Origin of the sequence: Oceanispirochaeta sp. M1 (assembly GCF_003346715.1) — a bacterium.
Taxonomy (GTDB): domain Bacteria; phylum Spirochaetota; class Spirochaetia; order DSM-2461; family DSM-2461; genus Oceanispirochaeta.
Genome location: NZ_QQPQ01000011.1, coordinates 115343 through 164325, shown reverse-complemented (window position 1 = coordinate 164325; position 48983 = coordinate 115343). Strand labels below are relative to the sequence as shown.

Genomic DNA, 48983 nt, shown 5'->3' with positions numbered 1-48983 from the left:
ATCCGGACCGGATAAAGATAACTTTACTTTTACTCTACGCTTATCACTCATAAATCTGATGATACCCAATTCATGAAGTTTATAAAAGATCTTGAATAAATTTAGAATTAGTCGGTCATGACACTAGTACTTTTTTCCTATTTAAGCGGAAATTCAGATATGCATCTGAAAAATTACTCCCTTATATACTTAAGCACGGGAATCAGTCTGGCACCTGCCTATGATCTTCTGAATACCTGTCTTGTTCTATCAGAAAAAGAAGATCCCGAAGAGTCTGCTCTGTCAATAAACGGAAAAAGACGAAAACTTAAAATCCAGGATTTTGTGAAATTTGCGGAATCATTGAAACTGCGAGAAAAACAGCTGATAAATGTTCATAAACGATTCAATGCTAAAAGAGAACAAGCCCGAAAACTAATTGAAGATTCTGTTCTGGAGGATTCTTTCAAACAGGAATATCTGAACCTTTTTAATACCAGGATAAGCCTGTTAACAGGAGAATGACAGGGTATTAATCATTTTTCTATCCCTGAAGATTCTGAATGATAAGAGTAATCAGCCGCAGCAGTTCTTATATTTCTTCCCACTCCCATAGGAACAGGGGTCATTCCGGCCTGTTTTATCCCGGGACAGGTCAATTATCTGACCCGCCACCGATTCACTTGTCCCCTTGAGGACCTTTTTCTGCCGTATGGCTTCCTCTTTCAGGAAAATAAAGGCTTTAAACCCTCAGGTCTAAGACATGGGGACGCGGCTGTGCACATGGTGTCTAAAGATTAAACCCCAGAGGGGATATTTACAGAATCACCCCTATAGGGTATAATTATTTTATATACCTTAAAGGGGATATTTAATGGATCATTTTGTACCAACAAGCGATCAATTGGGAATTTTATTGCGGAATATCAGAAAGGAAAGAGGTCTGACCCAGGCAGAAGCAGCCCGGGGTGCCGGTCTTTTACCCAAGACAGTGTCTCTTTTAGAAAACTCTCCAGAGCGCAGCAGTGTGGGAAATTTTTTCAAACTGCTTTCCTTTCTTAACAGAGAATTCCATATTCTGGATAAAAAAGACTATACAGTTTATGAGCCTCATGACGAGGAGTGGTGAATATGGGAAGAAGAGCTGAAAAACGAAGTCTAGCTGTTTGGATGAATGGCATCTATGTCGGCGAGTGGGGATTAGCAGCAGATCATGAATTTCACTATGATTCAGGATGGCTTAGCCGTAAAGAGAGCCGTCCCCTGTCGATCTCTCTTCCCCTTACAAGCGCTCGGTTTAAAGGATTGGTAGTCGAATCCTTTTTTGATAATCTGCTGCCTGATGCAGAAGAGATTCGTCAACGCCTTAGAAGCCGGTATTCCCTATCCTCCAAATCTGCCTTTGATCTTCTTTATGAAATAGGTAGAGACTGTGTTGGTGCCATACAACTCCTACCCCCGGATGTTAAGCCGGAGAATCTGAAAAGCATACATGGAACTGCAGCTGATGAGGTAACTCTTGGTAATCTGCTTTTATCAAGATGTGGCGGTCTGCTGAGGAATTCAGGGGACCGTGACTTCCGGATCTCTTTGGCTGGATCCCAGGAAAAAACAGCATTTTTACTACAGAGAAAGCAATGGATGGTTCCCATCGGCACAACACCGACTACTCATATTTTCAAACTGCCATTAGGCAGAATTGGAGATGGAAATATTGATTTAAGCAGTTCCGTGGAAAATGAGTGGTTATGCAGCCGGATACTTAGTCTCTTTGGAATGGACACAGCCCAATGCAGCATTGACAGCTTTAATGATGTAAAAGTCTTAATTGTGGAACGCTTTGACCGCAGATTTTCTGAAGATAGAAGCTGGATAATCCGATTACCTCAGGAGGATTTCTGCCAGGCAGCCGGTATTCCCTCCGCCTTAAAATATGAATGTGATGGCGGACCGGGGATTGTGGAAATAATGAATAAATTACGAGGTTCTGTTTTAGCAGAAAAAGACAGAAGGACTTTTTTTAAGTCACAAATTCTATTTTTCCTTCTGGCTGCAACGGATGGACATGCCAAAAACTTCAGCATATCACTACTGCCGGGAAGCCGATATCGCCTGACTCCTCTTTATGATGTTCTTTCCCTTTATCCGGTACTGGGCAGCAATGCCGATGAAGTTCATCCCAAACGAGCAAAAATGGCCATGGCTGTTTATGAACAAAGCGGGAAAACCTATCGTTGGGATCAGATCTGCCGAAGTCACTGGTATTACACTGCCAAGGCTGCAGGATTTCCCGTAGAGAGCTGCACAGAGCTACTGGAAGAAGTTCTTCAGGCACTGCCTGGAGTAATAAGTACTGTTCACCGGGAGCTGCCGGATAATTTTCCGAACTTAGTGAGTACCAGGATATTAAATGGCATGGAGGATGCGGCCAGACGGCTTATTAAGTAAAAAAGCCGTAGAATCGATTCTCAATCCTTAATTTTTTTATGCACCGGAAAGAGTTTTATTCCTCAGGGTTTCGGGAGATTATCGAAGACTTTTTTCAAGGCGTCTATGTTTTCACTGAGGAGCCCCAGCTCCTTACCCCTGGTATAGAGGTCGAAGGATTCCCCCCGGTTCTGTGCCGTGACGGCCTCTCCCATCAGGATATTTATGGACTCCAACTCCGGTGATGTTTCTTTGTCTGCTTCCTCTTCACCAAAAACATCTTTCCAGGGATCATCAGGTAGATCCAGTTCCATATCTTTTTCAAGAGCCAGATATAAAGAGATAGGAAGGTGAAAATCGGGTTCTTCCGGGATGGGATATGAGGAAAGGGCAACCCTCAGCTCTTCGTATCCTGTCCTGGAGAAGCTGCTGAGAAAAATATCTTCTGATTCCCTGTTATAGAGGATTTCTCCTGATAGAGGCAGTGACCTATCCTTCAGGCGCAGGCGGATGAAGGGCTGATCCTCTTTAGTATCCATAGGAACTGTCAAAAGAGACGGATCAAATCCGGGTAGATGGATCTCTGAGAAGATCCGTTCCATCCTGTGCTCTCTATGCATCACAACAGGGGTCTCCATGTAATTATCAATCTGAAAAAACCGGGCATAGTGCCTTAGGACAAAGCTGCTGAAACTGCTGCCTGTCCCCAGCTGGCCCTCCATAAAGCGGTAGAGCCGGACCAGGTCTTTCGCCTTAAAGCCTTTGTAGAAGCGTAGCATTCCGTAGCTGGCAACATGCCCTTCCTCTTCAGAATTCAGGGGGATCAAGGTCGTGATGACAGGCTGGCTATGTTTCAGGATTTCCAAATGATTCTGCTCCAGAGATCCTGAACAGCACAGATAGCTTTTTTCCTTGATGACATCCCTTATACGAAAGACATCTTTCTCCAGGCGGTTTTCTATGATAAAGATGCTCCAGAAAGGGATGGATTTTTTCCATGTTTTCAAAAGAGCGTTCTGCGGGGGAAACAGTTCTTCCCGAGCGCTGCGGGCAAATTTCTGCAGTAAGGCTGGGTCTGTTATGATCCGGGTAAACAGCCAGCTTGTGGCCATAAACTCCTGATATCCCTCGGGGAAATTCTGGAAGCGATCCATGAAAGGACCCTGTTCCCGGATGAAGACCTTATCCAGTTTATATTTGCGAAAACCCCAGCTGATAGCCCGGTCTTCCAGCAGTTCCAGCCTGTCGCTGAACTCTTCTGATTCATCTTTAATATTCTGGTATGACTTCATTCATGCCCTTCCTGTTCATTAACTGCTTTAAGAAAAAATAATCAAACTGAATAAAACTCTAATCCCAAAAATATCTCAAGGAGCGAGGGAGAGACTTCCCCCATATCTATATTCCTGATCTGTGATGAGACTTACAGCTTTTCAATTTCTTCCCGGCTTAAACCGGTTATTTTCTGAATGATTTGTGTTGAAATCCCTTTTTTCCTGCATATGGAAACTGTCTTTTGAATAGGATCACTTACTGTGTTTTCAACCCTTCATCAAATCCTTCGTCTCTGGCATCACTTATGAGTTGAGCCTGGTCCATTCTATATTTCATACGGCCTTCATAGATTTCCCGTAACTCATCATCATTGGTAAATCTGTTTAACCTTTCAAGATCTTTTAAAAAATTGAAGATCGTCTCGTATTATTATTTTCATTTTTTCCTACTCAACAACTCCCTCTATTTTATGGGAGTCATAGTTTTTCTATTTCTTCCCGGCTAAGTCCAGTGGCCTTCTGGATGGTATCGATTGAGATTCCATCTTTCTTGAGAGCTGTGGCTATACCATGAATAGACTCTTCCCTGCCCTCTTCTCTAGCATCACTCATGAATTGGGCCTGGTCCCTTTTAAATTTCATACGACCTTCATAGATTTCCCTTAACTCGTCATCTGCGGTGAATTTGTTAAAGGTTTCATGAGCCTGTTCGAAAATGGGATCGTCTTTTATCAGAATTTTCATTTCATCCTCCTCTAAAATACCTTCTTCTTTAAAGAAATAGGCCCACTTGTTCAATCTGTCTGCTGGAATCCTTGATGGATCGACTTTTATACGGGGCAATTCAAGATAATGGATTCTCAGATGATCCGTTAATACTGTTTCCGGGTCATCCAGGTCGGTAATCATATGACAGCTGTGAAACTGCCCCTCTTTTTTATCAGGAAACAGGGTGAAGTCCAGGAGGTTTATACAGATGACCGGATTAAGTTTTTTATATTCATGTCCTGTTTTCAATTGAGCTGAATAGAGTTTGGCCCAGTAGTAGAGACTCCTTTGTATAAACTCTCTGCTGCCGATGCTTTGTATTTCTACATCATAAATCCGCCCTGCGCTGTCCTTGGCTTTCACATCAAGAAAGGTCTCTTTATCATAAAAGACAGACCTCATGTTGATGGGATTTTCAATGGTCAGACTGTCCAGGGCTGAAAAACCTCTATCCAAAAGAACGGCGTTGATAAAATCTTTCAGCAGGGGCAGGTTTTCTTCCTGACCCAAAAGGACGCGTACCATAATATCAGATGTAGCTTTTATCCAGTTCACCATATTTTTCATTATAATCCCCCTTAGCTAAGAACTCAACGGGTGAAAAGGGGTTACTGCTTCAAATGAGCAATACATTATTTTGTACCGACTCCCGATCAACTGGGTGTTCTACTTCCTAACCTCAGAACAGAAAAGGGATTGACCGTACCGGTTAAGAGCAGAAATCGATGTCCCGGGAATGACACACCATGACAGGATATCACCAAAGAGGGGCAACGAGCTTTCCTGAAAGATTTTTTTTAGACAGACTTGCAGATTAAGTTCTTCAGTCATTATGTGATGATCCATCAATGTTTCAAGATTCTCAGGAAAAAAGATCAGGTCTATATCACTGCTGCCATAAATCCAGACGGTCCTGTTGGGGATAGAGATCTGGAGTATTTTTCTGACTTCATTTAAATATTAATCTGGGAGATCCGGACGGTCAAGGTCAGGCATTTTGGATAACCTTGATTAAGTGACGGGCATCCAGGATAAATGCAGGAAGAAGAATTAATGTATCTTCTGCAAAATGAGATCCATAATCCTGGGCCGTGCTATTCCTATTATCCCTGTAAACAAACCATCCTTCCTCCTCTTCCAGACTGATAAGTCCATGTCGGGCGGCCTAGTAAGGAATACACCCCGAATATCTTGGTCAAACAGAAATGGCTGTGGTATATTTTAATACCTGATGAGTCTTGAATACTATGCATTGCTTAACATGCGCAAAAACCACCCGGCCTGGCGACTGATGACCGCCGACAATGCCCCCCTGATTGCCGGATTTCTGGACCTGGCCTTTATACAGTCCAACCGGAGGGAGCAGAGCGAAACGGAACTGACTCTCCTTTTGGACGATTATCTGTTTCAGCTCAGAGATGCTTCCGGAGAAGATGCCTTTCCTCGGGAGGCCGGGGGATATCTGGACGAGTGGTGCCGCAATGACAGGGCCTGGCTGCGCAAATTCTATCCACAGGGCTCGGACGAGCCCCATTTCGACCTGACTCCCGCCATCGAGAAGGCTCTTCAATGGCTGGAGAGTCTGACCGCGACCACCTTTGTAGGGACAGAAAGCCGTCTTATGACCTGCGTTGATCTTTTAAAGCAGATGGTGACGGGTGTGGAGATGGACCGGGATCTGCGCCTGGCGGAGCTGCGCGAAGAGAGAGCCAGTCTGGACAGGGAAATTGAGGCAGTGAAGGAAGGGAATATGCCCCTTCTGGATGACAGGGAGCTGAGAGAAAGGTACCATCAGTTCAGTCTGACCGCCAGGGAGCTTCTCCATGATTTCAGAGCGGTTGAACATAATTTCAGGGAGCTGGACCGTTCGGTACGAGAGCGGATTACCGCCTGGTCGGGTGATAAGGGGGGTCTTCTGGATGCCATTTTCGGCGAGGAGGATGCCATCAACAACTCGGATGAAGGGCGGAGTTTTCAGGGTTTCTGGGACTTTCTGATGTCTCCCGAGAGCCAGGAGGAGCTGACGGCTCTCCTGGAAAGGGTTTTTTCCATAAAAGCCCTTGGTGAGTTTCAGGAGGACCGCCGCCTGAGACGTATCCATTTTGACTGGATGGCCGCGGGAGAACAGACTCAGAGGACTGTGGCCCTTTTATCCCGGCAGCTGCGGCGCTATCTTGAGAATCAGAACCTCCATGAAAACAGGCGCATCACGGCGCTGTTGAACTCCATAGAACAGGGGGCTCTGGAACTGAGGGAGGATGCTCCCTCTTCCTCCTCCTTTATGTCTGTCGATCATTTCAAGGCGGCCCTCCGCATGCCCATGGAACTGCCTCTGTTCAGGATTCCCATAAAACAGGAGCTGAACAGCCGCGTGGAGGAGGCCGAAAAAGACGAGATGGATACGTCTGTACTGTTTTCTCAGGTTGTGGTGGACAAGGGGCTGTTAAAAGAGAGGATTCTCCGATCTCTGAATGAGAAAGATCATCTGACTCTGAAGTCTTTGATAAAGGATCACCCTCTGGATGAGGGGCTGGCCGAACTGATGGCCTATGTGTCTCTGGCCGAGGATGACAGTCACGCTTATGTGAGCGATGAGGACCGGGACTCTCTGGAATGGACCGACCGGGAGGGCAGAAGAAGAAAGGCTCAGATGCCCCGGGTGTATTTCAGCAGTAAAACGAATAAGGAAAAAAAGAGATGAGGGATACTCAATCTACCGGGGAGTCTCTCTCCCTTCTTCTGATTCATCTTCTGAAGGGTGTCATACACAGAGACGATAATCCGCTGTTATGGCAGGATCTGCTGAAACTGCAGGCCGCCGTCAGAGATTACATGAAGCTTCTGGGGCTGAATCTGCATCTATTCGAAGACGAAGGGTTTGCCTATCTTGTGAACACAGAGTCAGTGGGAGAGGATGAAAAGAATCCCCTTCCCCGCTTGATTTCACGGAGGCAGCTCTCCTATCCGGTGAGCCTTCTGCTGGCTCTTCTCAGGAAAAGGCTGGCCGAGCATGATGCCCATAGCGGCGATGAACGACTCATTCTGGAGAAGAAGGAGATCATCCATATGCTGGCGGTCTATTTCCCCCGGAGCAGCAATGAGGTTCAGTTTCAAAAGAAGGCTGAATCCTGGATTCAGAGAATCAGTGAGCTGAGTTTTATCCGTTATCTGGGAGACCAGAGGGACAGAGTGGAAGTACAACGTATTCTATCCGTCTTTATCGATGCCCAGTGGCTGAATGAGTTTGATATTAGGCTGAAGGAATACAGAGAGTTCGGGGAGAAAGAGAGGGCCCCGGCGGTTTCCCGGGAGGATGAGTCATGAGTTCCTTTGATAATTTCCTGGATTTTGCCACTGAGAACAATCTGGCGGGATTCCGACTGGAAAAGCTGGAGGTGATGAACTGGGGAACCTTTCATAAGCAGATTTGGACCCTGAAGACAGACAGCCTGAATACCCTTCTGACCGGGGATATCGGTTCAGGCAAATCGACATTGGTCGATGCTCTGACAACCCTGCTGGTGCCCCCGGGAAAAGTGTCCTACAACAAGGCGGCGGGGGCCGAGTTCAAGGAGCGCTCCCTTCGCTCCTATATGCTGGGATATTACAAGTCCGAGAGAAGCGACAGCGGTTATGCCGCCAAACCTGTCCCACTGAGGGACGCCGGGAGTTACACTGTCCTTTTGGCGGTGTTTTCCAATGCAGGATTCAGTCAGAAGGTGACCCTGGCTCAGGTATTCTGGCATAAGGACGGGATCGGACAGCCCGGCCGTTTTTATCTGGTATCCGATCAGGCTCTTTCCATTAAAGAGCATTTTTCCGGTTTCGGCAGCAGTATCAAAGAGCTTCGAAAACAGCTGCGGGGCCTGAGCCGGACAGAACCGCTGTTTGACAATTTCCGTCCTTATGCGGCTGCGTTCAGGCGGCGTTTCGGCTTGAAGAATGAACAGGCACTGGATCTGTTTCATCAAACCGTATCCATGAAGTCCGTGGGTAATCTGACCTCTTTTGTTCAGGATCATATGCTTGAATCCTTTGCGGTGGAGCCACGGATAGAGGCCTTGATCCAGCACTTTGACGATCTGAACCGGGCTCACGAGTCGGTAATAAAAGCCCGTGAACAGATTGATCGTCTCCAGCCTCTTTCTGAAAATATAGATACCCATAAGAATGTGAGCTCCCTGAGGGAATCACTCAGAGAGAACAGGGAAGACCTCCGCAGCTATTTTGCCGCCGCAAAACGGGATCTTCTAGTGGAAAGAGTCTCTCGGCTGGATCAGGAACTTGAGAAACTGGAGCTTAAAAAACAGGGGCATGATCAGAGCCGCCGATCCCTGCAGAAAGACAGGGATCGGCTGAAACTGGCGGTCAGTGAAAATGGCGGAGATCGTCTGGAACAGCTGAAAAATGAAAAATCCGAAGCAGCTGAGAATTATGAACGTCGCCTGAGCCGGTATGAAGAGTATAACCAACAGGGGTCCGCCCTGGATCTGCCGGCCCCATCTTCAACCGCGATATTTCTGGAGAACCGGAAGAATATTGACAGCCAGCTGGAAGACTTGAAAAGTTGTCATGCTCATAAGCAGAATGCTCTGGCGGAATGCACCATGGAAATGACAGTACTGCGCAAGGCTCACAGAGAACTGTATGAAGAGCTTGAATCCCTGAAGACCCGAAAGAGCAATATTGATTTGAGGCAGATCCGGATACGGGATTCTCTTTGCGCCGCCCTCGCTGTGGACGTAAAGTCCCTTCCCTTTGCGGGAGAACTGATGATGATCGATCCTGATGAGAGTCCCTGGGAGGGGGCGGCCGAGCGGCTACTGCGCAGTTTTGGTCTCTCCCTTCTGGTGCCCGATGAGCTGTATGCCCGGGCGGCCTCCTGGGTGGACAAGACTCATCTGAAGGGACGTCTGGTGTACTTTCGGGTTGTAAATGGAAAAATCTCAACCTTTCAGGAGAGTTCGGAAAATTCTCTTATCCACAAAATCAGACTGAAGGGAAACAGTCCCTTCAAAGACTGGCTTGAGGAGCAGCTCCACAGGCGATTTGATTACAGCTGCTGTGAGGACATGGATCAATTCCGCAAATCCGCCAAGGCCCTCAGCCTGTCTGGGCAGATCAAGGGATCCCGCTCCCGTCATGAAAAGGATGATCGCCATAGTCTGCATGACAGAAGCCGTTACATCCTGGGCTGGGTGAATGATGACAAGATTAAGACTCTGGAGAGTCAGTTAAAAGGTCTGGAAAACAGGATTCAGTCCATGGGACTTGATATTTCGGGCTTGCAGAATCAAATTCACGATCTGGATGTACGCAGAGACGGTCTGAATCAGCTGAAGGGATTCGGCCATTTTGACGACCTGAACTGGACCTTTTACATGGAAGAGGGGACCCGGCTGGATGAAGAGCTGTCCCTGCTGGAAAAGGCTTCCGACGTTCTCAAAATCCTGAACGACCAGTTAATCGGGCTGGAGGAACGCCTTTTATCCGGAGAGAGGGAGCTCGATTCCCTGAAAGACCGAATCAGTCGGAAACAGAGCAGCAGGGATGCCGCTTTGGACTTGATAAATGACTGCCGTAATGAGATTGAGGAGAATGACCTCCGGGACGGGAATTTACGCTGGAGAGAATTGGATGAACTGAGACTGGAAGTCCTGGGAAATCAGCCTCTCAAAATCGAGAATTGTGACAGCCGGGAACGGGACCTTCGGGAATGGATTCAGAAGAAAATAGACAGTGAAGATAAAAAGCTTAAGAATCTGAGTGAAAAAATAATCCGGGAGATGGAAAGCTTCAGAACCGATTATCCCGTAGAATGCCGTGATATGGATGCGGCTCTGGATGGAGCCGGAGAGTATCAGTCCCTGCTGAATCAGCTTCTTCAGGATGATCTGCCCCGGTTTGAAGAGAAATTCAAGGAAGAGCTAAACAAGAACACTATCCGGGAAATTGCCTCTTTTCAGTCGATCCTCAGCAAGGAGAGCCAGGAGATCCGGGAAAGGATTGAGCAGATCAACAAATCCATGAGCGCCATCGAATACAACAAGGATCGATATATCCTGCTGGAGGCCCTCCCCGCCTCAGATCACGAAATCAGGACATTCCGTCAGGATCTCAGGGCCTGTATGGAAAACAGTTTCACCGGTCAGGAGAACGATCAATACACGGAATCCAAATTCATACAGGTCAAGGAGATAATCAACAGATTCCGGGGACGGGAGGGATTAAGCGATCTGGACAGACGCTGGACCCGCAAGGTCACGGATGTGCGGAACTGGTTTGTCTTTGCCGCCTCGGAGCGCTGGAAGGAAGATGACAGTGAATATGAACATTATACCGACTCGGGGGGTAAATCGGGTGGGCAGAAGGAAAAGCTGGCTTACACGGTCCTGGCGGCCAGCCTGGCCTATCAGTTCGGCCTGGAATGGGGTGAAATCCGATCCCGGAGCTTCCGTTTTGTGGTGATTGACGAAGCCTTCGGTAGAGGATCTGACGAATCGGCCCGATACGGTCTGGAACTGTTTAAAAAACTTAACCTGCAGCTTCTGATAGTCACGCCGCTGCAGAAAATTCACATCATTGAACCCTATGTTTCCTCCGTAGGATTCGTCCACAATGAAGAGGGAAAGTATTCCCGCCTGCGGGGGATGACCATGGAAGAATACAGTGAAGAAAAAAAACGATGGCTCAGATGAAATGGCCGGGGATCGGAGATCTGAAGCGCGAACTGATCATAAAATGGGATAAAGGGCGGTATTACAGGCTCCTTTCGGATGACTCGGATGACAGTGGTTTTCCTCTTCGGATCAGGCTGAAAATCCCTGACAGCACAGAGATTCTGAATCAATTTGCAGAGGTATCCAGCTGGGTGGAGCTCTGCAGAAAGGAGGCCGAGAGCAGCGGAGTTCAATTGGAGTGGCAAGAAATCAACCACCGGCAATTCGGCAGAAACAGCCTCCCTCGGGCTCTCCGGTTCCAGGAGATCGACGACCTGGCCGTATTTATCGGCAGGGATAAGGAACTGAAGCTCTACAGGAGGCATTCCACACGGCTTTTGTCATCATATCCTGAGCTTCTTTCCTGGCTGCAGCGTTATCCCATGGAGATTCTGAAACTGGAAGACAGTCTGAGCAGGCTGCTTTCCTTCCTGACCTGGGTCTGCGATCATCCCGACCCCGATATCTATCTGCGCCAGCTCAGTCTGCCCGGTGTGGATACCAAATTTCTGGAAGGGCACAAGCGAATTCTATCCCAGTGGCTGGATATTATATTACCATCCTCCCGGGTGAATGAGGAATACACGGGAATCAGGCAGTTTGAGAGACGCTACGGCTTCCGGGGAAAACCGGAACTTGTCCGTTTCAGAATTCTTGACAGGAACTGCGCTCTGGCAGGATTGCAGGATCTGAGCATCAGCTCTTCTGATTTTTCCAGTCTGAATCCCCGGGGGATTGAGAATATCATCATCCTGGAAAATGACATCACCGCCCTCAGCCTTCCCGATATAAAGGGAACCATGGCTGTTTTCGGCAGGGGATATTCCTTTGAAAATATGAAAAAGGCTCATTGGATGAGGGACAGAAAGATTTGGTACTGGGGGGACCTGGACAGCCACGGGTTTGCCATTCTCAGTCAGTTCCGGAGCCATTATCCCCACAGCCGATCCATCCTGATGGATGAAGAGACCTTCTTGAGCTGCAGGGACTGCTGGACCCTGGAATCCACAGCTCAGAAACGAGAGTTAACAGGGCTGACCGAAGCCGAGAATCAGCTTTATACCCGTCTTATTACTGCAAAATGGGGAGAATCTCTGAGGTTGGAACAGGAGTTTATTCCCTTCAATCAGATTATGAAGGCCTTACATTCTGTGGGGCTGGAAGGGTTATCGCGTCTCCCTGTCTGAATACATTACTGAGTTCAAGTTTCTCATTCTGAATTTTAACTGCTGCTCTACGACACCAGGTGGTCAGTTAAGATATTTGGGTTCTTTCAGCACCATTTCCTCACTGTCGGTAAAAATACTCTCCGATATGATTCTGCTGGTTATAGATTCAAGATAGGAGTTCAGTGTTTTATCCAGCTCCGTAAATTCGGGCCAGAGGGTTTCGTCCACAAAAGATTTTGAAATTTTAACCATAACCGTCGTATGCCGTTGTCTGCGATAGCGATAGGGTTTCAGTCCATATCTGCGGAGCAGGGCAATAAACAGTTTTTTGGACCAGTGATTTGTCATTGAAAACTTATATTCCACAGCTGGATCATCCACTTGCAGATCTGACAGCTTTTTCTGAATCCTCTCCAGGGCATGGACTGATGCATTCTTCTCACCCTCTGTTTTAGCGCCGGCAAAGAGGGCCTCAATGCGTCCCAGCTTCTGTATCAGTTCATCTTCATTCATCATAGGGAAAAGATACAACAGTTGTTCTCAGGTGAACACTACCCTGATGGCTTTCTGCTGCGTGACTTGAGGGGGCAGCGCAATACCCGGCCTGAGGCCCGGCGGCGCGGCAGCAGAGCCGGATAAGGCCTCAGGCGGACTCATTTACAGGTATTTCCCTGTAAATGTGCGGGGATGGAGCGAGGGGGAGACTTCCCCCTCCGGAAGAGGAGTTATCGGGGCTGGAACCGGAATTGATAAAATGCCTTATTCCAAGGGAGAAGAACTTCAGTTAGAATATATCCATGACTGAGACAGCCCTACAGAGAATATATGAACTGGCCCGTACTGAGAAAAAGAGGCATCCCCCTGGGGACTCCTTATCTGATCCCGGCTTCTTTGTGCTTGATGCAGACAGGGAGGGACGCTGCTTTATTCGCCTGACAGATTCCAGGGGAGAGGATTTTCGGGGAGAGTGCTCCAGTGATGATCCGCTGCTGGAATCTCTGTACAGAAGGATTGGAAGCATCCGGAGCAGACAGGCGGGGCTTATTTCCTGGAAGCAAGATCCACGGGGTTTGTATCTGGATGAATACCCCTCTCTTCCCGGGGAGATCCGGGATGCCGGGGAGATCCTCTACTGGAAAAACACGGCCTCACCCCTTATCTATGAACAGGGTGCGGGGCATGTCCGACTTGTTCTTGAGAAGATTGAGAGCTCCTATGAGATCAATCTTGAATTCCAGGCGGGGACTTTTTTAAGCCGTGATCCGCGGCCCCTGAGCCCCCTGCATCTGCGTGTCGGGGACAGACTCTTTGACTGCTCATCCCTGGGAAGCCGTTATCATGAACTTACAACTTTGGCCGGGCGTATCGCCAGGGAGGAGGCGGAATCTTTCCTCTCCCTGTTCTGCTCACTCTTTCCCCGTCTGGAAATAAATCTGGATGATTACAGTCATCTTGACCGAAAAATGGCATCCGCCGAGGCCTGTCTCAGCTTTGAATCCCTTTTGAATGACGGCACACTGAAGATGTCGATGCGTTACTGCTTCAACCATATGCCTATGGAGTTTATCAGCGGCTATCGCCCCTCATCGGTCATCCGGGTGGATCATGAGCACAGAACCCTGCAGGAGCTGGAACTTTCTTATCCGGGGAATCATGATTCCATGAAATTCATAACAAGAGATTTGAAAAAGATGACCCGGGAGATGGGATTATCCGGGGACTTTGTGCATGAGGAGGATGATCTTTACCTCTCTGCCGCCCTGGCCCTCCCCTTTCTAAGCAGCCGGCTGGGAGAATTGACAGGGTCTTACCGTCTGTTCGGCAGCGAATCCCTCCGAAAACTGAAACTGAAGCCGGTACAGCCGCGCCTGCAGTTCTCACTGGGAGAGGGGATCGATTATTTTGAAGGTACGGGAACCATGATCCTTGAAGATGAGAGCTTTCCCATTGAGAAGGCCTTGAGCCTCTTTGAAACCCACAACTACATACCCCTATCAGACGGAAGTAAGGCCATTGTGGACCGCTCCTACTTCAGTACTCTGAAACGGCTTTTGGGGAAGTACAACAAGAAGAATACTGCCTATAGGGTCTCCATATTTGATCTGCCCCTGATGGAACAGCTTATAGACAGCCGGATAGAGGGAGAGGGGATGATCCGGAGCCGCAAGCTCTTTGAGGGCTTCAATTCCATTGAAGAGAGTCCCCTGTCTCCTTTCAAACTTAAGGGAAAGCTGAGGGATTATCAGGTCTATGGGGTCAAATGGATGCACTACCTGCAGAATTTCGGACTGGGAGGCTGTCTTGCCGACGATATGGGGCTGGGAAAGACCATTCAGGCCCTGGCCCTCCTCTCTTTGTACTACAAGGGGGACGGAAAAAAGAAGCCCAGCCTGGTGGTGATGCCCCGATCCCTGCTTCATAACTGGGAGAAAGAGAAGGAGCGCTTTGCCCCCCATCTGAGGAGTTGCTGTTACTACGGGAGCCAGAGGGATGTGGATCAGATAAGCAAACATCAGATTGTATTCACCACCTATGCCCTGGTGCGCAACGACATAGAGGTTCTGCAGAATATATCCTTTTCCTACCTGATCCTGGATGAGTCTCAGGCCATAAAGAACATGAACTCACGCATCGCCCGGGGGGTGATGCTCCTTGACGGAGAGCACAGGCTTGCCCTGAGCGGTACTCCTGTGGAAAACAACCTGGGAGAGCTCTATTCCCTCTTCCGTTTTCTGAATCCCTCCATGTTCGGCAGCGCGGCCCAGTTCAAGCGGGACTATATCACTCCCATACAGAAAAACAGCGATCCCACGGCTCTGAGGCTTCTGAGAGGGAAGATATCTCCCTTTTTACTGAGACGCCTCAAGCAGCAGGTGGCCAAGGAGCTTCCCGAGAGGAGCGAACAGATCCTCTATGTGGATATGGAAAGCGAACAGGCTGCCCTCTATGAAGAGAGACGGCGCTTTTATGAGGGAGTGATCCATGAGAAGGTCAAGGTGGAGGGTGTGGAGAAATCCCAGTTTCTGATTCTCCAGGGTCTTCTGGAACTCAGGCAGCTGGCTTCGGTGCCCGAAGCAAAGACAGAGGGTCAGGTTGTATCGGCCAAATGGAACGCCCTTCTGCAGCATATGGAGGAGGTGATCAGCGAGGGGCACCGGGCCCTTGTGTTTACAAACTTCCTGAGCAGTGTGGAGATTATGCAGGAGAGACTCACAGAGGCGGGTATAGCCCATCTGACCATGACCGGAAGTACCCGGAACCGTGCCGAGCTGGTGGAAGAGTTCCAGTCTTCTACGGAAAACAAGGTCTTTATTATGACCCTGAAGACAGGAGGGGTGGGACTGAACCTGACGGGAGCCGATTATGTATACATACTGGACCCCTGGTGGAACCGGAGCGCCGAGCAGCAGGCCATAGACCGGACTCACAGAATAGGTCAGACACGGAATGTTTTCTGCTACAGAATGATCAGCGTGGGAACCATCGAGGAAAAGATAATGGAACTTCAGGAGAGGAAGAAGGAGCTTTTTTCCTCGGTCCTTGGCTCGGATAGCGGCTCTGACAGCGGCTCGGTCAAAAAGCTGAGTCCCGAAGACATAAACTACCTGCTCCAGAGGGGGATGTGATGGAATTAGAAGCCCTTTTTATTCAGACAGAAGCCTCCCGGGAGCTGATACAGCTGACCCTCGACTGTCATACGGTTGCCGAGCTTAAGAGCATGCTAAAATCTCTGAGCTTTTACTCCCTGGACAAGGATGTGACCCGCAAAGACCAGCTGGCCCCTCTGGCGGCCCGGCTCTATTCGGTACCCCGGCTTTTTAATGCATTTATGAAAGATCTGGGGGAGCCGGCAGAAGAGATGATCCGTCTATGTGTCTGGGACGGAATGCAGAGCGCCTCGGATCTGGTCACACGGTTCGACCTCCCCTTTTCCCGGGGCATTTACGGCATGGGAGAGCTGGATCTGCCTGCACCCTTTCTCCTGAAACAGCGCAGCAGCTCCCCTGTCTTTATTGATCAGCGCCTGATTCCCTGTTTCCGGGACCTCATGCCCCCTCCCCCCCTGGATGCCAGGGAATTTGACAGGGCTCCCGGAGATTACAAGTTCACTGCGGATCAGGGAGAGGAGTTTTACCTGAATCTGAATCCCATGATCATGCAGTTGGAGGATCTGGGATTCTTCAAGAGGGAGGCGGACTCAAAAATACTGAAGGGGACCCTCAAGACTCTGGATAAGACACAAGAGATAAGCCCTCTTGAAATAGATGATGTAGAAAGTGAGAGAGAAACTAATAAGGAAGATTCATTTACAAGACTGAAGATGATTCTCTCCTTTATCCGTTTTACTGTGGGTGATACCGGGGATGCGCAGATGATGAATCTGACAAAAGAGCCTTTGAGTTTTTTGAAAGAGGGAGTCAAATCCTTTTTTCAGAGCTCCAGCGCCCATATGGATCTCTCCCTGCTGCTGCCGGAAGTTCGTGTGAGCTCCAAGGGACGATACCTGGAAAACTGCCGCTTTTACCGCTCCAGACATATGCCGTCATTTTACAGGATCTTCAGTCAATGGCCCTTCAGGGACTGGGTGGATATGAAAAGCTGTGTGACCCTCTTTTACAGGATGACCGACGCCCGCCCCCTTATGCCCGACATGGATATGTATGTTTATGAGATGATGGGCAGCAGCTATCGTTACAGGGAAAAATCCTATATCACCACGGAACTGGATTATAAAAATCATATATTCCGGCCCTATTTCCGGAATCTTTTTATTCTATGGGCCGCCCTGGGACTGTTTGAATTGAGCCGGGACAGCCTGGCGTTAGATGGAGAAGGTGAATTATTTCTTAAGATGAGTGATCTTGGCCGCTGGGTATTCGGCTTGAATAAACACTATGAAGAGAAAAAAGGGATATCCCCCTCCATACAGATGGTCCGCCTTGATGAGGCTGTTCTTGTGGCCTATGTCCCTCTGTCCAATACATCGGCTCTCAGTTTTTTTTCCGGCATTGCCGACGGTCTGGGAGAGGGAGTCTTCAAGATAAACGAGGAAAAGCTCTCAAAATCCTGCCCAGTGAAGGCAAATCTGGAAGAGAAATTTGAGTCTGTTCTACGCTACAGCGGACAGCCCCTGCCTTCCCTCTGGGAATCTTTGCGAAACAGGATGCAGAAGCGTTTTATCCAGCTTCTCGTGGAGCCGGACTGGGTGGTGTACACCCTCGAAGAGCTGGGAAGCGAAGTGATTGAATACCTGGGCAGCCTGGAGTCTCCTCTGTTCTCCCGGATGGAGGGCTTGAGGATTGCTGTGAGGGAGGACAATATTCGGAGCTTTCACAACCTCCTGAGAAAGGGCGGATTTACCCCTCTGACGTCTTTTGCATGAGAGCTCAGCCATGAGGGCTTTCCCCAGACATGAGGGCTATCCACCAGAGGATGAAAAAAGAGAGCCGGTTTAGTCCGTCTCCAATTCCATTTTCAGGGTCAAAATCTGATAGGGATTTATTGATATCTTATTTTCCCGGAACTCTAATACCTCAAGATCTTTTTCCAGAACATTACTCCTCAGGGCTCTTTTTACCCCCCGGGGCAGAGTGATCTGGACATCATTTCTCTTTGTCCTTTTGTATTCATACATCCTGATCACAAGGGAATCATTATCTTCGGCCATCTTGACGGTCTCAATGACAACTCCGTCGTAGGAGGAGGAGACGAGGGAAGATTCGGCTGTCCCTGTCCGCTTGGGTTCTTCAGTGCTTACCCGGCGGATTATGCAGGGATCGTTGAGCCCATAGGCTTCCCCGGCCGTTATCCCTCTCCAGTCATTCTTATGGGGGAGAAGAGAATAGGTAAATTCGTGATGTCCCTTGTCGGCGGTCTTGTCCGGAAAAGTAGGGCTTCTGAGAAGTGTGAGGGCTATTTTATGATCTTTAACACTGTAGCCATACTTGCAGTCGTTCAGGAGGCTCACACCATAGTCCCCTTCACTGAGATCTGCCCACTTATGAGCACATGTTTCAAACCTTGCCCTGTCCCAGGAGGTATTTCTGTGAGTGGGCCTTTCCACATTGCCCCACTGGATATCATATGTGGCCGAAGGGCTCAGCATTGTTGTAGGGAATACTGCTTTAAGGAGCACATGAGTCTCCTGCCAGTCACACTCGGTCTTGAAATCGATTCTTCTGCTGTCTTTTGACAGAGAGATGTGCTGTAGAAATGTACTGTTTTGAATTTTCTGCTCAATAACTGCACTGACCCGCAGAGGGCCGTGTTCAGATATTCGGATTTTTGACTCCCGACCGAAGGATAAAGGCTTCTCCTCATAATAGATATCGATGTCCCAGGCATCCCAGTCCATGGGTCTGTCTTCAAAAAACTCCAGGAGATTCCCTCTCTGATTTTCAGGGATGCACTCCCGGGAGACCTCTTTATCAAAGAGGCTCAGTACTTCTCCCTGGCCGTTGATGATGAGCCGAAGGAAGCTGTTCTCCATTGTCACGGTATCATCCCCGGCATTAATTTTCACATCAGAAAGATTGACTCCAGAATCCGAGCTGTCAGTATCCGAGCTGTCCGCATCGGCTGTGCCGATTGCAGAGGGAGTTTCAGGACTGAAAGTCGTATATCCGTAGGGGGGAATGTCCCTAGCATGAAGCAGGAGCCCCTTTTCTGTCTTCTGCACCATGACTCTCTTTCCATCTGCCCCATAGAGAGGATCTTCATTTTCAGGGTCCGGGAGTTCTACAATCTGAGTCATGGTAAAGGATGTAGGGTTGTAGAGGACATAGGCCGTATTTGAGGGGAGTGAGCCATCCAGGACTCCAAGAGACTCTTCAATGATCTTATCTGTGATATCAGTGATTTTCCGGTAGTCTACAGTGCTTTGCCGGTATACCTCATGTATGGCCGAACCGGGGAGAATATCGTGAAACTGATTCAGACATAAGAGGGACCAGGCCTCTTTTAACTCTTTACGGGGGTAGAATCCGGGCTGCCTGAGGGCAGCCCAGGAGGCCAGAAATTCGGCATCGTGCAGCTTGAACTCACACTTTCTGTTTAATCTCTTGTTCTTTGCCTGGGTGGTATAGGTTCCTCTATGCAGTTCAAGATAGAGCTCTCCGTTCCACACTGGAAAGTCAGTAGATGAAGTTTTATCCTGCAGTCTTTTGAAATAGGACTCAACTGTTGTCTGATTGATTTCTGGCAGTCCGGGAATTCGCTTCATTGCCGCGGCATTCTCAAGCATCTCCCTTGTGGGACCGCCTCCGCCATCCCCCAGACCATAGGGCATGAGCAGTTCATCACATAAATCTTTATCCTGCAGGGATTCCCAGGTTGATAGAACCTCCTCGGGATTCATCTCTCCGCTGTAGGTGGCACCCCACCATCCCGGCTTTTTTGTTGAGATAAGGCTGGTCAGAATATCTGTGCCGTCCAGGCCCTTCCACCAGAAGGATTCATGGGGCATCCGGTTGAATTGGTTCCAGCTTAACTTTGCCGTGACAAAACCCGAGATCTCCGACTCCTTCATGATTTGGGGAAGCTGCCATGAATAACCAAAGACATCCGGCAGCCATAAGACCTCTGTGTCAGGAGTGGAAAAGTGCTCTGAAAAGTAGCGTCGTCCCAACAGAAACTGCCTGGCAAGGGCCTCGGCACCGCTTAAATTACAGTCAGCCTCTACCCACATGCCGCCCATAAGTTCCCAGCGGCCTTCCTCCACTCTTTTCTGTATTTCACGGAAGATCTCCGGATAGTGCTGCTCAATGAAAACATAGAGCTGGGGCTGGCTGCAGCTGAAGATAAACTCCGGATAATCCTCCATCAGGCGGAGAACATTGGAGAAGGTCCGGGCGGCCTTTTTTATGGCTTGAGGAACATCCCACAACCAGGCGATATCAAGGTGGGCATGACCGATGGCTGCGACCGACTGATTTTTCAGGTATGGGATTGCTTCCAGTCCGGCATTGATACATGACAGGGTTCTGCCGATGGAACCATTAATACTCGGCCCTATGGGTTCATTTAAATCAAGACAACTATAGGAGCTGTTTAAAAGTGTCACCAGCTTTGTATACACTGGATCAGAGGCAGGTAAATTTCTGACCGTCTGGATTATCGTTTTATAGAGGGTCAGGAGCTCCTGAATCTCCTGATTGATCTCTGCCGAATATGGCGGGGAGACCGGATAAAAGTCTTCCTTGATACCGGTCCAGCCCTGGAGAACTACGGTATGCTGAGTATTGGGGGCAAGCTCCCCGGGCAGATGTATCTCCCTATGGTTTGGATCCACTCCATGATAGGGAATCCCGTCGATGTATAGCAGGGCTTCCGGTCCATACAGAAATTGAAGAGCTTCAAGACTGGTACTCCTGCCCAGGGAGAGAACCAGTACTGCTGCGGACTCCCGGGGGGATGAAACAGTGATTGCAGTACAGAGTGAAAATGTCTGACCCGGGTCCCGGAATATCAATGGACTGTCGATCTTCTCCCAAAAGGAATCTTCATAGGAAGAACTGAGACTCTCATCATCTCCCCGGTGAATCTTCCAGGGGGGCAGATCGCGTCTATGATTAAAACGGAGGGAATCTAAAAGCTTTAATGCCGATTCAATCTTTGCCAGAATCATTTCACTCTTATTCATTATTTTACAATCTCATGAATTTTCTGCTCCAGGGCCGAGGCCAATACAGAATGACCTGTTTTATCCAGGTGAATCCCATCCTCGGGACTGGCTGTCACCAGGGGTTTCGTATCGAGGAAGAAACAGCCGGCCTGTGCGGCAACACTCTCATAATCAGCTGAAAAACTCTCCGACTTTTTTTGTGCCCCCTGGAACATATCTTCAAAATCAGAGAGATCCTCTACCCGTGGAGGTGCCAGGAGTAGAATTTCGGGAGGCTGTCCGTCCCTGCCGGTACCGCTCTTTTGAATGATTGAGACCAGTAGGGCTATACTCAGCATGATGTCAAAAGAGGGGCTGGAATAGCGGGTTTTCAAGTCATTTGTCCCGAGCATAAGAATGACCAGATCCAGGGGTTTATGTGATTCCAGACAGGAATATAACTGCGTCTTACCGTTCTTGTGCTCTTCAACAGGATCATCCCAGACAGTCGTACGACCATTCAGACCCTCTTCAATAACATAGAAATCAGGTCCCAGCAGACCCTGAAGTTTACCGGTCCAGCGAATGTCCCTATCAAAGCGACCGCCTGATCCGGGCATGTATCCCCAGGTATTTGAATCTCCGAAACACAATACATTCTTCATAGAGTTCCCCTTTCGTTCCATATTTATGTTAAATTTTTATGTTTAATTATTTATGCCTTTACCCGATGTCTCTGACAGAACCCCTGTCGACCAGTTTTTGACTGACCTTTAAACCATGGATATCTTCAGCAGGCTTATCCATTAAATTAAACATTTTTTCCGTTGAGATATTTCCCAGAACAGTCGTCTGAATAGACATGGTGGTGATTTGAGGAGTCATAGGATTCGAATAATCAAGGACATCCCCGGGAGCAATAATTGATATATCTTCAGGGATATTGAGCCCCTCATTACGAATCAGATAGAATATGATCTCTGCAAGTCTGTCATCATGAGCAAAAATGGCAGTAGGTTTGACAGGTTTATGAAGATGGATCATCAACTCGCTTCTCAACATCTCCACATCAAAGAGATCTGTAGTGATATGATTCACCGGCTCACGTTGAAAAGACTCCTGTATGGCCTTCTTGAATCCGATAAACCGGTCGGAAATAACAGTATTCTGTCCTTCACGGAAATAATCGATATACAGAATGTGCTCATGACCCCTGGAAATCAGAAACTTAGTCCCTTCGTAGGCCCCTTCAAAGTCATCGGAGCAGACAGTGCATACAGTATTATTCAGTTCATTGCTGTTTATTACCAGGACAGGAATATTTGCTTCCTCCAGGGATTGAAACAGTGTTGCATTGGCAACATGAATCGAATAGACAGCGCATACCCCGGCATCAATAATGCTCTGGTAGATTTTGCTGTTCTCTGAAGAATCCTGTACCGGAATGATAACCGTGGCATAGCCCCTGCCCGTATTATTCTGCTCAATGGCATTGATTATGGGGGTAATAATATTCCAGGCATAGGCCCATTCCTTATTGATATATGTCAGAATGGCCAATGTCTTTTTCTGCATCTGACCACTCCTCCCCTTACCGGGGCGGACATAACCAAGCTCGGCAGCGATTGATTTTACCTTGTCACTCATTACTTTGGATATATTACCCTTTCCGGATAATACAAAGGAGACCGTGGCTACCGACACCCCCGATGCTTCAGCTATATTTTTAAGAGTTGCTTTTGGCTTGTTTAACGGCAGATCAGATTTCATTCAGTACAATCCCTGTTTATTTTGATATGTAATTTTACTATACAACTCACAACAGTTCAACCATTATTTTACTTAATATTAACTGTTTTATTAACTAATATATTCGACTATTTTACTTATATATTAATTATCGAACCGGCCTTTTTTATATTTTAGAGGCGTATTTACAACTTTATAGCCATTAAATACAATAAATATCAAAATAATCAAAAATTGAATTGACTGCTGATAATTTTGTGATACACTAATTATAGTTAATTTACATAACTTTTAACTTAAATCGGAGGAATTTTTTAATGAAAAAAGGTCTATTAGTTTTATGTGTCATGTTGATGGTACTCCCAACCATGCTATTTGCATCGGGTGATCAGGAATCCGTTGATGACGAAATCGTATTGAATCTTATGCACGATAAATCTGGTGCTCCAGGTTGGGTCCCCTTCTTTGACCACATGTCAGAGGTAACCACAGAGGCAACAGGTTATGGTTTTACCAATACCGTATTCCCTGCAACCGATATCTACATGGCTCAGGTCAGATCATCTCTGCCCACTGACGAAGCTCCCAACATGTTCACCTGGTGGTCAACATACAGAATGAAAGAGCTGGCAGATGAAGACATGCTGATGGATCTCACTCCTTTATGGGATAAACATGCAGATGAATATGGCGAAGACCTGCGACAGGCATTTACATTTGGTGATGCTGTTTATGGCTTCCCCCTGAATAATGAATATTGGCCTGTCTGGTACAACAAAGAGGTCTTCAAAGACCTGTCTCTTGAAGTTCCTACAACATGGGACGAGTTCATTTATGTTTGCGATACCATGCTGGAAGCCGGAATTACACCATTTCTCAGCACAGTTGAAGGACGATGGCCTACATTCATCATGTTTGAAGAGATGATCATTGGAGAAGATCCCGACCTGTATGTAGATCTATGTGAAGGCCGGGCAAAATATTCAGATCCAAGAGTCGTCAAAGCCTTCGAGCTTTGGGGCGATATGATCAGAAAGGGATACTTTACTGAACCCGGTTCCGATATCTGGGCCGTAGGTGCGGGACAGTTCAATCAGAAAGAAGTTGGTATGGCTCTCATGGGAACATGGTATTATGGTGCTACATTAACACCCAACGGTGTTCCTGAAGAGAACATCGGAGCATTCATCCTTCCTTCTCATAATCCTGATGCCGGAAACAACATCATCCTGGAAATGGGACCTCTTGTAGTTGCTAAGAATGCAAAGAACATGGAAGAGACAATGGAAGTCGTTGACTACTGGATGAGTCCTGAAGGAAATTCCGCCTTTGTTGAACAGCTCTTGTCTTTCCCGGGGAACCCCAAGGGTCCCGCAGAGTTCCTTCCACAGGTAAAAGTTGATCTTCTTAATACTATCAACACTGAGAATGTACGTCTGTTGAATAGATACTGGGAAGCAACACCAACTCCCATCTGTGAAGTTGCTGTCGATGAGTTTGCCAGGTTTATGATTAACCCTGACTCACTGGAGACCGTCATAGCTAATCTGGATACCGTAGCAGATAACTATTGGGCATCTGTAAAATAATATTGCTTTAATAAGTCCCGGTAATCATTGTGATTGCCGGGACTTCTTTTTGCCCGATGATAATTATTCCAATATGAGGTCCATGATGAACGAGAGGAAATCGAAAATATTAATCAGCTATCTATTTGTACTTCCGGCATTGCTTTTTGTGGTTGTCTTCCTGCTCATACCGATGATCCAGAATGTATACTACAGTTTCTTTGCCTGGAATGGTCTGTCAAAACCTATATTTATCGGTTTGAAGAACTTTCAGAAATGTTTTGTTGACCCGAATTTTGTAAGATCCTTTATGAATACAATCATATGGGTCGTATTCACCCTCCTCGTCCCGGTGTCTTTTGCACTCCTGGTTGCGGTCTTTCTCAAAGAGATCAAGGGCGGATCATTCTTCAAGGGAGTTTTTTTTATTCCATTGACCATATCCTTTGTCTCAACAGGTGTCATCTGGATAAATATGTTCAGTACCAAAGGCGTATTGAACACAATAATCACAGCGGTCACCCGCAATCCCGATACCGTCTCCTGGCTGACTCAGGTTCCTTTGAATACCATTGCCATGCTTATTGCATGGACCTGGCAGCAGATGGGAGTCTATATGGTGCTGTTCCTTATGGGCCTCACCACCATACCCCAGGATCCGATCGAAGCGGCTGTCATTGACGGGGCCAATAAGTTCCAGATATTCAAAGCTGTAACTTTTCCGATGCTTCAGCCCATCACTACAGTCGTGATCACACAGGCAATAGTTAATTCATTCAAAACATTTGATTTGATCTATGTAATCACCCATGGAGGTCCTTACCGCTCATCCGAGACCATGGCCGTCACAATGTACAGAGAGACTTTCAGTATGTTTAATATGGGATATGGTGCCGCTATTTCTTTAGTCCTTTCGGCAATAATCATAATAATATCCGGCGGCTATGTAAAATCCCAGCTGAAGCAAGATCTTCTACATTATTAGAAAAGAGGAACCTCATGAAAAAGAAACTAAGCAGCTCAATGCTCATCATATATACGGCACTCGTACTACTGGCAATAATTTGGATTCTGCCCATAGCAGCAAGTCTGCTTGCCGCATTTAAAACCCCGGCAGACTTTGGCAGCCATAAATTTTACCAATTCCCAACAAGCTTCGGACTCATTGGAAATCTTAGAGATATTTTTGAAGTCTATCGCCTGCATGACCACTTTTTAAGTTCTATGTACTACTCAATGGTCGCAACATTCCTTGCAATAATCTTCTCTTCCATGGCTGCATACAGCCTTATACGATTAAAACCAAGATTCAGTTTTCTTTTATTCATCATAATCTACAGTGGTACGATATTCCCTTTTCAAATGTATCTGATACCCCTTTATAAGACCTTCAACAACCTGGGACTGTACAATACACGCCTTGGTATGATCCTCGTTTACACGGCATTGGTTATCCCTTTCAGCCTCTTCGTGTATAGGGGATTCTTTACGACAATGCCCAGGTCCATAGAAGAAGCGGCAATCATTGATGGCTGCAGTTCCACAGGCATTTACCTTAAAATTTGTATGCCCCAGGCATTTGCTCCGACTGCCGTCATTGCTCTGTTTCAGATGACCTGGATATGGAATGACCTCCTCTTTGGAATGATACTCTCAAAATCTGTGGCGATCCGTCCTATCATGGTTGCCATGGCTACCATGGCGGGTATCGGCGGAGGCTCGATCCCCCGTCAGATGACAGGAGTCCTTTTTACCTCTATTCCCACGGTGATCCTTTTCATATCACTGCAAAAATACTTTATTGCCGGAAACTCAACAGTGTCATCCCTGAAGTAAGGAAAATTATATGAAAATCAAAGAAATATTGGTATTGCACCACAGCCATATGGATATCGGATATACCCATAGCCAACCAGTACTCTGGAACCTTCAGCGCGAATTCATTGATCAGGTGTTGGATATGCTGGAAGAGACATCACAGTGGCCGAAGCTATCACAGCCCAAATGGACAATTGAAGTCACAGCACAGATCCTTCACTGGCTAAAAACTGCTGATGAGAAAAGCATTGAAACTTTGAAGGCATATGTTGCCCAGGAACGTATCGGATTATCAGGACTGCAGTTCAACACGACTCCCCTGTGTAATCTGGAACAGCTGATCAGCCAATTACGACCAATAAGAGGAATTGAACAAGCACTTGATTACTCTATCAAGACCGTTATTCAGCATGATGTGAATGGTATAGCCTGGCCAATCGTTGATCTGCTGCATGATAACGGGATCAAGGCTCTGATCATGGGGATCAATCCTCATCTGGGACGAGCTGCCGCTTCCAGGCCCTCTTTCTTCCATTGGGAAGGCCCTTCAAAGAAGAAAATATTAGTTGTCAACGGTGAACATTACACCATGTTCGATCAACAGCTTAAAACTGCCGAAAACAGCATAGAAACAATGAAAACGGGACTTGATCGTTACCTGACTCACCTGGAAGGGATAAATTACCAGCAGGACTTTCTCTATCTGACCTCGTCAAACGTCCCGGTATGCTGGGATAACAGCCCCCCGAACATGCAGGTTGCCCGGTTGATACGAGAGTGGAATGATAATGATTGCGGCCCGGTGATTCGCTATGTCACACCCAATGAGTTATTAAAACGAGTACAGCAGATACCCGAGTCTGAGCTATGTACGATGAAAGGAGACTGGACTGATTTCTGGAATTTTGGATCCGCAAGTTCGGCATACGAAACAGCCTTGAATCAAAAAACAAAATCAATGCTGTTCTCTGCAGAGTTAATAGGAGCAAATAAAATAGATCCGAAACCGGCAATCCGGGAAAACCTGGATCAGTCATGGAAGAGTCTGAATATCTATGATGAACATACCTGGGGCTGTGATGAGTCCATGGATGTGGACTCCTATAATACCCGTTCACAATGGTCTTTTAAGGCAATTAAAGCCTATGAAGCCCGTGAGCACGCATTCTACCCATTGATTGCCTCCCTGGAAGATATTAGTGAAAATCCAGGACAGGCAGAAGGCCTGGAGGGCGTCCTTTTATGTAACCTCACAAGCAAAGAACAGAATGTTCCTGTCATGCTCTCAAAAAAGTGGCAGACTGAAGGGAAGCAACTGAGAACTGCAAGATTCAGGAATGATATGCAGCTGATAAATACTAAAGAAGAAGAGCTCATTGAATTTGCATCGGTAAGCATACCAGCTTTCGGATGGCGCAGAATACCACTGGATCAACTGGAAGAGCCGGTACAGGATTCAAGGATCAGCCATGGGAAGTATGTTAAAAAATCGACCCAGGCCATAATCAGTTTTGACACGATCCGCAGGATTGATGACTATATCGAGTATATAGAATCACCCTTCCATCGCATTGAATTCGATCCGAAATCAGGCCGTATACTGTCTTTATTTGATAAACGGCTGGCCAGGGAAATTCTTGATATTCAAAATGACTGGACTTTCTTCCAAATGGTAAGAGAGTATCCCGATCCATTGATCGACGGCAGAAGAGAATCCTATTACGATAGAGATATTGTAAAACTCCTGGATGATGAGTCCTGCTGGAGTAGCTCCTGGGCTTGCAGACGTGAGGGTGCCGAGTCCTTTGTCTCCTATGAGATAGAGCAGAAAAGTACAAAGATCACACTCGTCCTGCGCTTTAAAATGGATGGAATGACTAATATGGAACAGCGTATTGTTCTGCATCCCCACATCCCGGATATTGACCTGTCTGTCTCATTTAACAAAGAAGAGTGTACCGATCCGGAATCATACTATCTTGTGTTTCCTCTTGCGCTAAAGAGTGGATGGAAGGGCATTTTTAATACCGCAGACACCCAGGTCTCCCTGGATGATGAACAGCTGCCCGGAGCATGCAGAGATTGGGTGACCGCACAATCCTTTGTTGCGATGCAGGATGATGATATCGCTGTGTCTCTCTGTACACCGGATGCACCTATGGCCATGTTCGGGGACTTCAATTTCTCAAAGGAAAGCACTGTTATCCCGCGTGATAAAAACCCTCTTCTTTTATCCTGGCCATTGAATAACTACTGGAATACCAATTTCAGAGCATCCCAGGCCGGTTTTATTCAATTGAATTACAGCCTGATCATTGAGAATTCAGAAGAGGAATATAATTATGCAAAGAGAGCCGAACGGTCCTCTGTTCCTCTCCTCTCACATCCCCTGATTAATTGCAGCAAAGCTGAGAGCGGTGTGTTCTTCACGGTCACAGACAGTGAGAACATTCAAGTCTCCTCCGTCACTGCAATGCCGGAGAATGGGGGGTACCGTTTTCGTCTCATCAATACCTCCAGTGAGACCAGTGAGCCCACTCTGACAATACCCGATTTTACAGTCGGTTCTGCCTACAGCGCCAATATCTTTGATGAGAGGATTACTGACATCCCATTCACCAATAATGAGGTGCATACAACTATTGCCCCTAAAGAAATTCAAACAATCTGCATCAAACGGAAAAAAGGATAGGAATATGACAAGTAGACAACGTATACAGGCCGCCATTAATCATAAAGAGCCTGATAAACTCCCCATAGACTGCGGTTCTATGAGATCTACCGGGATCATGGCTATGCCATACAATACATTAAAGAAACATCTTCAAATCACAGAAGGATCAACCAAGGTCTATGATGCCGCCCAGCAGCTGGCAATACCCGAACAGTGGTATCTGGATAGATTCAAGGTAGATTCAGTCGATCTGGCCAGAGCCTATGCCGGTGAGGATAAAGATTGGAGCCCCTGGAATCTTCCTGACGGATCCCAGGCACTCCTTCCCAAGTGGCTTCATTTTGAACAGCAGGGAAACGATTGGGTCTGTATAGACTCTGAAAATGACATAATAGGGCGTATGCCTGAAGGGATTGCCTATTTTACGCAGACCATATGGCCCTACATGGGTATTGAGAAGAGCAGCTTCCCGGATCTTGGGCATGCAATAGGCAAGACCATGTGGGGATACATCTCAGATCCTCTCTGGAAAAATGAGGGTAATCCTGATTTCTACCAGCAGCTGCAGGAAAAAGCAAAAGAATTGAAGGATACGACGGACTATGCCTCAATGATAGGTTTTGGGGGCAGTCTATTTGAAATGGGACAATTCCTTTATAGGACCGATGAGTTACTAATGAATCTTTTGTTGACTCCCCATGAGATGGGTCTGCTCTTTGACAACCTGGTGGAATTACACCTGGAGAAGCTGGAAAAGGTTCTCGGTGCAATCAACGGGCATGTAGATGTCATTCAATTCGGTGACGACTTCGGAACTCAGTCTTCCCTGATGATCAACCCTGAGACATACAGAGAAATCATCTATCCGAGACAGAAGAAACTTTTTTCCTATGTACATGAGCATAGCGACTTGAAAGTATTTTTACATAGCTGCGGATCTATCAAGCCTATAATCCCCGACCTGATAGACGCAGGTGTTGATATCATAAATCCTGTACAGATCGGGGCCGATGGGATGGACCCTGTCGATTTGAAGCGGGAATTCGGTAAAGACATTGTTTTCTGGGGCGGAGCAATTGACACTCAGCATAGACTGCCTAAAGCAACCCCTCAGGAGGTCAGGGATGATGTCAAAAAGAACAGCGAAATTCTTATGAAAGATGGAGGTTTTGTATTCAATCAGGTTCATAATATTGTTGATGGAGTACCCCCTGAAAATATAGTGGCCATGTATGAGGCCGCCAACGAAATCACATACTAAAAAAAATCCCTGAGCACCATTCTCTAATTAACTTGAGAGAAGGCTGGAAGGCTGGGCTGTGGTAAACTGGCTTTGATCTATGGTTTACCCAGTCAGAGCCCTGGTCTGGCTGCCAGGCCCGGGATTCAGTTCTACCATGATGAGATATCCCAGTTTTTAGTTAAAAGGATTTAATAATAAGAGGAATAAATCCTGCAAGCATTGTTAAGAAAAGAGCTGTGAGAAATGTATACAGTCGTGTGAATTGTTTCTCTACAGAGACAAAGCGTGTATCAATATTATTCTGCAGCTCCTCAAAGCGTGTATCCATATTATTTTGCGTCTGTTCAAAGCGTGTATCCATGTTATCCTGCATCTGTTCAAAGCGGGAATCAATGTTATTCTGCGTCTGTTCAAAGCGGGAATTCATGTTATTTTGCGTCTGTTCAAAGCGGGAATCCATGTTATTCTGCAACTGTTCAAAATGCTCATCAGACTGTTTCATCATGAGTACAAGTTTCTCATTTTGGAATTTCAACTGCTGTTCTATTGTCACCATTCTTTCAAAAAGTTCTTTATCGAGACCTCTTTCCTGAGATGGAAAGGGATATATGTTCTGTTCCCTGATCCACTGAGCCATATTGCTTTTAACATAAGCTCCAATCTGTTCCAGCTGATTCTGATCCACTGCGGCGTCTCCCATTAGACTTCTCCTCAATTTTACTGCTATTTTGTCTCATAGAACAGAAGGAACAGGGACAATGCTTCAAAGTTATATGAAATTGAAGTAAAGAAAATTGAATTCAGTAATACCCTTCCCCTTTTAAGACGATTTTTGTATATATGTGTTTATGGCTGGTTGCTCGCCTATGCAGCCTAAGGCTGGTCGCAAGCAGAGCTTGCTGCTCGCCTATGCAACCTAAGGAGATTTTTATGAAAAAAAGAATATTACTTATTATAACGATATTTACCGGAACGATGGGCTTGAGTGCATCCCCTCTTGTTCCTTTTACACTGGGAGCAGCATTCCCCAACTATGAGCACTCTTACATGCTTGTGGGCACGGGTATCCATGTTCCTCTGGAGAATAATATTGAGCTGAGTCTGACAGGTGCATTCGGTATTCGTACTGAAACTGCTGATACGGGGGATGTGGATGCTGATTTCCTGATTCCCATCAATGCGGGTGTTAACTTCCTATTCCCAGTTAAGACCAAACTGACCTTCGTAACAGGTGCCGGTCTGAATACGCAGATGGAATTTACAGATGACTTTACACTTCATATCGGCCCCTATATCAGAGGCGGAATCCGTTACAGAGTGCATAAAAATATGCAGCTCACCATGGAGCTGCAGCAGGATCTTGTATTCGGACCTCCCAAATGGATCAATACAACTACCCAGGTCTGTGCCGGGATTGTCTGCAATTTCGACTAATCCCCTTCAGCTTTTAAATAATAATGACCAGTAATTTTGATATCATATGTGATATCACTTTTATGGCCGTTTAGATAAGGGGAATTTTGATATCATATGTGATATCACTTTTGCAGCTTCCCCCACGGCATGGGATTGCAGCGTTTCCTTCCCGAAGGGCCCGGCGGCGCGGGAGCAGAGCCGGAGAATGCCCGAGGATTAGAAGGAAGTAGCGGAAAGCCCGGTTCTCTCTGCACTGCCTCCAGGCAGAAGGAGAGAAGCCGCCTCTATACTCCCTGTGAAAACTTTGGTACAAATGGGTATGAGTCCTGATAAGAACACTTTTGCTTCCTCCTACCTTTCGTTTATCACGAGTACGGGGATTCCCCTGCCCCTGCCTGATAATACGGATCTTCTGTACCCCTATGAGGGGGATGAGGTGAGGCGTGTGATGGGTCTTTACTTTAATAAATACTATGGTGATAAGAGTAAGAGGATTTTCCTCATCGGGATAAATCCGGGACGCCTGGGCTGTGGTGTGACGGGGATTAATTTTACCGATGCCGATTCACTGCGGGATGATTGCGGGATTGACTGCGATTTTAAAGGCGGCCGCGAGCTTTCAAGCCGTTTTATTTATGAGATGATCAATTTCATGGGTGGTTCTGAGCTGTTTTTCAGCCGCTATTTTCTTACGGCTCTATCCCCGCTTGGTTTTACCTGTGAGGGAAAGAACCGGAACTATTATGATACGCCTGCTCTGATGGCCCATTTAAAACCCTGGCTTGTTGAGAGTTTTAAAAGGCAGATAGAGATGGGGGCCGAGAGGCGGATTGCTTTTTCCCTTGGCAAGGGTAAGAATTTCAAGATTCTGAAAGAGCTCAACGCGGAACACTGTTTTTTTGAGGAGATACTCCCTCTGCCCCACCCCCGCTGGGTGCTGCAGTATAAACTGAAAGAGAAAGAAACCTTCCTGAATATGTATGATCATGAACTGAATAAGGCTTACAGGAGATGCAAAGATGGATGCTAAACTGGTTTCAACAATTCTTGCGCAGAATAAACAAAGAGAGGAACTGACTCTGTCATCAGAGGCCTGTCCCAGCAGCCGCGGACTTCGTATGACTCCCGAGAATACGGATAACAGCCGGGGTGATATACGCTCTTCCTTTACCCGGGATACCGACAGGATTATCCACTCCCTCTCCTATACCCGTTATATAGACAAGACCCAGGTATTCTACCTGTTTCAAAACGATAATATCACCCACAGGGTGCTCCATGTGCAGCTGGTGTCAAAGATTGCCAGACAGATTGGTCGGGCGCTGCGTCTAAATGAGGATCTGATTGAGGCGATTGCTCTGGGTCACGATCTAGGGCATGTTCCCTATGGTCATGATGGTGAGAGATTCCTGAATAAAATCTGCGAGGATGAGAGAATCGGCGGCTTCAGCCATAACGCACAGAGTGTGCGGACTCTACGGGAGCTTGAGAATAACGGGCGGGGACTGAACCTGACGGTGCAGGTCCTGGATGGTATTCTCTGTCATAACGGGGAGATGCTGGAGGAAATATATCTGCCGGATCGGACGAAAACGGCAGAGAGGTTCCTGGAAGAGTATGAGATGTGCTTTTCTGACGGCGGCCGGGGAAAGGTTTTAAAGCCCATGACCCTGGAGGGCTGTGTGGTGAGAATTGCCGATGTGATTGCCTATATCGGGCGGGATATTGAGGATGCCATCACCATCGGTCTGATGAAGCGGGAGGAGATCCCTTCAGGCATCACAGAGCTTCTGGGCGATAGAAATGACAGGATTATCCGGAGCCTCTCCTACGATCTTATTGAGCAGAGCTTCGGCAGGAAGGGTTTGAGCTTTTCAGATCCCTACCGTGAGGCTCTACAGGAACTTTTAGAGTTCAATTACAAGAGGATTTACCTCCATCCCGGCAAGAAGACCGAGGACGGCAAGATAGAGAAGATGTTCCGTTACCTCTACCAGGCCTATCTGAAAGAGCTGGTGAGTCGGGATGAGTCGAGTTATGTGTATAAATGGGCGAGCCGTAAGATGAAACCGAGCTATCTTGAGTCCATGCCGCCGGAGAGGATTGCGGTGGACTATATTGCCATCATGACAGACCGCTACTTTAACGAGGACTTCAGACGCAGGGTGATTCCCCGGGACTTCGGTTTCAAGATCTAGCTGCAGCGGCTGATAATCACAGAATTGCCACCTTAGAGTCACAGGGTGCACAAACTGTTCTGCTATTATGATTATCGGAGATATCCGATATGGATACGGGAATCGAGGAAACTCAGGTTCCTGAACCGATCATTAGCAGAGCGATCCAGGAGCTGAGAGAAATTACAGAGTCCTATTATAGGGACAGAGCGGAAAGAGAGAGCGCTGATAGAGAGAAAAGGGACCGGAAAGACAGAGCTCTCCTTCCCGACGACTATGCAGTTCAGGTTGATGTGTTTGCCTAAGCCCCAGGGTCTGGGCAAATATCTCTCCAGAGCTTTAATGGACCCCTTAGTCCTTCCAAATTGGTATAATTTTTTTTAAATTAAAATTCCTTTACCACCAGAACTTCGTTGCCCTTGCTGTTATATTCCATCTTATCAAATAAGACTTTGGCCATGTTGATGCCCCGTCCATGAGGAAGGAAATCCTTTTCAACACTTTTTTCGACAGTTCTCATGGTCTCATCAAAGTCAAATCCCTCACCTTCATCCCTGATTATGTACTGTACTTTCTCATTGCTGAGACTGTACTCAATGCGGACTGTTCTATCTTTGTATCGAGGATTATTCTGCCGCTCCCGGACAAAATCGAGATATGTTTTATCATCCATGGCTTTGCTTTTTTCTTCAAAGGAGATATTAAGATTGCCATGTTCAATAGCATTGATGATAAGCTCCTGAAGCCCCATCTTGATCATAAGAACAGATCCTTCATCCAGATGTTTGCGAAGGACTCCCGTAAGCCGGGTTGTTACATCATCAATGGCTATGATGTAATTCTCGATGCTGAGCTGCAGACTCTCTTTATCTATGGAGCGGATCAGCCTGTCGGCTTTCATTTTCTCGGCCCGGCAGATGTATTCCACATCCCCGTCTTTACTCTCGTAATAATCAATATGGAATTCCAGTTCTTCGGGCTCACCGGTGCGGGGTGCTTCCAGGGTGGAGTGAAAGCTGACCGATTCCTTATCCCGGCTCAGGAGTCGGAGATTTTCTTCTACGATCTGCCGGGATATCTGATTGTTCTCGGCAGAGCGCCCTAAAAGATCAGGCAGAGGGAGGATGAGGTTCTTTTCATTGAGGTTAAAGTAGAGACGTGCTTTTTTATTATATGTCTGGAATTTAAAATCTCTGCTGAGAGAGAATACGGCATATTCGGTTCCTTCGGCCAGTTTTCTGTATTTCAGTTCTGAGCTTATAAGCCTGTTATATGTGGCCTGCAGCTTAAGGTGAGTCCCGGTCAGTTTCTCCTGGGTATGAAAGTAGTCCCTTAATACGGAGGTCATTATCAAAACGTTCATGACTGAGAGGCCCACCGAAAGGCGGGAAAATCGGAACTGATTAAGTATAAAATTATGGCCGAAGTGGAAAAAACTGATATCATCTATGGCACTGAGTGCAGCGAAGATAGTACCTGCAACTATAAGAAATGTATTCATGTCTCCTTTATTTATAATCAGGGAGATAATTGAGATGATAATCAGTGTGATAATATATATGCCCAGCAGAAAATCCCTCATGGTATAAAGGGGACCTTCGGCTCCTCTCCCGAAATCACCGGGGGAATTATAGCCATAATCTGCAAAGGTCTTCAAAGAGATAAAAAGGTCGGGTTTGATCAGAGAAATCAGGGTGATAACCACTGCGATCCCCAGCCCTATTCTGGCCATGCAAAGTGAGATTTTTGATAATCCGCCCTCTTCATTTGTGAGAGTGGAGGCGAAAAGCATCATGGAATAAAGAAAGTAGCAGGCCGAGATCTGTCCTAAATAATGAAAGATCCTACCCACATGCAGAATTGAAATCCAACCTGAAATAATAACCAGGGATTCAAAGAACACAAAGGAGAAAGCCCCAAGGCCGATAAGGAATCCGGCAAAATAGGTTTTATATTTAAAACTTCGATAGAGAAACAGATAGACAATGACAACTGCGGTGCTTAAGAAGGAGCAGAGAATGGGTATCATAAGTTGTATGGCATCTGCGATTGAATAATCCCAGTTCAGCATGTTGCTCTCCAGACCTTCATAGATAATACTATAATCCTTGAGCCACCACTTTACACTAAGGATTTCATATTGATACAGTTCTATTTGAAAATCTTTTATACTTTTTATACGAATTCATTTGCCAAAGCAGAGAAACCATAGTATAAATAATCAAAACATAGGTGTTCTAACACACTAAAACTGTCTATTGTTTCAGAGTCTTATCCCAGGCCCTGTGCAAATGTAATAATTGAGTTACCGAGGCTGCAGAACAGTAGCGGTAGTATAGGAGAGGAATATGTCAGTAGAAATAAAAGACTTCGCCATGGCTTCAGATGGTGTAGATCCTAAAAAAGTTCCAAAGAGAAAACTCTTTACCGGAGCTGAAATCCCCGCCATCGGTATGGGAACTTTCGGAAGTGACCGTTTTACAGCCGAAGAAATTGCCAACGCTGTTGTAGGTGCCATCGAAGTTGGTTTCCGCCACATCGACTGTGCTTCTGTTTATGGCAATGAAGATCTTATCGGTAAGGCTCTGAAAAAAGCCATGGACGGTGGAATTAAGAGAGAAGATCTGTGGATCACATCAAAAGTATGGAACGACAGACACGATGATGTAATTGGATCCTGCAAGCAGTCCTTAAAAGATCTGCAGCTGGATTACCTGGACCTGTTCCTGGTTCACTGGCCCTTCCCCAACTATCATGCACCCGGATGTGATGTTGACTCAAGAAGTCCCGATGCCAAACCCTATATCCATGAAAGCTATATGAAGACATGGAGACAGATGGAGCAGCTCGTAGAGATGGGTCTTGTTAAGCATATAGGTACTTCCAATATGTCCGTTCCCAAACTGAAAATGGTATTAAAAGATGCTGAAATTCAGCCCGCCTGTAACGAAATGGAACTTCACCCCCACTTCCAGCAGCAGGAAATGTTTGACTTTGTAAGAGAGAACAATATTGTTCCCATCGGATTCTGTCCCATCGGTTCTCCCACAAGACCCGACAGAGACAAAACCGCAACAGATACTGTTGATATTGAAGATCCCGCAATTAAGAAGATCGCAGCCCGTCTGGGCATGCATCCTGCGGTTGTCTGCCTGAAATGGGCTGTACAGAGAGGTCAGGTTCCTATCCCCTTCTCAGTACACAGAAATGAGTACCTCAGCAATATCAAGCTGACTGTAGAAGACCTTCTAACAGACGAAGAGATGGAAGAACTGTCCAAAATAGATAAGAATTGCCGCCTTATCAAGGGTCAGGTATTCCTGTGGAAAGACGGTCAGACCTGGGAAGCTCTCTGGGACCTGGACGGAAAAATAACCCCTCCGTAATTTTGAATATGAGTCTAAAAGACTGATAAAATTTTTTCATAGATCTACTTCAATTTAAGAATGTACCTTAATACCGTGTTTCCCTGATCAGGGGCACGGTTTTTTTTTCGTCTTGAGTACAATGATGCACTATCCTATACTCATAGACGGAAACCATCTCATATGAAAACATTTAAACAAAAGCTACTAAGCTTCTATCATTTCACAGAACTCATAGTCAGACGCTTCTTTGATGATTCCTGCTTTCCCAGGGCAGCTGGCCTGGCCTATTCGACATTGATGTCGGCGGTTCCACTTCTGGCTGTACTTATCGGTTTCGGCGGTCCTCTTATGGCGAAACAGGAGGTTCAGTCCTTTCTGGCACGCACCATGCTTCCGGCTATGCAGGAGCAGGTGATGGATGCCATTCTGGAACTTGCAGAAAACGGTACCCGCCTGGGTATTTACGGTCTACCCATCTTTCTGGTTGCGGTCACAATGCTTCTAAACAACATAGAGATGAATCTGAACCATATTTTCAGGGTGAGCATGGAGCGTAAGGGCTTCAAATGGTTTACCACCCATCTGGCTGTGGTCGTTTTCGCAGCTCTGTTTCTCGGTTCCAGCCTCTCTCTCACAGGGGACATGCTGGATCAGATCCTGGGGACTCTGGGCTTCACCGGAGCCCTCTCTATTTTTGAAAGCAGGATTGCCCCTTTTCTCTTTATTTTTGTGGGTCAGCTGATTCTTCTGACCCTTATTCCCAGACGGAAAGTCCAGTTCAGCAGTGCATTGATTGGGGCATTCACGGGTTCTGTTCTCTGGGAGCTGTCCAAATCTGTATTTGCCATATGGGCGACAAATACGGTGAGAATGTCCCTTATCTACGGTTCGTTTTTTATCTTTCCTCTATTACTGATATGGATGCTGATTATCTGGATAATAATTCTCCTGATGTCGGAGCTCACCTATGTTCATCAGCACCGTAGTTTTTACGATGAATACCGTATGATTAAAAAGACTCCCGCAGATAATCTTATATACAGTCTGCGACTATATTCCCTGATCATTCAGGCCTATAAAAAGTCTGAAACTGCTCCCGGGCAGACCCAGCTGGCGGACTCACTGAATGTCCCAGAAAAAATTGTGGAAGATCTGTTAAAGCCCTTCCTTGAGAAGAGAATACTCCTGAAGGTTGTTGAGGGTAAGAAAAATATGGGATTTATTCCGGCAGGTCCACTGAATGAGCAGTCTATGGCAGAGATTATGAAGGTTCTTACCGACGTGAAGAATCCCTATATGGATACCAAGAAAGATCCGCTGTTAAAATCCTTATATGCCGAGCTGAGTGAGGCTCTGAAAGGCAGAACTGTGGATGACTATATGAATACTGATGACTATATGAATACTGATGACCATATGAATGCTGATGACTGAGCGAATAAACCCCATCAGCCGCAGCAGAAAAAAAGAGTGCGGCGCCTTTTTCACACCTTATTGGATAGCCTCAGAGATAATCCGCAGCAATAATATCCATAGGATATGGGCGGAAGGTGCCTCTGTGCTTGATCCCACGGCGGGGGACGGAAGTCTTCTTGAGGCTCTGATCCGATGCAGTGTAGAAGATGGTATTCCTGTAACCGACTCCATGCTGAACAGACTCAAGGGCTTTGAACGTGAGGCTGATTTCACTAAAGGGTTTAGGAGCCGTATCAAAGAGAATTATGCTCTGATACCCCCGGCAGAGACTCTTGAGTGCCATGATTTCCTGAAGGTTCAGCCGAAAATGTATGACATTCTTCTGGGAAATCCCCCCTGGCTGAACTTCACCGATGTAAAAGAGGAAGAGAAAGAGGGTCTCAAAGAATATTTTGTCCGTTACGGCCTGACAGAAAAGGGAAAAGGTCTTCTTTTAGGCGCTGCCCGCATCGACCTTGCGGCTCTGATGATTCAAAAAGCGGTGCAGGATCACCTTACCCCCGGCGGGAGCGGATATTTTTTTATTCCCCTGTCCCTGATGCTCAATGAGGGTGCCCATAATATTTTCCGCATGGGTATACTTCCCGGGGAGCAGCCGCAGGATGGACAGGCAGACAGGAAATCCGGGGAAACTGAAAGATTCTGCTTTGAAGAGATCCGGGACTTTGCAGATGTACAGGTCTTCCCGGAGGTTAATACACGATGCGGTTTTATCACATTGAAAAAATCTGCCGTGCAGAAGAACTCCATTCCCTACTTCAGTCTTATTGAACCCGGCAGATGGAAGGAAGAGACAGCCCGCCCCGTGGGCAGGCCCGGTTCAGCCTATATGCTCACAGACGATGAACAGCAGCCCGAATTGATTCCCATTAAGGCTGAATCCAGACCCAGACAGGGTATTAACACCGGAGGCAGAAACAGCCTTTTTATATTTGACAGCTGTGAAAGTACTGGTGACGGGCTTTGCAGGGTCCGAAACAAGAGCATAATCACTCTACTCCCTGAGGAACTGGTGTATCCCCTTTTAAATCGGGAACAGTTCAAGGGAGATGATAAGGCCTGTAAGTTTATCTTCCTGCCCTACAATAAAAAAAGGGGCAAAGTATTAAATGCGGGGGAGCTGCAGGATTATCCCGCTGCCCTGGAATACCTTGAATCTCAAAAGGAGAGCCTGACAAGCCGGAAGGGTTCTCTATTGGGCAGCAGTATAAAGAAAGGGCTTTACTGGATTCTTCTGGGTGTCGGCCCCTACAGTTTCTCTTCCTGGAAGATTGTATGGGAGGCCTACGGCCGGGATGAATTTAAACCGATGCTTTTCGGCTGCACCAAGAGTCCCGGGGATGAAAAACCCTGGATTCCCAATCAGGCGCTCCAGGCATCCTGTTCTTTTGAGACAAAAAAAGAGGCTCTGCGTGTTCTGGAGTCTCTGAAGCAGCCCTCTATAAACAGGATTTTAAAGCGGCAGAACATGAAAGGAACCTGCAACTGGGCCCAGCCCGGCAGGATCAGGCACTTTTTAAAGGAAGTATAAATCCCGGGTTCAGCTCCAGAGCTCAGTTCACAAATAGGACTGCCGGAGTCGATGAGAGATACTCAGTAGGAGAGCTTTAACCGCCCGCCGATCTCCCAGGAACTGGTATTCTGCAGGCTGGTACTTGTATTGAAGGCTTCACTGAATAGTGAAGCAGAAAAATGATCCGTAAACTGATACCCGGCGCTGATTGAATACTCCGAGAGACTGACATCATCCAATGATGCAACAAAGATAAAGTCAAAAACCATCTCTATCACAAGGCGTTTGAAGAACTCGCTGTCTTTAAAAAGATAACGGAACAGGGCATCAGAGAAATAGACCCCCCCTACATAAATCATGGGGGTCGTTATATCACCATCGGCCACTTCATCCTCATCTGAATCTTCCTTGATTCCCATAAATCCGACTCCCGCCCTGGCTCCAAGAATCAGACGGCTCTCCATGGTCTCTGCAAAGAAGCCTCTTAAGTGAATGGTCATATCAAACATTCTTTCAAGCATATCCACATCATTTTGATTATAAGGAACATCTCTATACCTTATTCCCAGCCCTACATTTCTCTTATTCTTCATGATGAAAGCCTGCATATCGGCAGTAATGCGGTAAAAAGGGTTTGAGGGGAGTTCATCCACATCCTGTAAAACACGTGTATCTGTCAGATAGAGGGGTTGGGTCTTACCGTAGGCATTGCCTATTTCAAGAGAAAAGGCATTTCTTTTAACAGAAGGATCTGAACGCTGAGCATCGGTAAGAAGCTCCTGGGCAAAATCAGGGGATATGATCTCTTCCTCATCGGGCTTTTTAAAGTCGGAAAAATCCGGGTCTTCGGCATTTATCTCTCCAATCTCTCCATGCTCCTCATCCAGAATTAAAAGATCCTCTATGGATTCCTTTAAATCCTGCAATTCACTGTCCTCGGGAGATAGTGCAATAGCTGCATTCAGATGATCCAGAGCCATGTTGTATTCCCCTTCGGCAAGCTCTTCAAGGGCCATATCTCTCAGGCTCTCCTTGCGGTGCTCCTGATCAAGAAAATCCAGCTCCGATGAAGGTGTAAGCTGGGCACTGAGTGAGAGCACAGGCAACAGCATTATCAAAAGCCGCAGAATAATACGTTTCAGGAGCCTACCTCCAGCACCGGGGGAGTCAGGCTGTTCCATAATTCAGATTCGGGAAAATCAGGAAAGAGAACTGACCAACTGCCTCTGACCGTCGGGGTCAGCAGTACATCTTTCAGCTCTGTGATAAAGCGGCTGCGTGGTACATCCGCGGCACCCAGGCTTCCCAGGTGATCGGTGTGCTGCTGGCAGTCGATAAATGCGAATTTTTTATCCTGAAGAAAGGATGTCAGAGCGATAAGGGCTGTTTTTGAGCTGTTGGGGACAGCTGCAAACATGGATTCGCCGAAAAAGGCTCTTCCCAGGGAGACTCCATAGAGTCCTCCTGCCAATTCATCATTCTCCCAGACCTCAACAGAATGGGCAAAACCCAGATCATGGAGTCTGAGATATGCGTCAATCATATCATTGGAGATCCAGCTTCCGTCCTGTTCCCTCCGGGGAGCCTTTCCGCAGCTTTCCATGACATCACGGAAACAGCGATCCACAGTCACAGTAAAACGGCCGCTTTTAAGTATCTTTTTCATTGATTTGCTGACACGAAGATTTTCAGGATAAAGGATAAAACGGGGGTCCAGGCTCCACCAGAGAATTTCTTCCCCTTCATTGAACCAGGGGAAGATTCCCTGTGCATAGGCAGAAATAAGAAGACCGGGAGATAGATTTCCCCCGGCACCGACAACCTCATCATCCCAGCTCTCAGGAGGAGGGAAATGAAAGTAATCATCGTATTCCAGCCAGGGAAACTCCTCTTCACTCACGAATCGGAAACCTCGATGTGTACATCTCCATCCTTCAGTTCCACTTTGGCTTTTCCGCCGCTGCTCAGGCTTCCGAAGAGAACCTGATCAATAAAGAAGGTTTTAATCTTTTCATCTATAAGACGGGCAATGTTTCTGGCTCCGTACTCGTAGGAGTAACCCTCTTTTGCCAGAAAGTGGATGCATTCATCACTGACTTCAAGGCTGACGCCCTTGGCTTTGAGCTGCTTTTCAAAGGTACTGAGCTCTTTTTTAACAATATTGACAACAACCTCATCCGGCAGGTTGCCGAAGGTGATTATTTTATCCAGACGGTTCCTGAACTCAGGAGTGAAGATTCTGTTTACTTCATCATTCACAGCCTGGGCAGAGAGAACCCTGTCACCGAATCCGATCTGACTCTTTCCGATATCTCTGGCTCCGGCATTTGAAGTCATTATAATCACGGCATGACGGAAGTCCGCCTTTCGCCCCATATTATCTGTAACAGTGGCATAATCCATCATCTGCAGAAGGATGTTGTACACATCCTGATGGGCTTTTTCTATCTCATCCAGCAGGAGTACAGCATGGGGATTCTTCCGGATTGTATCTGTCAGGAGTCCACCCTCTTCGTATCCCACATATCCGGGAGGAGAACCGATCAGCCGTGAAACTGTATGCTTCTCCTGGTACTCACTCATATCAATTCTATGGAGGGAGACACCCAGTTCGGATGCCAGGAGGCGGGCCAGCTCGGTTTTACCGACACCCGTCGGTCCTACAAAGAGAAAGGATGCCACAGGTTTGTTATCCTGACGGAATCCAGCTCGTGACCGGCGGATCGCCATGGTTACGGCTTCTACCGCTTCATTCTGTCCAAAGAGGTTCTTTTTAAGGTCTTCATCCAGGGTCTTCAGTTTATCCGTTTCATTGGCGGAGACTGACTTTTCCGGTATCCGGGCAATGGAGGCGACAACCTTCTCAATATCCCTGTCTGTTATCTTGGGGAATACATCATCACCCAGCCCATCCTTCTCTTTCTGCAGGGCCTTCCAGGCTCCGGCTTCATCAATCAGGTCAATGGCTTTGTCGGGGAGATGTTTCTCGTTTATATACTGATCAGAGAGCCGGACAGCAGCTTCCAGTGATTCATCGGTAAACAGCACGCCATGGTGCTCTTCATAAACCTTCTGTAAACCTTTGAGAATCTCCAGAGTCTCATCCACCGTAGTTTCGGGGATATCCACCTTCTGAAAACGTCTGGCCAGAGCATGATCCTTTTCAAAGTACTTCTTGTACTCCTCATAGGTTGTGCTGCCGATACAGCGGAGCTGCCCCTTGGCCAGTGCGGGCTTCAGGAGATTACCGGCATCCATGGTTCCGCCGGAAACGGCTCCGGCGCCTATAATTGTATGAATCTCATCAATAAAGAGCATGGATTTAGGCTTATTTTCTAGATCCTTAAGTACCCGTTTCATCCTCTCTTCAAAATCTCCTCTGAATCGGGTTCCCGCAAGGAGGCTCCCCATATCAAGTGAGTAGATTCTGAATCCTTTAAGGAAGGAGGGTACATCATCATTGACTATTTTGAAGGCAAGGCCCTCGGTTATTGCTGTTTTTCCTACTCCCGGCTCACCTACATGAACGGGATTGTTCTTCAGGCGGCGGGAAAGGATCTGTATGGTTCTCTCCAGTATGTCATCTCTGCCGATGAGGGGTTCAAGTTTTCCCTCTTCAGCCAGACGGGTCAGATCTGTGGTGTACTGATCAAGGGCGGATTTTTTCTTTCTACCCTGTCGATGACCTCCACCTTCGGACTCAGAGGTGGATTCACCGGCTTCACCGTAGTCTTCCATATCTGATTCATCTAAATCATCAGATTCGTCCATCCCGTCGGGATCATCATACTCCTTCAGATTCTCAGGAGGATGAGAGACAAGATCCAGCAATGTCAGACGGCTGACTCCGGCTTTTTTCATATAGTAGGAGGCAAAGCTCTGGGGTTCATCCAGTATGGCTATCAGGATATCACCCACACGGATGGTATCCTTGCCGGCAGAGCTCATCTGCAGCATGGTTCTCTCAATTATATTCTGAAGACCTTCGGTCTGCAGGGGTTCGGAGGCCGGGACGGTCTCCATATGTTTTTTAAAATACTCTTCCAGATCCTCTAAAATCAGATCAGGATCTGCTCCGGAGGATTCAAGATAAGCCCTGGGAATATCAAAATCCAGGGATGTAAATAAAAGGTGCTCGGGTGTAAAATATTCATGCTTCCGGTTTCTGGCTTCATGATAAGCTGCATTGACGATAATCTGCAGTTCCTGGCTTATATCCATAATCAGGCCTGCTCCATTACGCATTTTAAGGGAAATTCCCTAAGGCTCGCCAGGTCTTTAACCTGTTTAACCTTGGTAGAGGCTATATCAAAGGGGTACAGTCCAACTATACCTCTCCCCTTTTTATGTACATCCATCATAATTCGGGTTGCATCCACGGGTTGCTTATGAAAAATGCTTACCAGAACCTCCACTACGAAATCCTGGGTTGTATAATCATCATTCAGCAGGAGGACCCTGTACATATCCGGCTCTTTGAGCCCTTCGTCCACCTGTTCTAAAATATCACTGTCAAAATGTTCTGCCATGTTCTTAATGTACTGATTTTTTCGACTCCTATCAATGTTTTTTATATATAAGACACTGAGCTTTTTTGATTAAAGCTGAGACATGATTTACTTTTAAGATATCCAGTACTATACTAAAGATGTTATTTACCCAGGTAGGAACTGGCCCTTGGCCTATACAGAACAATCAACAGAGTGATGTTATTCACTCTGGTATTACAGGAGAATCAACATGAAAGATACCTTCAAGCATATTTTTAATTTCAGACATCTAAGCCTTTTCACTGTGATGTTCTTATTTGTTATGAACCTCAGTGCTGCTGAAAGCTTTTATGAAAGCTATTCTGATAGTGAGAGACTGGTTATCGCCGGTGCTTATATGGCAGTGTCCGAACAATATGAAGAGCTGGGTGAAAAGGATAAAGCGACAGACTACAAAGCTATGGCCGAACAGATTTTCCCGGGGATTGGCTCAGAGGATATGAGTGCAGCTACTCCTGCTACTCCGGCTGAGGTAGAACAAGTTCAGGCCTCGGCTCCGGCAAGACCAAGTGGCAAAGAGACTGAAGCAGTCCGATACTTCTTTGGAAAACTGCTCCGTGCTGTCTTCAGTGAAAATAAGGCTGATATTGATTCACTACTCTCAACCAGACTGTATCTGCCCGGTTATGATGAAGGTGTCAAGAAATCTGTTGTTATGGATAATGTCTCCTGGGCTTTTGATAAGTATGAACTGGACAAAATCAACCCGGCTCTTATCTACAAGCTGAATCGTCTGTATATACAATCAGAGGGAAGCTCATGGGTTGCCAGTATTGACCTCAGTGAAGAGGGTGAGCAGATTTTTGCCGATGAGATAGGATTTTATGGAAACCGACATATGTTCTATTTCAGAGAGTACAGAGAGGGTTGGAGGCTTATTGCCATCAATGCGGAGACTGTGAAATCAATCGAGGACTTCTAAGTCGAGAATTTCAAATCTTAATTTATATTTTCAGATGGGATCTTAACCATCTAAGGGGGTGCTTAAAAGGCCCTCTTATTTTTTGCACATAACCGCAGTCCGGTGGAAGAGCCGGCGAGAATAGCGCCGTCCAGAGAGTGATCTTCTGACACTTTTTACAGGCATTGAATCTGTTTACATACACATTACAGCGCTTTGACTCGGTATCGAGGAATTTACATGGTTTATCGTAGTCGATGATCAGGGTACCATTGTGGAGAAAGTGCTTTTCGTAGCAGCATTTACCGCATCCGTGACAAATTGACTCCCAGCGTTCATCCCACGATTTGCTAAGCTTAGTACTCAAGGGGTGCGTAGAATCCCATTTCATCCCGCCCGCTCTTACGGACAAAGTTCACTTCCAGAGACAGGGGAATATAGGCCCGGCCGAAATCAGTGTAGGCCAGAGAATCATAACTCAGGGTATAAAAACCGTTAACATCCTCTCTTACCTGTTCCAGAAGGGGAAGGATTCCCCGGGGCTGGAAAAGATACTGGCTGGAACCACCTGTCTCCCTGGCAATATAGTCAAGCTCATCGTTTTTCATATCGGGTTCCAGATAAACCGGATAAAAGCGAATGCCGTTATTCTTCATGTACTGCGCCATGTCCTGAAGACCGTAGTGGATAAATGTGTCAGGATGAATCCTGCCGTCTGTCAGAAAGACCAGAGCCTTCCGTTTACGTCCGGGAAGAAGATGTGAGGCACCCAGCCGCAGGGCCGAGGCCACATCGCTCTCAGAGCTCCATCCATTCATCAGTCTCTTCAATGCATCCAGGGTGTTGTCTCCGGATTCAGCTATGAGCTGCGGAGCATCCATGGCACCTATCAGATAGTGTTCATCACCTGCCTGAAGATTACGAAAAAGGTCCCGTACTCCGTCACGCATCACTTCATCCTGCTCCTGGAGACGGACATTCTTATCAACGACTACAGACAGGGCGAGATCCCTGTTGTTATAACCGCTGTAAGTCAGTTCAAAGTTTTCAATATTACGGTCTTTTTCACGGATAAAGAAGTTAAGCTTATCAAGGCCCACAACGGGCTTACCCCAACGGTCTTCTACAGTGAAATCCACATGAACATTGGGATACTCATCGGTCACAATACGGTTTACTCTCAAAAACAGTCCTGCATAGAGGGTGGAAATATCGGTCATGACCGATACGGAGTTCTTGTCAAAGTCGGCGGAAATAATGTTTCCGTTCTCATCCTGACAGATACTGATGATCCTTTTACCCTTACCTCCCAGATCGGAAGAGACTGAAAGTACATCATCCTTAAGATCATAGACCATGATCTGCCCTGCATCGGCAATAAGGAGTGTGCTGTCAGAGGTAAAAAGGAGACCTTCCGGAGACTTGAGTCCTTCACGGATCAGAGTTTTTATATAATTACCACTCTCATCAAAGACTTCAATTCTGGCAGTGTTGGAATCGGCTGCATAAACATAACCATTTCTGATGGCAATACCGCTGGGACCACGCATTCCTGCAAAATCTGAGCGTTTCTGACCAAAACTGAGAATATACTCACCATCAATATTAAACTTGCTGACTCTTCTGTTACCCCACTCGGAGACATAGATATACCCATCCGATGAAACTGCCAGGTACTGGGGTCCCAGAAGTTCTCCGGGCTGAGTACCTGTGCTGCCGATGGTTCTGATTCTGAATCCATCTGAATTACAGACCGAAATCTGGTCTGATCCGTACTCTGAGATCAGAAGCTTGTCATCCGGCAGAAAAGCAATATCCCAGGGTCTGTCAAATCCGAGCATTCCCCCGGCCAGAACATGGTGAATGCGGCCAGCAGTGGTGATTCTGATCAGATTGCCGTTCAGATAGGAAAGAAGATAGAAACTGCCGTCCCTCTGGGGAGAGGCTGCAACAGAGACGGGACGATCATAATAATTGATCCCCCCCTGCTCTCTCGGTATTTCAAAAAGTTCAACAAGACGGCCGTTGGACTTAAGCTCTCTGGCCAGCCCCCGCCTGTCTGTGATAATTTCTACAAAACTCAACAGGGTTGATCCGGCTTTACCGGCAGAAATAAGATTTTCCCACTCATTCAGAGCGGCTTCTTCAAAGCCTGACTGATAATAACTTCGTCCCAGCCAGAAGCGGGTTAAATCGTTATCCGCCTCCAGGGCAAGTGATTTTTCAAGTGAGAGGACGGCCTTGTTATACAAGCCCTGATGATAGGAAACTACTCCCCAGCGAAGCTCTTCGGCTGCCCGGATGGCAACGGAGTCTGAAACTTCATTCTGCTGAGCACTCAGCATCGAAGGAAGGAGAGCCCCAATCAGGAGAAATACTGTGAGAAAGAATCCGCTGTGTTTATTTCTAAAACTTATCATACTGTTCAATCAGGTGAAGGTGTTTCCGGCAGACCTTTTTATCAGCCCCCGCCTTCATAGCCTTTTCCAGATAATCCCTGGCTTCATCAGTTTTACCGCAGCGGAACAATGCCCATGCCAGAGAATCCATGTAGTTACCGTTTTTCGGCTGTACTGAAAGAGCCTTACGGCAGTACTCCACAGCCTTTTCCGGATTGATCCCCTCTTCTGCCATGATATAACCCATGGAATTGAGGGTATTTGAATTATCAGAGTCCATTTCGAGGGATCGGGAGAGGTAATCAATACTCTCCTTAACCTTTTTCTGATTCCAGAGTGAGTAGCCTAAAGATGTATAGATCTGACAGGATTCAAATCCGTCATTGATTATCTTCAATAACTGTTTTTCGGCACCCATATAATTTTTAGTAACATTGTATACATAGCTTAGTACCATGCGGGACTGGTAGATTCTAATAAGGGAATTATCCCTTTCGGCTGATTTTTCAAGATAGAAAACAGCTTCTTTATATTCTTCCAGCCGGGTATAGCAAAGGCCCATGAGATAGGCCAGTTCGGGGTCTTCCACCGGATCGATATCCTCTGATAAAAGAGCATCGAGGGCTTCCTGGTAAAGACCGTTGTTGTACAGATTGAGTCCGTCTTCCCGAAAAGTCATCTGCAGCAGATACCTACCTTTTCCGGTACTTTCCCTATATGGGTCACGATTGAAGGTGAGAGACGGATGGCGGATATGGCGACATAACCGGAATGTACAGCCAAAGCATCTGTGCCTTCCTCTTCGACAGAATGGATAAGATTTCCTTTCAGGAGACAGTAAGTACTGTTTGGCTCCCGGGGAGCGGAAAACTGAACAACTTCATCCCGGTAGGTACGTACAGCAGGCGTACACCATTTCATTTCTGTATTTTTATCCATTTCAGGGGGGAAGTTCATATTCAGAAAACAACTGTCATCCCAGAGGGATACCAGATCTTCAAGTCTTTCAAGAAGATATTCGGAAACCACTTCAAAATTAAAGGGGCCTTCAAACTGATTAAGAGAGAGCGCGATGGAGGGTAGATTCTTTAATGCACCCTGTCTTGCAGCTGCGGCAGTACCGGAATAAAGGATATCCGTACCCAGGTTCGGCCCGATATTTATCCCCGAAAGAACTATATCGAAATCCTTAG

Annotated in this window: 39 protein-coding genes (1 of these 39 cut by a window edge); 23 read left to right on the top strand and 16 right to left on the bottom strand. The window is 46.8% G+C overall.

From position 1 onward, the window contains the following. Nucleotides 1–117 precede the first annotated feature (117 nt). The 3 genes from DV872_RS10035 (at nt 118) to DV872_RS10025 (ending at nt 2427) form a co-directional block, all read left to right on the top strand. A complete protein-coding gene (locus DV872_RS10035) occupies nt 118–504 on the top strand; it encodes a HipA domain-containing protein (RefSeq protein ID WP_114629792.1) in 387 nt (128 codons plus the stop codon). 349 nt (nt 505–853) lie between these two features. Next, a complete protein-coding gene (locus DV872_RS10030) occupies nt 854–1108 on the top strand; it encodes a helix-turn-helix domain-containing protein (protein WP_114629791.1) in 255 nt (84 codons plus the stop codon). Between the two features lie 2 nt (nt 1109–1110). Continuing rightward, the gene (locus DV872_RS10025) at nt 1111–2427 is read left to right on the top strand and encodes a type II toxin-antitoxin system HipA family toxin (RefSeq protein WP_114629790.1); all 1317 of its coding nucleotides are present in this window, start codon (nt 1111–1113) and stop codon (nt 2425–2427) included. Between the two features lie 62 nt (nt 2428–2489). Here the strand turns inward: DV872_RS10025 and DV872_RS10020 are convergent, their stop codons facing one another. Then, nucleotides 2490–3698, bottom strand: a complete 1209-nt coding sequence (locus tag DV872_RS10020) for a hypothetical protein (RefSeq protein ID WP_114629789.1) — start codon at nt 3696–3698, stop codon at nt 2490–2492. Nucleotides 3699–4157: 459 nt separating this feature from the next. Then, complete coding sequence (locus tag DV872_RS10015; protein WP_114629788.1) at nt 4158–5015, bottom strand: Rpn family recombination-promoting nuclease/putative transposase; 858 nt, start codon at nt 5013–5015, stop codon at nt 4158–4160. A gap of 664 nt (nt 5016–5679) precedes the next feature. On the opposite strand from DV872_RS10015, the gene DV872_RS10000 reads away from it, so the two are divergent. From DV872_RS10000 to DV872_RS09985, 4 genes are read left to right on the top strand one after another with little or no spacing between them, the layout of a single operon-like run. Beyond that, nucleotides 5680–7149 carry a DUF3375 domain-containing protein gene (locus tag DV872_RS10000; RefSeq protein ID WP_114629787.1) on the top strand — a complete coding sequence of 490 codons (1470 nt, stop codon included), beginning with the start codon at nt 5680–5682 and terminating at the stop codon, nt 7147–7149. Further along, on the top strand, nt 7146–7772 hold the full coding sequence (locus DV872_RS09995) for a DUF4194 domain-containing protein (RefSeq protein ID WP_114629786.1): 627 nt from the start codon (nt 7146–7148) through the stop codon (nt 7770–7772). The genes DV872_RS10000 and DV872_RS09995 overlap by 4 nt, the downstream gene beginning before the upstream one ends. Further along, complete coding sequence (locus tag DV872_RS09990) at nt 7769–11146, top strand: ATP-binding protein (protein ID WP_114629785.1); 3378 nt, start codon at nt 7769–7771, stop codon at nt 11144–11146. The genes DV872_RS09995 and DV872_RS09990 overlap by 4 nt, the downstream gene beginning before the upstream one ends. Continuing rightward, nucleotides 11134–12354 carry a Wadjet anti-phage system protein JetD domain-containing protein gene (locus tag DV872_RS09985; RefSeq protein WP_114629784.1) on the top strand — a complete coding sequence of 407 codons (1221 nt, stop codon included), beginning with the start codon at nt 11134–11136 and terminating at the stop codon, nt 12352–12354. Before DV872_RS09990 ends, DV872_RS09985 begins: the two co-directional genes overlap by 13 nt. A 63-nt stretch (nt 12355–12417) precedes the next feature. Here DV872_RS09985 and DV872_RS09980 read toward each other — a convergent pair whose 3' ends face one another. Continuing rightward, complete coding sequence (locus tag DV872_RS09980; protein WP_114629798.1) at nt 12418–12852, bottom strand: hypothetical protein; 435 nt, start codon at nt 12850–12852, stop codon at nt 12418–12420. A gap of 281 nt (nt 12853–13133) precedes the next feature. Between DV872_RS09980 and DV872_RS09975 the strand changes: the two genes are divergently transcribed. Next, a complete protein-coding gene (locus tag DV872_RS09975; RefSeq protein ID WP_114629783.1) occupies nt 13134–15962 on the top strand; it encodes a DEAD/DEAH box helicase in 2829 nt (942 codons plus the stop codon). Continuing rightward, nucleotides 15962–17719, top strand: a complete 1758-nt coding sequence (locus DV872_RS09970) for a hypothetical protein (RefSeq protein ID WP_114629782.1) — start codon at nt 15962–15964, stop codon at nt 17717–17719. Before DV872_RS09975 ends, DV872_RS09970 begins: the two co-directional genes overlap by 1 nt. Nucleotides 17720–17788: 69 nt before the next feature. Here DV872_RS09970 and DV872_RS09965 read toward each other — a convergent pair whose 3' ends face one another. The 3 genes from DV872_RS09965 to DV872_RS09955 are packed head-to-tail and all read right to left on the bottom strand — an operon-like array spanning nt 17789 to nt 22708. After that, the gene (locus DV872_RS09965; protein ID WP_114629781.1) at nt 17789–20977 is read right to left on the bottom strand and encodes an alpha-mannosidase; all 3189 of its coding nucleotides are present in this window, start codon (nt 20975–20977) and stop codon (nt 17789–17791) included. Further along, the gene (locus DV872_RS09960; protein WP_114629780.1) at nt 20977–21603 is read right to left on the bottom strand and encodes an SGNH/GDSL hydrolase family protein; all 627 of its coding nucleotides are present in this window, start codon (nt 21601–21603) and stop codon (nt 20977–20979) included. Before DV872_RS09960 ends, DV872_RS09965 begins: the two co-directional genes overlap by 1 nt. Before the next feature lie 58 nt (nt 21604–21661). Further along, nucleotides 21662–22708, bottom strand: coding sequence for a LacI family DNA-binding transcriptional regulator (locus DV872_RS09955; RefSeq protein WP_114629779.1), 1047 nt, complete (start codon nt 22706–22708; stop codon nt 21662–21664). A 296-nt stretch (nt 22709–23004) separates the two neighbouring features. Between DV872_RS09955 and DV872_RS09950 the strand changes: the two genes are divergently transcribed. The 5 genes from DV872_RS09950 to DV872_RS09930 all read left to right on the top strand — a co-directional run bounded on the left by DV872_RS09950 (nt 23005) and on the right by DV872_RS09930 (nt 30008). Further along, a complete protein-coding gene (locus tag DV872_RS09950; protein ID WP_114629778.1) occupies nt 23005–24276 on the top strand; it encodes an ABC transporter substrate-binding protein in 1272 nt (423 codons plus the stop codon). Between the two features lie 85 nt (nt 24277–24361). Next, nucleotides 24362–25240, top strand: coding sequence for a carbohydrate ABC transporter permease (locus DV872_RS09945; protein ID WP_114629777.1), 879 nt, complete (start codon nt 24362–24364; stop codon nt 25238–25240). Nucleotides 25241–25254: 14 nt separating this feature from the next. Beyond that, nucleotides 25255–26091 carry a carbohydrate ABC transporter permease gene (locus DV872_RS09940; protein WP_114629776.1) on the top strand — a complete coding sequence of 279 codons (837 nt, stop codon included), beginning with the start codon at nt 25255–25257 and terminating at the stop codon, nt 26089–26091. 10 nt (nt 26092–26101) lie between these two features. Continuing rightward, nucleotides 26102–28765: a glycosyl hydrolase-related protein gene (locus tag DV872_RS09935; protein WP_114629775.1), complete on the top strand. Its 2664-nt coding sequence runs from the start codon at nt 26102–26104 to the stop codon at nt 28763–28765. A 4-nt stretch (nt 28766–28769) separates the two neighbouring features. Further along, entirely contained in the window at nt 28770–30008 is a 1239-nt protein-coding gene (locus DV872_RS09930) for a uroporphyrinogen decarboxylase family protein (protein ID WP_158546911.1), read from the top strand. A gap of 160 nt (nt 30009–30168) precedes the next feature. On the opposite strand, the gene DV872_RS09925 is transcribed toward DV872_RS09930, so the two are convergent. Beyond that, nucleotides 30169–30690: a hypothetical protein gene (locus DV872_RS09925; protein WP_114629773.1), complete on the bottom strand. Its 522-nt coding sequence runs from the start codon at nt 30688–30690 to the stop codon at nt 30169–30171. A gap of 230 nt (nt 30691–30920) precedes the next feature. On the opposite strand from DV872_RS09925, the gene DV872_RS09920 reads away from it, so the two are divergent. From DV872_RS09920 to DV872_RS09900, 5 genes are all read left to right on the top strand, one after another. Next, nucleotides 30921–31424 (top strand): hypothetical protein, encoded by a 504-nt coding sequence (locus DV872_RS09920; protein WP_114629772.1) that lies wholly within the window; start codon nt 30921–30923, stop codon nt 31422–31424. Between the two features lie 129 nt (nt 31425–31553). Beyond that, entirely contained in the window at nt 31554–31736 is a 183-nt protein-coding gene (locus tag DV872_RS26545) for a hypothetical protein (RefSeq protein ID WP_114629771.1), read from the top strand. Then, complete coding sequence (locus DV872_RS09910) at nt 31726–32436, top strand: uracil-DNA glycosylase family protein (protein ID WP_158546910.1); 711 nt, start codon at nt 31726–31728, stop codon at nt 32434–32436. Before DV872_RS26545 ends, DV872_RS09910 begins: the two co-directional genes overlap by 11 nt. Continuing rightward, a complete protein-coding gene (locus tag DV872_RS09905) occupies nt 32426–33604 on the top strand; it encodes a deoxyguanosinetriphosphate triphosphohydrolase family protein (RefSeq protein WP_114629769.1) in 1179 nt (392 codons plus the stop codon). Before DV872_RS09910 ends, DV872_RS09905 begins: the two co-directional genes overlap by 11 nt. Before the next feature lie 89 nt (nt 33605–33693). Continuing rightward, nucleotides 33694–33888, top strand: a complete 195-nt coding sequence (locus DV872_RS09900) for a hypothetical protein (protein WP_114629768.1) — start codon at nt 33694–33696, stop codon at nt 33886–33888. A gap of 80 nt (nt 33889–33968) precedes the next feature. Here the strand turns inward: DV872_RS09900 and DV872_RS09895 are convergent, their stop codons facing one another. Then, nucleotides 33969–35654, bottom strand: a complete 1686-nt coding sequence (locus DV872_RS09895) for an ATP-binding protein (RefSeq protein ID WP_114629767.1) — start codon at nt 35652–35654, stop codon at nt 33969–33971. A 277-nt stretch (nt 35655–35931) separates the two neighbouring features. Here DV872_RS09895 and DV872_RS09890 point away from each other — a divergent pair, with 277 nt between their 5' ends. The 3 genes from DV872_RS09890 (at nt 35932) to DV872_RS09880 (ending at nt 39958) form a co-directional block, all read left to right on the top strand. Further along, on the top strand, nt 35932–36969 hold the full coding sequence (locus DV872_RS09890; RefSeq protein WP_230391516.1) for an aldo/keto reductase: 1038 nt from the start codon (nt 35932–35934) through the stop codon (nt 36967–36969). A 162-nt stretch (nt 36970–37131) separates the two neighbouring features. Continuing rightward, entirely contained in the window at nt 37132–38385 is a 1254-nt protein-coding gene (locus DV872_RS09885) for a YihY/virulence factor BrkB family protein (protein WP_114629766.1), read from the top strand. Beyond that, nucleotides 38378–39958, top strand: coding sequence for a hypothetical protein (locus DV872_RS09880; RefSeq protein WP_114629765.1), 1581 nt, complete (start codon nt 38378–38380; stop codon nt 39956–39958). Before DV872_RS09885 ends, DV872_RS09880 begins: the two co-directional genes overlap by 8 nt. Before the next feature lie 62 nt (nt 39959–40020). Here the strand turns inward: DV872_RS09880 and DV872_RS09875 are convergent, their stop codons facing one another. The 4 genes from DV872_RS09875 to clpS are packed head-to-tail and all read right to left on the bottom strand — an operon-like array spanning nt 40021 to nt 44469. After that, on the bottom strand, nt 40021–41121 hold the full coding sequence (locus DV872_RS09875; RefSeq protein ID WP_158546909.1) for a hypothetical protein: 1101 nt from the start codon (nt 41119–41121) through the stop codon (nt 40021–40023). Further along, complete coding sequence (gene aat / locus DV872_RS09870; protein WP_199563459.1) at nt 41079–41840, bottom strand: leucyl/phenylalanyl-tRNA--protein transferase; 762 nt, start codon at nt 41838–41840, stop codon at nt 41079–41081. Before aat ends, DV872_RS09875 begins: the two co-directional genes overlap by 43 nt. After that, the gene (gene clpA, locus DV872_RS09865; RefSeq protein WP_370446654.1) at nt 41837–44185 is read right to left on the bottom strand and encodes an ATP-dependent Clp protease ATP-binding subunit ClpA; all 2349 of its coding nucleotides are present in this window, start codon (nt 44183–44185) and stop codon (nt 41837–41839) included. The genes aat and clpA overlap by 4 nt, the downstream gene beginning before the upstream one ends. After that, entirely contained in the window at nt 44164–44469 is a 306-nt protein-coding gene (gene clpS / locus DV872_RS09860) for an ATP-dependent Clp protease adapter ClpS (RefSeq protein WP_114629762.1), read from the bottom strand. The genes clpA and clpS overlap by 22 nt, the downstream gene beginning before the upstream one ends. Nucleotides 44470–44680: 211 nt before the next feature. On the opposite strand from clpS, the gene DV872_RS09855 reads away from it, so the two are divergent. Beyond that, on the top strand, nt 44681–45412 hold the full coding sequence (locus DV872_RS09855) for a hypothetical protein (protein ID WP_114629761.1): 732 nt from the start codon (nt 44681–44683) through the stop codon (nt 45410–45412). Between the two features lie 22 nt (nt 45413–45434). On the opposite strand, the gene DV872_RS26385 is transcribed toward DV872_RS09855, so the two are convergent. The 4 genes in view from DV872_RS26385 to surE are tightly spaced (each overlapping or abutting the next) and all read right to left on the bottom strand, a layout consistent with a single transcriptional unit that may run on beyond the window. After that, on the bottom strand, nt 45435–45758 hold the full coding sequence (locus DV872_RS26385; RefSeq protein WP_147283142.1) for a hypothetical protein: 324 nt from the start codon (nt 45756–45758) through the stop codon (nt 45435–45437). Then, nucleotides 45748–47820 (bottom strand): hypothetical protein, encoded by a 2073-nt coding sequence (locus tag DV872_RS09850; protein ID WP_147283141.1) that lies wholly within the window; start codon nt 47818–47820, stop codon nt 45748–45750. Before DV872_RS09850 ends, DV872_RS26385 begins: the two co-directional genes overlap by 11 nt. Beyond that, the gene (locus DV872_RS09845; RefSeq protein WP_114629759.1) at nt 47798–48469 is read right to left on the bottom strand and encodes a tetratricopeptide repeat protein; all 672 of its coding nucleotides are present in this window, start codon (nt 48467–48469) and stop codon (nt 47798–47800) included. The genes DV872_RS09850 and DV872_RS09845 overlap by 23 nt, the downstream gene beginning before the upstream one ends. Then, a protein-coding gene (surE, locus tag DV872_RS09840; RefSeq protein WP_114629758.1) for a 5'/3'-nucleotidase SurE crosses the window boundary here: on the bottom strand, nt 48466–48983 show its 3' portion. The gene runs 238 nt beyond the window's last position; only the last 518 of its 756 coding nucleotides appear in the window; the start codon falls outside the window, past its right edge — the gene reads right to left on this strand; its stop codon occupies nt 48466–48468. Before surE ends, DV872_RS09845 begins: the two co-directional genes overlap by 4 nt.

What these genes read in the sequence shown, in the direction of transcription:
- DV872_RS10035 (WP_114629792.1), top strand. Translation starts at nt 118, where the DNA reads ATGACACTAGTACTTTTTTCCTATTTAAGCGGAAATTCAGATATGCAT.
- DV872_RS10030 (WP_114629791.1), top strand. Translation starts at nt 854, where the DNA reads ATGGATCATTTTGTACCAACAAGCGATCAATTGGGAATTTTATTGCGG.
- DV872_RS10025 (WP_114629790.1), top strand. Translation starts at nt 1,111, where the DNA reads ATGGGAAGAAGAGCTGAAAAACGAAGTCTAGCTGTTTGGATGAATGGC.
- DV872_RS10020 (WP_114629789.1), bottom strand. Translation starts at nt 3,698, where the DNA reads ATGAAGTCATACCAGAATATTAAAGATGAATCAGAAGAGTTCAGCGAC.
- DV872_RS10015 (WP_114629788.1), bottom strand. Translation starts at nt 5,015, where the DNA reads ATGAAAAATATGGTGAACTGGATAAAAGCTACATCTGATATTATGGTA.
- DV872_RS10000 (WP_114629787.1), top strand. Translation starts at nt 5,680, where the DNA reads ATGAGTCTTGAATACTATGCATTGCTTAACATGCGCAAAAACCACCCG.
- DV872_RS09995 (WP_114629786.1), top strand. Translation starts at nt 7,146, where the DNA reads ATGAGGGATACTCAATCTACCGGGGAGTCTCTCTCCCTTCTTCTGATT.
- DV872_RS09990 (WP_114629785.1), top strand. Translation starts at nt 7,769, where the DNA reads ATGAGTTCCTTTGATAATTTCCTGGATTTTGCCACTGAGAACAATCTG.
- DV872_RS09985 (WP_114629784.1), top strand. Translation starts at nt 11,134, where the DNA reads ATGGCTCAGATGAAATGGCCGGGGATCGGAGATCTGAAGCGCGAACTG.
- DV872_RS09980 (WP_114629798.1), bottom strand. Translation starts at nt 12,852, where the DNA reads ATGATGAATGAAGATGAACTGATACAGAAGCTGGGACGCATTGAGGCC.
- DV872_RS09975 (WP_114629783.1), top strand. Translation starts at nt 13,134, where the DNA reads ATGACTGAGACAGCCCTACAGAGAATATATGAACTGGCCCGTACTGAG.
- DV872_RS09970 (WP_114629782.1), top strand. Translation starts at nt 15,962, where the DNA reads ATGGAATTAGAAGCCCTTTTTATTCAGACAGAAGCCTCCCGGGAGCTG.
- DV872_RS09965 (WP_114629781.1), bottom strand. Translation starts at nt 20,977, where the DNA reads ATGAATAAGAGTGAAATGATTCTGGCAAAGATTGAATCGGCATTAAAG.
- DV872_RS09960 (WP_114629780.1), bottom strand. Translation starts at nt 21,603, where the DNA reads ATGAAGAATGTATTGTGTTTCGGAGATTCAAATACCTGGGGATACATG.
- DV872_RS09955 (WP_114629779.1), bottom strand. Translation starts at nt 22,708, where the DNA reads ATGAAATCTGATCTGCCGTTAAACAAGCCAAAAGCAACTCTTAAAAAT.
- DV872_RS09950 (WP_114629778.1), top strand. Translation starts at nt 23,005, where the DNA reads ATGAAAAAAGGTCTATTAGTTTTATGTGTCATGTTGATGGTACTCCCA.
- DV872_RS09945 (WP_114629777.1), top strand. Translation starts at nt 24,362, where the DNA reads ATGAACGAGAGGAAATCGAAAATATTAATCAGCTATCTATTTGTACTT.
- DV872_RS09940 (WP_114629776.1), top strand. Translation starts at nt 25,255, where the DNA reads ATGAAAAAGAAACTAAGCAGCTCAATGCTCATCATATATACGGCACTC.
- DV872_RS09935 (WP_114629775.1), top strand. Translation starts at nt 26,102, where the DNA reads ATGAAAATCAAAGAAATATTGGTATTGCACCACAGCCATATGGATATC.
- DV872_RS09930 (WP_158546911.1), top strand. Translation starts at nt 28,770, where the DNA reads ATGACAAGTAGACAACGTATACAGGCCGCCATTAATCATAAAGAGCCT.
- DV872_RS09925 (WP_114629773.1), bottom strand. Translation starts at nt 30,690, where the DNA reads ATGGGAGACGCCGCAGTGGATCAGAATCAGCTGGAACAGATTGGAGCT.
- DV872_RS09920 (WP_114629772.1), top strand. Translation starts at nt 30,921, where the DNA reads ATGAAAAAAAGAATATTACTTATTATAACGATATTTACCGGAACGATG.
- DV872_RS26545 (WP_114629771.1), top strand. Translation starts at nt 31,554, where the DNA reads ATGGGATTGCAGCGTTTCCTTCCCGAAGGGCCCGGCGGCGCGGGAGCA.
- DV872_RS09910 (WP_158546910.1), top strand. Translation starts at nt 31,726, where the DNA reads ATGAGTCCTGATAAGAACACTTTTGCTTCCTCCTACCTTTCGTTTATC.
- DV872_RS09905 (WP_114629769.1), top strand. Translation starts at nt 32,426, where the DNA reads ATGGATGCTAAACTGGTTTCAACAATTCTTGCGCAGAATAAACAAAGA.
- DV872_RS09900 (WP_114629768.1), top strand. Translation starts at nt 33,694, where the DNA reads ATGGATACGGGAATCGAGGAAACTCAGGTTCCTGAACCGATCATTAGC.
- DV872_RS09895 (WP_114629767.1), bottom strand. Translation starts at nt 35,654, where the DNA reads ATGCTGAACTGGGATTATTCAATCGCAGATGCCATACAACTTATGATA.
- DV872_RS09890 (WP_230391516.1), top strand. Translation starts at nt 35,932, where the DNA reads ATGTCAGTAGAAATAAAAGACTTCGCCATGGCTTCAGATGGTGTAGAT.
- DV872_RS09885 (WP_114629766.1), top strand. Translation starts at nt 37,132, where the DNA reads ATGAAAACATTTAAACAAAAGCTACTAAGCTTCTATCATTTCACAGAA.
- DV872_RS09880 (WP_114629765.1), top strand. Translation starts at nt 38,378, where the DNA reads ATGACTGAGCGAATAAACCCCATCAGCCGCAGCAGAAAAAAAGAGTGC.
- DV872_RS09875 (WP_158546909.1), bottom strand. Translation starts at nt 41,121, where the DNA reads ATGGAACAGCCTGACTCCCCCGGTGCTGGAGGTAGGCTCCTGAAACGT.
- clpA (WP_370446654.1), bottom strand. Translation starts at nt 44,185, where the DNA reads ATGCGTAATGGAGCAGGCCTGATTATGGATATAAGCCAGGAACTGCAG.
- clpS (WP_114629762.1), bottom strand. Translation starts at nt 44,469, where the DNA reads ATGGCAGAACATTTTGACAGTGATATTTTAGAACAGGTGGACGAAGGG.
- DV872_RS09855 (WP_114629761.1), top strand. Translation starts at nt 44,681, where the DNA reads ATGAAAGATACCTTCAAGCATATTTTTAATTTCAGACATCTAAGCCTT.
- DV872_RS09845 (WP_114629759.1), bottom strand. Translation starts at nt 48,469, where the DNA reads ATGACTTTTCGGGAAGACGGACTCAATCTGTACAACAACGGTCTTTAC.